We start from the raw sequence: 55,624 nt of genomic DNA on the forward strand, positions 1-55,624 counted from the left end.
TTACCTATTGCGCTCTACGGGCTTCTTTGAGCATTCGTAAGTGATCGATGTAGAGACGCCAGTTTTTCTTTGTTAGCGGCTCTTCTGGTGTGAATCGCTTGTCTTCACTGGTAAAGGCAAATAAACCTTTTCGATTTAGCAGCGTGGTGATGGCGTCAATGCCATCCCAACGAAGATAAGCGGTGCGAGTCTGATAACGCTTGTCGTCAATTTCAAAAGACACCGGTGCTTTGACTAGGGCGGCGAACGCAACATCTTGAGTCGCTCTTGGATGCTGTAATTCAGTGCATTGGCGTTTGATGACGCTTTCTGAAATCACAATGCCTTCAATCCCCAAATCAATGACGTACTTGCCATCAATATGAATAAGCCATTGGTCAATGGCTTCGGTTATGTGTGCTTTGACTTCTTCATCGCTGTAGTGCGCGTGCGGTTGAGGTTTATAGGTGCCATACATCAGGCGATAGGTCAGATTCGATTCATCAAAATCTGGCGCATCGATGACGCCTTCTTTAATGGCGATGATTTCTTTGCAATCAGCAAGAAAGTATTGGTCGTTGGATGCGGGTAGTAGGACGTATTGCATTGTGTTCTCTGTAAAAAAAAGCGCTCTTATGAGCGCCTGGTTAGGATTGGTTGATAATGTTTAATCGTAGAGCCCTTGCGTGGGGATACGGGATGGCGCAGTCAATACGCGCTTGGGTATGTCATTTTTCACGTACTTTTTGACATACCCATTTCTAAATCCTCGATGCGGACTGCCGGTGTTGTAGTAAGACAGGGCGATTTGCAGCGCAATGCTTGGTTTCGAATTGATTTTGAGGGCGCGCTGATAACCCTGATACAAAATGCTGGAGCCGACATGAATGTTCTTACAGGGAGTGAACATGTCGGCAATGCTGACCCCAAACTTAGCCAGGTTCTTTGAGTTAATTTGCATCAACCCCAAATCCACCGAATGCCCGAGCGATACGTAATAGTTGGCCAACTGAATGGCTTCTTGTTTCGTCTTAGGCTGGGTAATGCGCGGTGGCTTTTGGTTGGGAAGGGCGTTGACGTTAATGGCCAGTGGCCGAAAGTTGGATTCGTTCTTAATGACTTGTTCTATCGTGGTTGGATGAACTTGATAGATACAATGCGAGTATTGGTCTATATCCATCATGAGACGATGACTCTTAGAAGGTGAATATGGGGACAGCCTTACCTTGAATGGCGTTTTTTTGAATGGCGCCAAAGTAACGGCTGTCAAAACTGTTTTTGGGCGCGTAGTCCGACATCATAAAAAACTCATCGTCGGTGAGCGTGAATGCCTTGAGTTGCGGGAGCGCGCGATGATGGCTATCTGCAGAATGAACGAGAAAACGCGCGAGCGGTTTTCCATTCTTTCTGACAACGCCATCAAAAGAGAGATGGTCGCCCGATATGGCCATGATTTTTTTGATAAGCGGAGTCGAGCCACTTTTACAGGTGCCGTATTTTAGGTATTCGCGTTTAAGCGCTTGCTCGATAGTCGCACCAGGAGGCGGACAAAAGACCACTAAGTCACCTTGTTGATACTGACTCGCTTTAGAAAGCTGATAAAATCCGAGTGGGTATGAGTGGGTGAGATTGAGCCGATAGCCGGTTGTGTATAAGCCTAAAACTAAACTCAATAATAGTCCGCTCAACATAAAGGAGCATGTTTTCATCGTATCTCTCCGAAACAGTCGCTTAGTGTGCGGATGTCTTCGTCTACTTTTCCTCTATTCCAAGCTAAATCGACGACTCTCTTTTTAAGATAGTTATCGTCATAATAAGGCGATGACAAGGTGAAAGTGAGTTGATTTTGTTCGTTAAACTCACCACAGATCTTCCATGAGCGATGAAACTTATCATTTAAGTGTGCTTGTCTAATGATGGTCACGATTTTCTGAACCATGGGAACTGAGGCGTTGAAATAAACGTAAGGCGCTTCTAACCATCCAGCAGCGTGTCCCTGGCAAGAAGCAATCGTAGTGATGCTTTCAAGCGAATTTAATGCGTCCACTAACGGGATAATCTTAGGGTCTAGGTCGTGATACGACCTAGACTTTTGTTCTTTTGGAGCGATGAACAATTCGACAAAAAGGTGGTGCAATTTCTGTTTGATCGACATTGGTTTTTCCTCAATGCAAAACTCAAAGACGCCTTGTTAGTATTCATTACTATCGACGACGATCCTTGTGAATGGCGTATCGACGTTGAACTCTTGGCGTAACAGTTCGTCAGCCTTCTGAATGATGGAAGTAAGTTGTGGTGAACGTGTTTGTTCTAAACGTTTTAGAAAATGAGACTTTCTGTTGCTATCTGAATGTGATGCTTTCAAGGGATGTCGAGCCAGCATTGAGCTGGAGAGGGTTTGATAAGTCCGATTTAACCCATTATCAACCATCAGGAAGGTTTTGATCTCTTCCTCTTCTAAATTCTCTTCTTGTTGAACTAATTCATCTCGCAAAGAACATTGCAAAGCAAATAGGTGTCTTTGTATCGAAAGTCGTTTGGTTTTTACGTAAACCTGTTTATATGTGAAGTGCCCAACAAATAGAAATGCGGTTCCAATGATTAACTCTGCATTCATAGTGACCTCAATGTAATTCGTAATGACGATGCGCAGTTTGTGGCGGCTGAACTACCTTCTTTTTCTGTAAAGCGTGTGTATGCCATCGATAAGGAGAAGTAAGATTGTTGCGGGGATAGAGATATGCCATTCATTCAAACCTGCGTTATGCGCAATCTGTAATAGATTAATCATCTCGATTGAAAGTATGATCCAACTGATCAGAGAGAAAACTATTTGAGGACGAAGGTCCATCGGTCCACACCAGCGCCAAGACCATCTAGATAACCATAATACTGATGGTATTAACAAACTGAGTGCGATTCGGTTCGCTTCATTAAATGTTGAAGTCGGCATATACGTAATAGACATAGATAATGTGAAGCCCAATAAAATGGTGTAGCAAAATGCAGAAGTTACAGAAATGACAAAAATGATGAGCGTTAACGCTAACCACTCTTCTTTAAGTCTGGAGAGCATGGGATGTTCCTTAATTTATTTAGGGCGCAGAGAGGCGCCAAAAGCGCTTTAATTGGCGCAGAAGGTTTGTGTTTAGAGTTGGAGATTAAGAGTTTGTGTGTCGAACGAAACGGGCAAGAAAAGTAATGGGAGCTTATGGACGTTATACTTAGCAAACTGAATCAGGAAGAGCGGCTTCCTGTTACCGCCCTTCCTGGCCAGCTTACTTCACTTCGTAGGCGAGCGTTGCCAGAACGTTTGTATTTGCGTTGTGGTATTCGAACTCACACAGTGAGTCGCGTACCATCCATAGCGCGCACAACGCAGTCATACATACGGTGATAAGCCCTAAAAGAGCGTATTTTTTATCCGGCATCGCTTGCCTCCAGTCAGTGAAGAGGCTAGTATCTGTATTGCGAAGTACATACACTAAAACCTCGTTTGAATTTATAGTTCATTCGGGGTTTTTGTTTATCTACCGCCAGCAGAGATCAAACTTTTGGTAGACAACCAAAAGCTCCCGACGGCAATCATACGTGATTATTAATGGCCTTTTCTATCCCTTTTCGAGACTTTATGCCGATGACATCTAAATATACTGACGAATAAGTAGAGAATTTATTGGCTTCGCCCTTCCTTCCATTTCGAATAAGCACGGTAATGCGCTGATACCGTGAAGCGATGTATTCCAAGTATGTTCGCCGCTTTACGTTGATTGCCGTGAGTGTGGATCAAGGCCGCTTCCGCAATGGCCGTTTTGATGAGCGGATAAAGCCAGCTCAAATCGGGGTCTTCTCGACAGTTTCCCAGGAGCTGATAGATGTGCTCGGCAATGAAATGTTGGTCAATTGGCCCCGTTTGAGGCGTCGCTTCAATGGTGTTGTTCATGATTTATTCCGAACTTATGCCCGCTTTCAGTGGATAAGTGGCTCAAGCCTTTAAGGGATAAGCCCTAGAGTGCGTTGAGCCAACGTAAAAACAAAAGGCCAGCATGAGCTGACCTGAACACAAAAATGAATGAAGGCGAGATTAGCGTTTGCGGCGTAAAGTCGCAATGCCTAGAAGAAGGAGAGGCCAAAAGCCCATAGAACCACCACTATCATCGTTATCAGTGTTATTGTTACCACCGTCACCCCCACCTGTATTTTCGATTGGTTTGTTGATGTGAATGACTTCGTTATCGGTTAAGTAAAGCTCGCCTTGAGTCCCGTCACTTTCGATGTCATACGTACATTTATCAAAGGGTTTGATGAGTCCATCCAAACAGGTGCCACCGGTAATGGTGACATTGTCACCCCAAGCGGTATCCATAGCGTCGTCTCGATGCAGGGATTGGATAGTGATTGTTGCTTTGCCATCTGCGTCAGTATCCGCGAGCGTTGGATAATGCCAACCATCAATGGTTTCAGTGATGAAGTCTTGCACTGACTGAATGGTGGTGCCGTAAGCAGAGCGTTCATTTGTAGATGAGTTCATTGCACTGCCACGATGGATGGCGAAGATTTCCTCACTGCCGTCCTTATTGATGGTCCATGCTGCGCCGGAATCGCCGCCAGTGGTGTGCGATTCATTCACTGTATCGGCATAGACATAATAAAGATCTGCGTAGTTATAATGGCTGAATGTAAAGTCGGCTTGATTGAGCGAATCGATAGTGCCACCGAAACCGCGGATCATCATTGGTTCTCCTTCGCTTTGCTCATCAATGTTTAAAAACTGGATATGGCGATAATCGACAGAGTTATCAACACGAACGATGCCAACGTCTTTCGCACGACGGTCATATTCATCGGTGTATTCAGGGGAGAGCCACTGCGCACTAAGAGGTAAGTTTTCGCTGTTCGATGGCGTCATAATGTCGAGTCCACCGTCATTAACGCAATGCCCTGCGGTAATGGCATAGCGTCCTGAAATTAAAGTGGCAGTGCAGTAAAGACTCTTATTGGTAGAGTTATCTAAGCGAACCGTATCGTCATGTTGGCTCCAATCGACAGGAGTGCCATTTTCTACCGCATAACTTGATGCGGACAGCAAGCTAAGCGCAATCAGTGATAAGGAAGGTAAACGCATGGTGATGCCTTATGTCATTCATTTTTGTAAGGTTATTGTATCAAGACTAAAAAATGCGCAAGTCAGGATCATGTGAAAGAGGCTTGATCGCCCAAGCCTCTTGGTGACGTTACTTACATTCGGCTTTGTAACCGTAATCGGTGATGGTTTCTGGTCCATAGCCCTCGCAGTGCCAACCGCCCGAGTTCCAGTTGTTACACTCGCGCGCGGTGGCCAGAATCAGCCCTTTGGTGCCTTTGTAACACGCTTGCCCCGCAGAATCTGGGGAAAGCAGCGCGGAATAGGCGCCCGCATTGACCACATCCGTAGTGGTGCTGGAGACTTTGACCCAGTGCCCTAAATCTCCGTTTTGGGAACTGTCGGGTAATTCTTGCTCTGTAAGTCCTTTGTCGTCAGGTTGAATGTGCACGGCACCATTGGCATCGTGGTAAGGTCGATTGGATTCAAGTGCATCTTCATATGACACTTTGGCCAGTACTTGACTGCTAAGGCACAGAGCGGGCAGCAGTAGTAACAGTTTTTTCATTGGATAGCTCCTTTACTATTTACATTGGGTAAAGGCGTTCACTTCGCCTTCATTTTTGATTTCCAGATCTCCGGTGGTGAGTGATTTCACTCGTATCTCAAGACCAACTTGCCAGTAATCGGATGTTTGGCTGATAAGGTAGGGCTTTTGACTCCCCGTTAGCTGGTAATCTTTATTAATAAAGATCTTGCCCAGTCCTAATGCTATGTAGGGGTGGGTGCCTTCGGGGCATGAAGGTTTTTCTACGATATCGCCGTGAGCAACGGTGTAGATATCCACCAAACCTTGGCTGACGATCTTCTGCGTGCCATCTGAGTTCAAAATGGTCACATCATGAGCGTTGGTGATGGAGTAATCCCCACCGACATCCCAATCGTCGGTGAGAGCGACACTGCCATCGCGTTGTAAGAACTCGTCATAGAGCTGCGACAGCAGTGGGTCATAAACCGTGACAATGATGTCGCCATTGGTTTGTGCTTTGGCATAAGGCATCTTGAGTAATTCAGTTGCCCATTTCGCGCGGTAAATCGGCTCAATGACGCTGCTCGATAGCGGAAAGGTCAGCTGGGCGTAAGCGACATCTCGAAGCTCGGTGCCAATGGTGATGCTCTTATGACCGGCTTCATAACCGATGCGCTCACGCGTCCACGGTACCGAATCAGGGCGAATACAGCGTTTGGCCGCTTCGTCGGTTTCGCTACAGTTGATCCAGAACTGCTCATCGGTGGTCACCAAATCATTGAGTTCGGTCGGGAACTCATCAATCACGGCGACCGGTGGCTTGATGGTGCGTTGCTGGTATTGGTATTTCTGGAGCGCTTCGATGACCTGCTCGATGCGAACGCGGTAGTCTTGCGCGGCGTTCGTTTCTTTTTGCGTCATGAGCACTTTGGCGGCGCCCGCGTAAATCAGACCCAGCAGCGCCAGCGCAAAGAGTACATCCAGTAAGCCAAGTCCTCGTTGGCGTTTCATCATTCGTAATCCTCCTGCATACAACCGGTTTCCCCATCAAAATATTGGTGTTGCAGTTGTGAGTTAATTGTGGCGACGCCTTTATAGAGCGTGATGGTGCGCTCGGTGATGAACACGTCATCGGCAACGCTTTGGGCAGCGCGCGTGAGTGAATAACCCGACAGACCATCGGGCAGCGTCACGGTGACTTTGATGCCCCAACTCAACGTGGCACCGGTTGGGGTGCGATACGCGATAGAAATGGCGTAAGGGGACGTCAACACGGAGGCGGGCACCTCGTAATCATTGACGAGGGTTTGCAGTGTGGGCGGCTCAGACAGGGCGCGGCAGCCTGAGTCTTGCCATTGGTCGCTGATGGCGGCGTCCATGCCTTGAAATACGTCCACCATGACCGATTTGAACTCTTCGCTTTGATTGGTTTGCCGCAACAGGTGTGAGCCGATTGCGGCAGTAATAGCCAGCGAGACGCTGGCTAAAAGTAGAGCCAATAAAAACGACAGTATCGACACGCCAGATTGGCGCGTCATTACATGGTGACGGTGATGGTCGTGTCAGAGACCACAACGCTAGAACAATCAGTGTCGGCCTTGGCGCAGCGTTCGGTACTCACAGGCGCCAGTTGGTTGGCCAGAGCCAGCACGTTGTCTTGCTCAATGTTGCTGATGGCAATATCGACATAAGAGGAGTGTGAGCTGTTTGCTGTCACGGTGTATGTGCCGCCGTATTGGTTGACGTCACACCACGCCGCATTGCTGTAGCCGTAGCCTTCGGTACAGATTTCGGAAAGGCTTACGCCCGCCGTATCGGCGCCAGCACCCGCCCACGCATCGACGGCGGCGCGGATTTCACTGACTTCGGTTAAGGTGCTGTTGATTTTGAGCTTGCCTTTGCCAGAACTTGCCATTGCAGCAATCCCCGCAATGACAATCGCAGCCAGACCCATCCAGAAAATAAAGTCGAGTAAGGACGCGCCGCGCTGCTTCTTACTTTTGATTGGCGAGCTTTCTGTTAATGGGGTTAAGTTCTCTTTAGTTGAATTTACTTCGGTGTGCATCGTGTTTACTTCTTCTTTAGTTGTGTTGAATTGAGTGGTGGTATTGTTCATTTGCATTGTGAACGCGTCCTTAAATCAAAGTGAGATAGAGTTGGTAAGTGGCGCTGGCAATGAGAGACCCAAGCACCAATATCGTGACCAGCAATCCGGCTTTCGGTAGCCAGAGCTGCATTTTTTCGAGCTGTTTCGCCACATGCTCACTGTGGTGTTGCCCGCTTTCGCTGAGCAGTTCGGTGTAACTGACGCGAGTGCCGAGCACTTTCATCGCGCTGAGTTCGTTAGGCAGTAAGAGGCCCGTATCGAGAATGGCACCGAGGTTAGTTTGCCCAATCGCTTGTTCGCGCATCCTTTGGATGTGCGCTTTGGCAAACGGCGTATTGCGGATTTCGGCTTGCACTAAGGCGTCACCGAGTTTCATGCCGCATTGAGTGAGGTTGGCGAGGGTTTTCAGCAGTGTGGACGCCACGGCCACGCGATACAGGGAGAACAGAGGCCAGTCATGACTGAAAGCGCGGCTACTGCCTTTCCAATTGGGCAGTGCAATGGCAAGTACCAGGAGAAGTAGGGCAAAGACCGCGGCGATGGCAATGCCATAGTCGGCAAAGAAATTGCGCACCGTGAGCCCAATGCCTGGTTGGTTATCAATGGCGCCGAGCATTTTGTCGGCGATGTAGACGCCATAAAAGCCCGCGCCGACCGTGAGGGCGTAAGGAAAGGCGAGCATCTTGACCAGTTTAGCCACAATGTTTTCACCGCCCTTTAACTGCTCAATCGCGGTTTGCAGTCCGATGTGCCGTTGTCCGGCGCTTTCCGCGGCGCGTATCGAGCTTAGAACCACACCGGGAAACCAGCCTTCGAGTACATCAACGAAACGTTGACCTTGCCCTGGTGCATCAAGTCCAGCTTGACCGATTTGTTTCAGTGCGTCGGTGCCGTTTTCAACCAGCGACTGACAAAACTCTTTGGTTGTGAGCTTGTATCGGTCGGCTTTGAGCCATTGGTCTAAAAACGCCACTTGCTCATCACTGGAGAAAGTCCATTGCTCCAGCGTTTTCCCTAAGATAAGAAAGCTCATAGCGCCTCCTGCATCGCTCGGTAAATGTCCGTTACAGGCACGGGCACTAAGTCATCGACTTGCTCGGAAGCCGAAAGAATATCGACCTGACCGCGCATAATGCGCGATTTACAGTGGTCTTTGATGTCCGGCCAACCTTGCTTCTTGAGATGTTGTTTCCAGCCTAAATCGTCCTCTTGGATGATGAACTGACGGTCAGCGTCATCGAGCACAATCATTTCCATCACCACTAAACGGCCACTTTCTCCTGACACACCGCCTTCTTTGTTGCACTTCTCACAGCCACAAGGGTTGAGCAGGCGAACGTTCTTGAGCTCATCCTCTGAGCACAGCTTTTCCAGTTGGCTGATTTTGAGCGCCAGCTTGTCCGAACTGTTGATGCTGGAGTATGCTTTTTTTGCTTCCTCAGCGTCACGGTCAGCAAACGAGAAGGCGCAGTCACACAACTTGCGCACCAGTTTGACGTGGACGAACATGGCCATTAAATCGGGTGCGCCCACAATCGCTGCCGGCATTTTCAGTTGCTGGATGAAGGTTTGCGCCACCCCTAATGCGCTGTTGGTGTGCAGCGTGGCCAGTGCCAATCCACCGGTTTCAGCTTTACGGCAAAATTCAGCTGCCGTGGGCGTATCACGGATTTCACCAATGTTGGAGATGTCCACGTCGTGACGCAGCGTCTCTTTACAGTAAAAGGCGTAATCCATTTTTACCCCTGAGCCTTCAAAGGTCTCAAGACTCGGCTGCACTTGGGTTTTACTGACGAAGTCTTGCGAAAACTCCACAGGGTCTTCCAGGGAATGCACGTTACGCGCAATGCGGTCTACTTTTTCAAGTAGGGCGTACACCAGGGAGCTTTTACCGGAACCCATCGGACCGGTAATGATGATGCCCCCTTGGCGTTTGTGCACCATTTGAATAAGCGTTGCCAAATACGGGGTTGGTAAATCCATGTCTTCGAGTGACAAGGCTTTGTTTTTGGGCGTCAGACAGCGCAGCGTCAGTTTCGGGCCATCGTGGGTTGGAATGAGCGCCGCGCGCCATTCAAACAAGCGCAGCTCATTGCCGACTTTAAGCGGAAGGCTGAATCGGTCATTAGCGGGCAAGGTGTATTTGATGTCTTGCCCACCGAGCGTCGAGAACACGTAATCAATCAATGCCAAGCCCACCTGACGCGGTTGGTTCTGTGCGCTTTGATGGTTATGGAAACGACTGATGACGCGGCGAACGCCCACCGTGCGCAGCAAAAACAGGGTGCTGTCGGGCGTGGTGAGCACATGCACGTCAGAGCTGTTTTCATTCACGGCGGTTTGGCACAGCGCTTGAAGTTGACGTTCGACAACATTTTGCTCGCCTTGCTCTTTCAGTGTTTGGTGTTGCGTATCGCTGAATGTCGCCAGCGCCTCATCGATGACGCTTTGCGGCACTTCTTCGATGATGACGTCTTGTCCGAGCAGGGCTTTACTGCCTTGAAGTAAGTCCATGATGCGCCCCAGATTGGGCGCATTGAGATTCGAGGTTTGCACAGTGAGCGCGGCATTGACGATGGTGTAGCCATCGTCACGACACAAGGTCAGCAGCGTTTTTTCTTCGCTGTCGGTCAGTTTGGGAAAGTGACTCATAGGCCACCTTCCAGAACGCGAATGCGCGCGCCTTGTTTTAGGCGAACCCCATTACCGTTGATGTTGGTGATACTGACGCCCTTAACCGAATCACCGGCTTTGACCAGAAACGGTTGGCCACCATCGAGAGCGAGATAGGCGCTTGCCTCATTGCCATCAACAAAAAGGCCACTGAGCGAGAAGCGGTCAATGGCCAGTTGAGAAGAATGGGGACTCACGGAAGGCGGTGAGTAAGGTTGCTCAATCACCGACACCGACGGAACGTAATCGCTTCGCCCTTCACTGCTTTCCTTTTGATTGGCCTTGCGAGTGCGTGATTTTTCTTCGGCAATCTGTGAATCCATTTTAGCCACCGCTAATTGCTCTGAGCGTTTAATGAGCTTTTGCGCATTCACATCGAGCGTTAGAGTGGGGGTGACCGATTGTGGTTTGGGCTTTTTCTTCACCACGGGCGCCACCGTATCGGGCAAAGCCTTTGGTGAAGGTGTAGAAGTAACCGTACTTGGCGCCGTTTGTTTGGCGGGCACTGAAATGGACGGCGGCGTGTTGAATTGAGGGGCGAGCCACATGCCCGCCACAGAGAGCCCGCCTATTGCTAAGATCCCGATTTGAATATGGGCTTTGGTGATTTTCATGAAAGGTCTCCAAGGTATTGAATGCGCATTTCAACGCGGTAAGTGCCATCGTCGCTCGGGATGAGCGTGAATGCGTTTAAGCCCACCGGAAGGGGCTGATAAAGTGTGGCGAGAGAACGCAGTTCGCTTAAGGTCACGCCGCTTTTTTTCAGCGTCATATCGAGCGTACTGGTGAGCATCGCTTTGCTTTCTTTGCTGTCGGTGATGTCCCAACCCAATTTGATGAGCGTGTCAGCGAGGCGTTGCCCCAATTCGGCGGGCGCCATCTCCTTCGTCCACTTGTCCAGTTTGCCCGTCATGGGCTCACTGAGGGTAAGGGTGTCGATGGTCAAGACGGCATTGCTTAAGGAATGCTTGGCTAGCCACGCTTTTGCGGTTGAGAGCAAACCACCGTCTTCACGATTGAAGACCGCAGTCAGATTGTTGCCTTTAAGCGAGATTTTGCTTAATGCCCACCCTGATGGAGCGAGGGCGCTGGTTGCGGTCAAGGACAGGGCGTGCATCATGCCATCGGCGGCGCTTTGAGCGCGCCCGACCGCTGTGCGGTAGGCGTGATATTCATCGATTACTTGTTGCACTGTGTCTTTTGGTTTGGCTTGGTAGTGAGTGAACTGACTGACGCCAATCAACAACACACCGAGCACAATGGCCGTCACGGCCAGCGTTTTCGGGCGCTGAGATTTCAGTGCATACGCTTGTTTATCTTGAGGCTCAAGAACTGGGGCCGTATCCACTTTGTCACTGACCGCGCTTAAGTTAGGCGCAGACTCACTTTGTGTCAGTTTCTCAGTGACAAACACTTGCTCGCACAGTTTGAGTTTCACCTCATCCAGCTCATCCAGTGGCACCAGGCGCGCTTCACGCACCACATGGCCGCGAACGGTCATAAAAAACAGCACGTCTTTTTCGTGAAAGTCGAGTAAACACCAATGGTCAGGCGCGATGTCTTGCTCCACTTTGTTTCGCCACGCTTCACTGATGGCGACGGTCGGTTCATCGCTGTAATAGCGCGTACGCCACCCGTCTCTTTCTAGTGTGAGCTGGTACTTGCCCGGGAATTGCCGTGCCAGTTGCCAGCGGGATGACGACGTTTGCGTCGTCACAACATGGTTAGGAAGGCGCGTCATTACTTCACTCTCCTTGGGGTCAGCAATATCAGCGTTTCCACGGTCTCTTGTCCGCTCACTTGACTGCCAAGGCCATCAAAGCCAAAACTGGACGACTTATTGGCGGTTTGGGTTTGCTGCTTGACTGAGCCGATGATGACGGTTTGGCCATAACGCAGCTTGTTGGTGAACGACAAATCGGCGCTGCGCGTGGAGATAAAGCGCAATCTGGCGTCATCAATGGTTTCGGTGCTGTCACCGGCGATTTTGGTTAACTTGCCCGCGGTGCGTATCCAGACGAAATCGTCTTTCACGTTGGTGTTGACCATCATGTCGATGCCTTCCACCACATTGCCGCGCGTGGTGCTGGTTGAGGTGGTGGTGTCGGTCACTTCGGTTGAAATGTCTGACAGGTAAGGCGTTTTGACCGTCTGAGAGATGCGCGCCGGTTGCGAGCTGCTGGTCAAGATACCAATCGGTGTATCGGTTGAGACGGTGCCTTGTTGCTCCAGCGCTTTGATAAACGCGGTGGTGCCATCCCATTTCCCCGTACCTTGGAAAGCCAGACCGCTGCTTGAACTGACCAAGTCAGAGGTCGCGGACGTGCCAGGAATGATGAAATTTAAGGTGCCGTCACCGACATCTTTCACTAGGTTCCAATCAATGCCTTGGTCTTTGCCTAAGTTCGAACGAAACTCCAGTACGCGAATATCAAGAAAGACCTGTTTAGTCAGCTCGGCTTGATAGGTGTCAATCAGGCGGCGCACCTGTGCCATGCGACTTGGCGTGGTGCGCACGGTGATGGCGGTCAATCCAGGTACGACACGCACGTCACCGACGAGCTCATCGCCATCGTCTTCGCTTTCATCTTTGAGGACCGCTTCGACCGCTTTGGATATTTCGGTGGTGATTTCGGTGTTGTTGTACACCGTCGTAATGTACTGACCATCGACTTTGGTGGTCGAGGTATCGCCTTCATCGTCGCTGCTGCTTTCTTCGCTTTGACTGCCTTGCTGCGCGGAATTGGCGCCCGATGGAATGGTCAGCACAAAGGTCTCGGTTTGATAGTACCCCACCGTGAGCGAGTCTTGATCCGGCGTTAAGCCGTAATGAGTCAAGCTACTGATGAGGTTTAAAATCGACTTGCGCGAGGCGCGGGTGTTGACCGTTATCGGTGTGTTTGGGTTTACGTCGGGGTCAAACGACACTTCCACATTGGTGCCTTGCACGAGCATCGAGAGCACAAGCGACAACGGCAGTTGATTGGCTTTGATGCGCACTTCTTGTTGGAGCCACTTTGGCGCTTTGTCTTGTTTGATTGGCGTGGCCAGAGCGGGCGGTTTGGTCAAGTATTGCACGTTGCCAAGGGGTGTCGCGTTCTTTGAGCGCGCGTCTTCCATCTGCTTTTGGACTTGGTCGGCATTGGCTTTGTGGTCAAGGTAGTCCTGACTGACGCAGCCGTTTAGCAGCATCATGGCCAGAGGCACAAAGAGTAAATGGGGTTTCATGGTGTTGAGTTTCATTATTCTTTCTCTCTAATAAACACACTGCGCGAGCTTGGGATAAGCTGCGCTTGTACGGGGTAGCCTTCTAGAACGGTATCGAGCGCTAAATCAAACGCGCCGCGCGGGGTGACGATGCCGTACTCACTCATCAGCGGATAATCGTCATCGCTCATCCAAGACGGTCGCGCTCCATCGTCATGCCATTGCCAACCGTAAACGTGAGCTAAGTTCGCCACCGCTTCTTTTAAGCTGGCGCCGTGTACCCACTGCACATCAGGCATGGTGTTTAAGGTGTGGATGGCGGCAATGCCGCGCTGGACATCAAAACGCAGTGGTATGCCCAATGCTTTGCCGAGTTCGTGAATGGACACCTCTAAGTTACTGGTGAAGTTTTTGTTGCGCTCGATAGGCTCTAGCAACTTGGCTTGCTGCTCATCGCTGAGGCCATACGCCACTTTGGTGATGTGCGCTTTATCTAGCCAGCGCTGGAGTGCGCGATAGGGCGCTTCGCCCGCGGCAACAAAAAACGTTGTGGCGCCATTCGCCGTTTTATTTGTGTCACCAGAAGGCGCGCTCGCACTCGACGGTAAGGGCGCCAGCACTTGAGATTGAGGTTCGCCCGTTGGAATGTTCGGTCCCGCTTTGCGCAGTTCGACGCGCTTTAGAGGCATCTTGCCGCGCTCTACCGCTTGAGGCGGCGGCGCAGAGACTTGCCCAACGTCTACGTAGCCTTGTTGCAGTTCCGGCGCTGCGTTTGGCAGTGGCGCTTTGATACCAGTGATAAACAGTTGATCATCATTAAGCTGTCCCGAAGGCGCGGCCCAGCACGCAGACGTGATGAGGCCGCCCAAAACAGCGAGGGTGAAGGTTTTCATAATGGTTCCTGATTAACTAACGAATGGAAGAGTAAGGCGGCAAGATGACGTCTTGGCTCACCATAATGTAAAACTGCTCAGCGTTATCGATTTCGATGGTTGGCTGAATGTTCATGTTTTTGCGAATGAGTATGTTGCCCGTTTCGGCGTATTGCTGCGTGACGCCATCGGCGACGGACTCACCTGTGGAGCGCGAATCGTCGTTACCATCGCTGACCGCGGCTTGGCTTATCCCTGAAATACCGCCGAGCAAGGTGGCTTGACCGAAGAGGCGCCAATAATGGTTATTGATGTCACCCGTGAGGCCATTCATGCCAGTGACGTCCATACTCGCCATGTTGCCAATGTTGAGTTTGCTGCCATCGGGGAAATTGACCCGAGACCAAGTGACGGGCAAACGGCGCTGACCATACGCGACGCGCGCGTCATAGGTGCCGTAAAGCTGCGTGCCTTGCGGTATCAATATCGCCGCGCCGGTGGCGCTGTCGTAAACGTTCTGACTCACTTGAGCAATCACATTGCCTGGAATGTCCGAGTTCATCGCGCTGATGAGCGTCGCTGGAATGAGCGTGCCCACGGTGAGCTCGTATTCACTGGCGGGCAGCTCACGCCGCGCGTTGAGATAACCGGCTTGATTGGCCTTGGCCAGAAACGCTTCCTTACTGGCTTGGCTGGCACCCGTGGTGTCTAAGGTGCTGGCGGTTAACTCTCCAGCAGTGCTATTGCTCTGCTTGTAGGCTGCTTGGTTTGGGTTGCTCAATGCCGCTTTGGCTTGGGCGAGGCGTAGCTCCGCATCCCGTAGTTCATCACTGTCCGATTGCTCTGAGCTGGATGACGAACGTAAAGATGCCTCATCGATGCGCACGTTCATCCCTGAGTAAATCGCCTCATTAAGCAACTTCTGTTTCGCTTCGAGTTGCGCGATACGTTGCTTTTGTTGCGCGGCCATCTCTGGCGTTACGGTTGGCACGCTAGGGGTAGCGTTGCCGGTTGGAATGGGCGTTGACACTACCGCTTTCGGGGCGGGGGTGTCGGGCTTTTGCGCCAATACCGAATCGAGCGCCGCTTGCTTGGTGGTCATGGACGTATTGATTTGTGTCGGCGTCGGGGCGCTTGCTTTATCTTTATTGCGCTGGCCTTTTTGCATGATGACGCCAATCACGATGATGGTAACCAACACACCCAGCCCAATGACGGTCCACTTCACGCCTTTTTTGATGTGAACCGACTCGACGCCGGACAACGGATTGAGCTTGAGGGTGAAGTTACTCATATTCCACCCCGTAAGCCCGGGTTTTCAGTGGAATAAGCAGGTTATTACTGAGCACCCAGATCCGTGACAGTTTGCGGCCATCGCTGAGTTTGGCGGAGACAAAGAATTGCCTTGGGTTGAGTTGTTCCACGCGGTAGTTCAGGCTGAGGTAATCCATCTCATTGCCTTGTGCCACCCCAATGCCTTCTAAGCGCAGTTCTTCAATGAGCGTTTTAGCAAACGTACTGCCATCGTTATTGAGGTTAATGATGGTACGCGCGCCATCGGACTGGCGAAGGAATGAGGCAATGTCTTGACTGATGGCGTGCATCTCATTGGGCGTGAGCGTCACGTCATTGTAGTTGCCGTATTGATCGGGCTCGTAGCTGGCGCAGCCGCTTATTATAAGCGCAAGAGCTATCCATAGGGTTCTCATCATCCCTCCTTACGCTTGATCAGGACGGTTTGTTGATGTTTGCCCGCGCCGAGTAACAACGCGATTTGCTCAGGTAAGCCATCAACCACAAATTTCCCGTTGCGATAACGGTAGTTGATGAGCTCACGCTGTCCGGCGTTAATGACCAAGAGTGACGGCAGTTTGCCCGTCGCGACGCTGCGCGGCATCTCTAAAATGGTTTTGACGCTGTTGTTGTAGACGCGAACCGGCGTAAAGCGCGTGTTGCCTTCAATGTCGTAGTCAAAATCCAGGTCATCGATGTTCAAACCATCGGCGATTTCCTTTGAGTGTTGCTCGGTTTGTTGGCGCTCATACATCGAATCCATCGCGATTTGCAGCGTTTCAGGGTAATCAAAGCGCACAATCGGCATCCAGTCGTTGTGCTTCGCTGTCAGCTTAATGAGGTACGAGCGGCGATTGGTGGCAATTTGCAGCGTGGTTTCGATGTTGACGTCGGTGGGTTTTACCAAAATGTGCGTGACGGCGTCACTGCCTTGACCGGATACGGTTGGGGTAAACCCCCAACGCACGGTGTCCCCTGCGTTTAAGCCGTTTTTGCTGATTTGCTCTCCTGGCTCTAATTGAATGTCACAGGTTTTGAGCGGCGCACACACCACGCTTGGTAGGGATTGACCAAAAAAGTAAGTGATCGCCCCATCGGGGGAACGAATGGGTTTATCGGTGCCGTTTATCCAGCGTTTGGCGATGTCGAGTCCGGCTTGCTCACTTGCCGTTAAGGCTTGGGGCATTTCAATCAATGAACTGCCAGTGATAGGAGGCACGGGCGCGGCCATGACGCCGCTGGTCAAGACAATGCCCACCCATAAAGAGAGTGGCTTTACTACGTTCATGAGCGTCCTCAGTTAATTTGTACGTCGTTGAAGGTGGCAATCCAAAGGCCAAGCGGGTTTTGGTTCATCTCCGCTTTGTTTTTGGGTTGGACGGTTTGGGTGGTGATGGTGGCTTTAAAGCGTGGCGTATCGAGTACGTTGCCTTGACGGTCGGTGATGGTTTCGATCCACTCCATTTGCCAGGTGTTGTCTGACAGTGGCAAGGTGCTCTTGATGTCGACTTTGACCAACTCCCGCGCGGCGCGCTCAAACGGGTTTTCTTCTTTGAACGCCTGTGAGATTTGCGTTTGCGCAGGGGAGTTGGGAACGAGTCTTGCGTAGGCGCGGCGCACCGCTTTGTCTTCGACTTCCACGTCCAGATAGACGCTGCGAATGTCTTCCACAAAGCGCTCTAAATCGTTCACTTTAAGCGCTTCCAGTTGTGAGGTCGGCAGCTTTTGAACGCTGGCCACGCCCACCACTTCTTCGCCGTTTTTCACGCCAATGACATAAGGCTCAATTTTGGATTGGGCGCCGATGTAGCCGGCGCTCCCTACAGCAATGGCGCTGACAGCCATCGAAAAAAAAGCGCACATTTTCCAGTTGTGCGCTTGTTTCACGATGCTGCCCAAACGTTCGTCCCACTCTTCGCGGGCGCGTTGATACAAGATGGAGTAGTCCGATGGACTCTCAGGATGAGACATAATGTTTCCTTAATTGGTTATTCGTCATACGCTCCCGCTTCGACGGGATCTTGCCAGCCGCTCATGGTGGCAGCCATGATGCGGGAATACCCTTCATCAAGCAGCGCTTGATATTCGGCGTAATCATCATCGATGCCAGGGTAATAACAGTCGTCGCACCAGGTTTGATGAGTTGGGATGTTAGTGCGGCAACGACCGCAGCGGTGCTTAGTTTGCATAAAGCCTATTCCTTATTTATTTTCTCATACGCGTTTGCTGGCGTTGTTGCTGTAAGCGAGCTTTGAGCGCGTCGTGATTGGAGGTGGTTTTTACGCCTTGGGTGGCTTGTTTGATGGCATCGCCATGAGACATAGCAGAAGAGGCGCCCCCTTGTTTCATCGCTTTCATCATCTGTTGGTGAGCGTTTTTCGGCACTGAGCGAGATTGAGATAAATCTCGAAAGGCTCGCCCAACGGAACTTTGGGAGGCCATAGCGCCAAGCGTGGCCTTACCTAACTTACCAGCGCTACTGGCTATGGCTTTCCCTCCCGATACCGCGCCTTTGAACACAGGTGAGGATTTTTTCAGCTGGTCAAAGCCTTTGGATGCCCTTTGCCCGGGGGTGGTTTTCCCCGCCAATTGCGCGGCCTTGCCTACACCGCCTTTCGCCAGCGATGCTGCTGCCATGCCAATACCTGCCATTGCGCCCAACAACCCCGCGGCACTGTTCACTGCGCCAGCCGCATTAAACACAAAGCGGCCCGTGGCGAGGCTGGATGCTATGGCGGGCACCGTGTTGACGAGGGAGTAGTAAATCACCGACATCACCACCATCATCAGATAATCCGCTGAGCCCTCTCCTGGGTTATTAATAAAGCTCAAAAACGTCTCATTACCGATGATGACCAAAAGCTGCATGATGAAGATTTGCACTGACATGCCAAGCACGGTGGTGAAGTAGTTCATGCCGTGGTCTCGCGTCCATTCACTGCCGAGAAAGCCCATCACAATCACCCCGCCATTGAGGATGATGAACGAACCAATCAGTAAAATGGTCAGTTGCGCCGCGATGAGTGCCAGTGTAATGAGCACAATCAAGCCACTAAACCCAATGACGACAAATTGCCCCGCATCAAAGCCTGCGCTGGACTCCCATATTCGATGTGCCAGGGTTAAACCCAACTCCACAATGTTCGAGGGAGAAAGTTTGGCGTCACTACCTGATAGACGTGAGGCGACTTCCTGCATCGAATTGAGCACTGTCCACGCCAACGGCGAGGCATTGACGACCAAAAACCAACAAAAACCCACGGTCATCACCCGCTCAAACAGCTCCGCAATAAAGTGCTCCAGTCCTTTTTGATGCAGCCATAATTTGATGGCCGACCAGGTAAAGCTCGCAATCACCAACAACCAAAACAAGTTGGTTACCGCGTCGGTAATAATGGGCTCCCAAGTGGCGGTAATGGCGTTGAATTTGTCGAGGATGGTGTCGAGGGCGTTATTGTTGTCAGCAGCAAGGGCGGGATGGCTTAAGAAAGTGAGTAGGACTAGCCCTTTTCTCATGGTGCCTCCCAGATGGCGGTGGTGTCGTAACCGGTATCAGAGAGGCCGTTCACTTGTATCACCTCTTTAATGACGCGTTTGCCCTCTGGCGTTCGAGTCATAAACACCACCGCATGGATGCCACTGGCGATGATCGCGCGATTGGGTGTGGCGGTCGCTTCACTGACGCATTGTTCCAGCCTAGCGAGTCCTTGTTTGGCTGAATCGGCATGAATGGTGGCGATGCCGCCCGGGTGCCCCGTGTTCCACGCTTTAAGTAAATCCAGTGCTTCGCCGCCGCGTACTTCCCCAACGATGATGCGGTCAGGGCGATAGCGCAGTGTGGTGCGAAGTAAGGTGCGCATCGAGACATTGGCGCTGTCATTGGTGCGCTTGATCACATGATTGGGCGCGCTGCATTGCAGCTCATTGGTGTCTTCAATGATGACCATGCGCTCATCCGGTGCCACCATTGAGATTTGATGCAACAACGCGTTACTGAACGTGGTTTTGCCAGAGCCGGTGCCCCCCGCGACCAAGATGTTGCGCTTATCAACAATCAACTGACGTAATACATTAGCGGCTTCTCTGCTTAACGTTCCTGCCTTGATGTAGTCATCAAAGGTAAACACGCGCGTGGCCTTTTTACGAATGACAAAGCTTGGGTTTTCCACCAAAGGCGGAATAAGCCCTTCGAAGCGGCTGCCATCTAGGGGCAGTTCACACTCCAAAATTGGCTGCGTGGCCGTGACCGTCTGACGATGATAGTCACTGACGGCATTAAGAATGCGCGTTGCATCCTCGGGCGTCACTTCACCCACGTGCGTCATCGCTTCCCCTTGACGCTCAATCCATAACTTGCCGTCAGGGTTGAGCATGATTTCAGTTAAATCAGGGTCTTCTAAATAATCAAGTAACCCGGCTTGTAAAAAATGATGGCGAATGCCTTGCAAAGCTCGGTTCATCGCGACCTCCTTACCATTTCATGCTGGGATGTTGCCACTCTTGTGACCAGTCCTTGCCATCGGTTGGGTCCACATTGAGCGGTTGGGTGAGCATTTTCTCTTCGGCAACGCGCTGGCGCTCCACCGTATCGGCGTCCGCGGCCATTTGCGTAGCGCTCATCTGGATTTGCGTTTGCATCAGGGTTTGCAGTTTCTGAAGCTGCTGAGCCACTTGTGCGAGCAATTCCGCGTTCGCCTGAGCGATTTCCATTGCACCATCGGCGCCTTGCACATGCGACTGAATGGACGCGACCGTTTGATGGTCGTCGACCTGGTATTGACTCATTTGCTGCGCCAGTGCCAGTGAACTTTGCGCCGTATCCCGTAGGGCATTGCCCTGCTGCTGATACGTAGTCACTGAGTTCATGTCGCTAATCGATTGGCCCTGATAGGCTTCGGTGCCGCCAAACAACTGCTCAAATTGCTGATTCATGTTGGCCATCGCGAAAGATATCGACTGACCGCGCGACGCAATGGTGTTGAGATTGCGCAGCTGAGATTGAATGTCGCCCCATTCCATGTTCTTCAAGTTTTTGAGGTTTTGAACTTGGTATTGCACGTTCTTGACCGAGTTGAGCGTTTGCTGCACCTCTTCGACGTAACTTTGTGCTTGGTTGAGGTTGGAGGTCATCATTTGGGTGAAACTGGCGCAGTTGACACAAAACAGTGCCGATGAATCAAATGAGACCAACACACTGCACAAGGTCAGTGCGCTTAACGTTCGTTTCATTCGTCGTCCTCCAGGATGTGTTGTTGTTTCAGATAGGGCAGATACCAGTTTTCGCCATGCTCACTGACCAATTGACGGATGGTGTTCACACTCTCTTTGTCGGATGCGCCAACAAACGCCAGTGCCAGCTTATCCAAAGACAAGTCCACCAAGCGGCTCCCCGTGGGTTGGTGGACGTAGTAGTCGCGTTTGCGCACGGCGTTTTTGAGCAGGTCGATTTGTTTGTCATTGAGACCAAACTGGTGATAGGTCTTGGCAAACTGCCCCGCCTTGGGATTGGGTAAGAAAATTTGCGTTGGGCACGACTCCATCAACACATCCAAAATGCCCGATTTGATGGCTTCGTTGAGCGCTTGAGTGGCGAGCAACACCAGGCAATTGAGTTTGCGCAGCTCTTTAAGCCATTCCACTAACATGTCTTTAAATACCGGATGTTTGAGGGCAATCCACCCTTCATCAATCAAGATAAAAGACGGGTTGCCATCAAGTTGCCGTTCAATGGTGCGAAACAGATACGACAGGACCGGTACCAAATCACGGTCGCCGCGCTTCATCAGTTGGTCAATTTCAAACACGGTAAAATCGGCAAACGTGAGTGAACTGCTTTCGGCATCTAGTAAGTCCCCTGCGCGGCCATTGATGGTGTAATACCCCACGGCGGTTTTGATGCGTTGGTCTTGCACTTGCGCGCAGAACTCGGTCATTGATAAGCGAGACGAGCCGCGCATGTCACTGAGCGCTTTAAAAATGCTTTCCCGCATCTCGGGGGTGACGGTTTCTCCTTGCAGCACCAAAAGCTGCTCAATGTACTCACAGCACCATTCAAAATCGCTGTCCAAATCCGCCAGTGGCGCAAAGGCGGGCGCTTCCCGTGAGCCGACCGAACCAATATCTAGGTGCAAGCCGCCAAGCTGACTCATGGCGAACATCGAGTACTTTTTATCAAAGGCAAACACCCGTGCATTGTGGTAGCGGTGCATCTGCGCGACCAGCATGGCCAGTAAGGTCGATTTTCCCGCCCCTGTTGGACCAAAGATTAAGGTATGCCCCACATCGTCCACATGCAGGTTGAGTCGAAACGGTGTGTTCCCCGTAGCCGTACACATCATCATCGGCGGGGAAGCCACCGGATAAAATGGACAAGGGCAGTGCGCCTCTCCGGTCCAAATGCTTGCAATGGGCAGCAGATGACACAGATTCAACGTGCTCAGCAGTGGGCGGCGTATGTTGTATAACGAGTCGCTGGGCAAAGTGCCGAGTAACGCCTCGGTGGCGTTGAGGCTTTCTACGCGGCACGTCAAGCCGAGGGTGTTATTGAGCACACTGACGACAAACTCAGTGACTTCTTGCAACACTTCTCTATCAACATGACGCAGCACAAACGTTGAGGTGTACTGACCATAGTTAAGACGCCCCGCGGACACTTCGTTTTGGGCCGCTTGGTATTGGGTGACCATCTCCAGCGCGTCTTCATCCACTTTGGGCTCGGGATTTTTTAACAGCTTGTCGCGAAATGAGGTGACTTTTTGGTCCCAATTCTTGCGCTCTTTATCGAGCAATTGATGCGCTTCGCGACTGTCAAAGAAGATAAAACGTGTGCTCCAGCGAAACTCCACGTTCATCAAACTTAAGTGATGCAGCATGTTGGGGTGGCTGAAATCGGGGAAGCCATCAATACTGATAACGCTCGTGTACTGCTCGCCAATTTTAGGCTGAAAGCCAGGCCAACACTCGACGCTGCCTAATAAGCTGTCTAGCGGCAACGGAGTGCAAGCCGCAGAAACAGGATGCCATTGTCCGGTCAAGGAATAGCGTAAATACGACAGCAGCTCATCGAACGGTTGGCCGTCGCGTTCAACCAGCTTTAAGCGCGTGATGGAAGAAAACACATTGGCGAAACTTTTTTCCAGCTCGGACATGCGTTCTTTAAACAGCGCCAGGTTGCGCTGCGCTAAGCTCACGCGTTTGGTGTCACCGTGGTCAAAAAGCAAATCGGTAACTTTGGATAAACGCTTAGCGGTTGGGCGCCAAGTGATAAACAGCACCGAGCGGGTCGCAAACTTGTCGCCTTGCGACTCAAAGAACAGCCGTCTGGAGTCGTCCATCATTTGCATCACGGGGTGGGGAAACGCCGAAGACTCGGCGTCGGGGTAGGAGTCGGCAATTTCGCGGATGGTGTCCACATGGAGCATGTAGCCAGAACCTAACGAGGACAACGTTTGGTTGAGACGGGCGGTCATGGCGTTGCGCTCTAGATTGGTGGCGGTGTCCACGTCCATGCCTGTAAAGCGCCACCCTGCGGTAAAGGAGCCATCCTTACCGAGCATGACGCCGTCATCGACCAAGGCCGCCCAATTGAGTAAATCGGGGAGTCCCTCGGCTTTATCGCGGTAAGATTTAAGGGATAACATAGTAAAACCCTATTCATAGAAGCAAAAAAAAGCGCTCGGGTTAGCGAGCGCGAAGAGAGTGAGACGGTTTGTGCAGATACTTGACGCCAGCTGCGGGGTAATAACGCTGAAACTTTGCATAACGGCGATACACCGGACGTAACTGCGCGTCGTTTTTGGCCATGAGTCTTGTGATGAGTAGCATCACCAAAAATAGCACCACACCGATAACGGCGGTGTAAATGTTTTGCAGAACCACCAACACCAGGGCAAGACATCCTGCCCCCATGACTAAAAAACGGTCACCGCCCATGAAGAGATTGGCGCGGTTGAACGGATAAATCGGCGTAAACTGCAATTCATCATCGTCATCCATCCATGCCTCCTTACATCACCAGGGCGCCAGAGACGCCAAAGAGCATCGTCAGTAGGTTAACGGCGCCGACGATAACGGCGACCACCAAACCTATCATCATGATGGTGCGTATAAACCCATCCATCTCGCCACCAAATATTAACCCCACACTGCCAGCGACAATACCGAGTGCAGACGCACCAAAAGCGACGGGGCCGGTGATCGAATCCACAATGCGCTCTAAGGGGGATTCCCAAGGAAGGCCGGTGCTCGATGCGTTAGCTGCAAATGAATACAGCCCAACGGAGGCACCTAATATCAGACGCTCGCCAGAGCGCTTAAGTTTTTGAATTAAAGACATACAACTTCTCCAGAAATAGAAATAACGCAGCACTCTTAGAAAAAGTGCTGCGTTATTGCGTGATAAGTTTTGCGTCAAGGTAAGGATTGAGCCCTAGGGCACGCAGTTCTTGCATGATTTCGAGTTGGCGACGGGCGTGGGCTTGCCGCTTAGCGTGCTCAGCTTCTTTTTTGCTGAGGTTTTTGATTCGGCCATTGGCTTTCATTGGGCATTCCTCTTTTCTGAAAACAAAAAAGCCCCATTGGTGTGACCCAATGGGGCTGCTTAAATAAGCAAGGTGTAATGATCGGCTTTAGAGATCCGGCTGTGCTCTCTGCTGAGAAAGCACAAGCGGATCACTGCTGCGGGAACAGCGAAGATAATAGCGTATTGAGCGTGTCGTCGTCGGGCGATTGAAGCCCCATCGTTTTGACGGGCGTCATGTCCCGTGAGCTGGATGTCGCGCGCTCGGTTTTGGTTCTTAATGCTCTCGCACAGAGCTTGTGATTTTTATGCTTTGCTTTAAAGCAACGAACTTTAGCTGTCATGAATATTGCTCTTCATTTAACCATCGATAAAAGCCTGCACGTTGAGTTGTTCCGGCTTATGAACAACGCCCAGCCTCCGCCGCTTTGCGGATGGGTGTGATTGAAGAGCATTTTTTCCGCAGCAATGATGCGACGTGGCCTCTTCGTCGGCCGTTCTAACGTCCGTATCATGTCGTCATCTCGACGAGCTCGATAACGGCGAACGGTCTGCCTTGGCACGAATTGGTGGAGGTTGATGAAACGCAATGAGTAAGAAATGCGTGTCAGTGCAGAGCCTTCAAAGAACATTAAAAAATTAGCCACAAATAGGCACTAAAGAGCCTATTCTAATGGTGGGTAAATTTTTTGTCACTAATTCAATATTGTTTTTGTGGTTTTTTTTGTAATTTTTAAGCTCTAAAGTGCTTATTGGAGGAGTGGACAGGCGGTTGATTGTGTTTAATTTAGGATTAAGATTCATGTTAGGAAATCCGTTGTTTATTGTATAAGGGATGCTTTGATGCATGATGAAGACGGCAAGGTGTTCGTTGAAGTAAATAAGAAATGTGGGGCGAGAATTAGATCAATTAGAAAAAACCGAGGCTTTAGTGCAGAAGTCTTAGCGGAGTTGTCCGGTGTTTCTGAAGGTTATATCACTAAAGTGGAAAGAGGAGAAAAAAGCCCAACCCTTTCTACCCTCTCTCGCTTAGCTGACGCACTGGAAGTCCATATCGTTACATTTTTCACGTTTGAGTAAAAAAAAATAAGCTCTATAGATTGTTTTTTTGAAGGAGTTCTTGTATCTGAAGTCCGAGAAAACTTGCTATTTTATATAGATCCGTAACTGTAAAATCCCGTTTAGTTTCATTTATGTTTACAGCCGCCAGCGGCTTTGTTGCGTAATTCGATGGAACTAAATCAAGAAACTACGATCTGAGCGGCTACGCCCATCAATCGTCGTAGCCTCATGCCTAAACCTCGTTACAAAACAACTAACTGGAAGCAGTACAATAAATCCTTAATCAACCGTGGTTCTCTGACCTTTTGGATTGATGAGGAAGCGATAGCTGAGTGGAAGCAAAACAAACAAGGCAAGCGTGGTAGACCTCGCCGATTCAGCGACTTAGCCATTACTACCGCACTGATGGTGAAACGCGTTTTCTCTATGCCCTTGAGAGCGCTGCAAGGTTTTCTAGACTCCGTATTTAAGCTGGCTAACATCCCGCTTGTTTGCCCGCACTACACCTGTATAAGCCGCCGAGCTAAGGAAGTTGAAGTTTCATTTAAAACCAAAACCAGAGGAGCAATACAACATCTGGCCATTGATGCCACTGGCCTCAAGGTTTATGGCGAAGGTGAATGGAAGGTCAAGAAGCATGGAACTGATGGGAAGCGAAGAGTCTGGCGTAAGCTGCATATCGCGGTAGATACAAGCACCCACGAAATAGTCGCAGCAGAGCTGAGCTTATCTAACGTAACTGATGCCGAAGTGCTCCCCAACTTACTCAAGCAAACACGTCGTAAAATCATTGAGATATCAGGCGATGGCGCTTATGACACAAGGAATTGCCATGATGCCATACGGATCAAGCGAGCTGTTCCGCTCATCCCGCCAAGAGAAGGAGCAGCCTTCTGGGAACAAGGGCATCCTCGTAACTTAGCGGTAGGTTGCCAGAAGCTCTACGGCTCCAACAAGAAGTGGAAAAAGCGGTATGGCTATCATAAGCGCTCTCTGTCAGAGACCGCAATGTACCGAGTAAAACAGTTGCTAGGTGGGAAATTAAGTCTAAGAAATTACAACGCTCAGGTTGGCGAGACTTACGCCATGATCAAAGCACTGAACAAACTTACAGGGCTTGGTATGCCTGAAACTCAGTATATTGTATAACAGTCGCTCAACTTTAGGAGGTTTGGTTTCTCGTCTGAATTACGCAACAAAGCCGCCGCCAGCACTTCTTTTTTTTGCATTCCACGGCGGTGGCAAATTTGGGTTATGTTTTCATGTAGTTCACTAGTGTAATTAACTGTCATCAGAAAAATCCTGGCACTTTTACCGCATTTGTTGATTTTAAATTTATCAAAAAGGTTGAATGACGGGTATACAAAAGTAATTGTTAGCAGTACCCCACGAGGGGTACTGTTTTTGGGCATTATTCACAGGTTTTCAAAAATGACTAATTAAGTAAGATGTCAATAATTGATTTTATCGCACAGTCGATAAAGTACTAAGTCTTCTATATTGTTTGTTTGGTTGCGATCTTTTAGCTTTCGTCTCGCTCGGTAGGAATATACTTTAATCATATTTGAATCTCTCTCTAACAATACAGCCGCCTTTTTTCTTCCATAGAAATAAGACAATAATAAACACTGGCCTTCTAGTTGAGTGCATTCTGGCAAAATTATTTTAGTAATAACGCTTACATTATCCAAACGCTTAGATAAATCCATAATTGATATATTTGAGTTGAGGAAGGAGATTTATTGTAGAGATATGTCTGTTTTTTTTGGTTCTTTAGTGCCTTTGAACATAGTTAGTCAGCAGTTGCCAATGGTTAAAAGTTTTGTATAATAACAATCAGTCTTCGATTCAAGAGTGCATTACATAAAGCACTGCTACATAGCGTTCTATGTAGTGTATTTTTCGAAGATTAGAGTGTGTTGGGGGTGAGATCCTGACGTTATAGCATTCGCAAATAAAAGCGCCTATCCTACAGTGGGCGCTTTTTTGTACCCGAAATCAAAGAGTTGATCTTTTTGATCGTTTCGATTACATTGAAACGAATGTGTTCGGACTCTCAATCCGCGACACTCCCAAATTCTGTAGGAACTTAAAAATGACCTTATCTAATTTTTTCAGACAACCAGATCAGCACCTTCCCCTCCCCCACTACTTAAGTATGGAATTCTTGGGAAGAATAGACGCTGAGGTTTTGTCTGATGCGTACCTCTAGAAAATATTGTCTCTCAGACAACCCTCAAAAAGCTCAGAAAGCGGCGACAGAAGCGGCCTATCGTGCTCGTCGTAAGGCGCGTAAACACGAATTGGTTGAGCTACACAAGGCCGTTGTGGCCGCAGAAAATGCCAAAAAACCTAAAACCCCCTTTCTGATCGCGTTTAGATCTCGTCGTTTACGCCGTGATGGTATTGTCGAAACCTTGCCTCAAGAATTTGCACGTATCTTAAAAGCGTGTGAAGAGTTGATCACGAACAAGAAGCGTTTTGCAGCCCTATATGCTTGGGGCGGTGATGGTGTGAACAACATCCAGTGCCGTGCAAACATTGCGCGAGTTCTGGCGTGCATCCTGGTTAACACAGATTTGATTGGTGGCCGCATTGGTGAACCAACCGAAGCGGGCATTAAAACCATCAGTTGGGATCAGGTTCAGGAAGATTACGCTTTGCGCTTTGGTGAGTACATTGCACCAAAGTCGTTTGCGAAAGCGTTAAAGTATTTACGTCGAGCTGGCTATCTGCATTGCGAACGTATTAACGTGAATGTCGATGAAGAAGAAGGTGCGGTTCGTAGCGCTCCAGCTTACAAGCAGCTCACTGAGCGTTTCTTCTCAGATCTCAAGGTTGTGCGTTATCCTAATATTGTTGAGCTTATCTTGGCTACTCGTAAGCGTCAGGAGAGCAAAGGACTGTGTTTCAAGTGGTTGTCGTTCCGAGATATCGCTAAGAAAGTCCAAGAGATCTACAACGGTAAGAAACTTGATAGCTATGCTGAGGCTACCGCTTCCATTTTTCAAGCGTTCAGTCCTACCCCTGCCTTTTCTCCTCACTAAATTTTGAGCGTATCCGCGCAAGCGGAGGATTTCGCACGTCTATAGAACATGGAAATTGATCTATATCACATAATTTCTACTCTTGTTGCCATTCCTCAGTCTTATAGTTCTCCTTATTTCCCTTGTTTTTCCGTGCCATATGCGGATTTTCATTTATCCACTAAAAAGGTAGTGCAAGAGAATAGAAAAAGGATTTACCCTAAGAACACCCCCGATTAACATGCCGTGCTTATGAAAACTTAGTACCTAGACTTTGTATATAGATAAATATAAAGATAAATATTTAAGAAAAGATAATCGCTTCGCTCAGTGATACCTCCCATCAAAAGCTAATCAACCACAACAAAAATATGAACCACTATGAAAGCTTTTGACGGGCCCCAACAGCCAGCATCAAGTCAAAACATTAAAAAAAATTAGAAGCACTAGCTGGCTGCACTGAACCTTTCTTTTGTCATTCGACAGGAACTTATCGAGCATATACGTATGATTTCGTGGAACCCCAACTCAATGACCGAGCTTAATTCCACCAATAGCGCCAATCAGGGTCTAGCAGGGCGAGGGGCAATTTTTGTACCGGATACTACCGTGAATGCAAATCGCTTCTGAGGATGTGGATAGGACGCATCTTACTCACTGCGTGAGCGCGTTCTGGTATTCGTCGCGTAGCTCCTCATGAAAATTATTAGTTACAATGTCACATTTGCAAGTAAAAAATGGCGAAATGTCATTAACACTTCGCCATTATGAGGTTGTTCAGACAGTCAAACATTAAATATGGGATTCCACGCCGACCCCACTGTTTGGTTGTGTTTATCTTTAATTTTTCGCTCTAGCCTTTAAAAGGATAACTTCCATGCTTCTGTCTGGATCGGAAGACCAAATCTCGTTGTCGTCAATATTATTACCGTTGTACGGGTGCTTTTCGCCAGTTCCAGTATTCCAAACAAGCACGTCTACAACATTTCTAGTCGCTAGCTTTTTCCATACTGCCTTACCGCCGATCATTTGTTCGAAATCTGAAACTATTTTCATTCCACTGGCCTGCACCAACAGTTCGTATAACGCAACAGCTATGCCAGAACCTTGTTGTTTCATTTCAGTCGCAACTAATTCAACTTGTTGGTATTGTTCGTTTTCGAAGACCCTAGATACTCGTATTAACCCATCACGATCTTGATTGAATTCCATTTTAGTGATCACGTCGTGGCGACCTTCTGCGTTTTTGTCTGCATTAATCACACAAGCAAACGCATTTGTCTTTTCGCGATAGAACTTTATTTTTAGACCAGCATTAGTCTCAGCGTTTGTGATTAATTCACTCGTTCTCTCTAGGAAGTCGTCCGAATATCCCGCTGGCATTATTGGGAGGTTGTAACCGTTAATGATTACAGGCATATAAGTCTCGCTCTAGGTTCTTTCGTGAAGAGTTTGCAAATAGTTAGCGAACTCTTCCAATCATCGGGAGCTACCCTAACAGTCCAAGAATTATAGACAAAAAAGAGGTTGCGTTAAAGCAATGGTTATTTTTTGATGTTTACAATTAATTGACTACAGTGGGCTGTATACAGGTTGCTGTAAACGTAATTGTGTTTACAGTTATTTCCGAACCAATATTTACTCGCAAACATATCACTATGTGTAAACAACAAAACTAAAGCTTTTTCCTGCGTCTTCTACCATCATTTGGCATGTTATAGACACCCAGTAATGTGAAGCATCTTCTTGTCTTAAAATGGATTCAAACTTGTTTGTGACAATTTTTTCTGCCTTCAACCTTTTCATTAATGGGTTAATTGTTTCCATCCAAAATGAACCCTTAAAAGTTGTTTCGACATCTTCAACTTTTTCCCAATCAGGATGGTCAATGTCAGCGATCGCGTCACGAACTGCTTTTGCTTTTTTCTGGGCTTCTTCTTTCTCTTGTGGAGTTATTCTGAATTTGCTTGTTTTGATACTGTAAGTTAATAAGTAATTGGCTGATACCATTTGCTTTTCTCCATTGGTTACTAAACTATAAACAATATTTTATCGTAAATATTGTTTATACACTTGTGTGATACGGAATGATTGTTTTTGAAAATGAACAATTAATAAACATCTTTATGTAAAAATCGATTTATAAATTTCCCTTTTGGGATTTTTCCTACACGGGGAGTTGCGCCCATTTCAGCGAAAAGTCCAAAGTTGGCTCTCAGCCCTTTATTTACAATGGCTGAGAGCATATAGAGTTTTTACGCGACCATTTCTAGCATCTCTTCTTCTCCTAGTGGCGCTAAGTTTTCAAGTAATCTTTCTAAAACTATATTGTCCTTTTTTTGACCAAATGTGTAATTCCCTGCAAGCTGGATATGACGCCAAGCGACGGGAGAAAGACCGGCTATCAACTCCACGACTTTTTGGTTTCCTTCCTTCTCAAATTTTTCAATTAAGCTAGATAACAACGCCGAATTATAATAAATGATGCAGTTCGCAATGATCCTCGCACAGTCATTCCATTGCTCTATCTGATAATCATCCCCACCACGAAACTGATTTCCATTGATTGAAGCAATCGCTCGGCGCAATTGGTGATAGGCCTCACCGCGATTCAGAGCTTGTTGAACAAAGTGTCTAAGCTCTGAATCATCAACATAATCCAAAACGTAGAGGCACTTTATGAGCCGATCATATTCTCTAAGCGCCGCTAATGTTCGTTGATTCTGTTTACCATTAGATAGTTTCGTTATGATGGTACTCTGCGTCGTTGTTTTACGGCTTAGTGAACAGATAATCCTTTGAATATTATGCCATTCTCGCTTAATTAAGGAGGTGTTAAATGGCTTACGCAGCCTCAAAACGAACGCTTCTCCGTAATCAATCTCAAACAGATCATGGAAGACATTTTTAAACTTGGCATAGCGTGGAGCAAACTGGTATCCGAATAGGTCAAGGATCGCAAAGTTAACGTTATTGACGCCATGAGTGTCGGTGGCCAGAGTTTTTGGGTCTATATCACTGGTATTGTTATAGAGTAAGTCAAAAGCATGATGCGCTTCATACTCGTTCGCTGAAATGACTTTAGTGTTCACTGGTACGTGGTTTGATACTAGTGTGAGAGCCGAAACACCTTTTCCTTTACGGAAGTACTTTGCAGAGAATCGCGCTTTAAATGTGTTTATACGACAAGCATGTTTTTGACCATCAATACTACCAAACGGAGCAGATTCATTAATTGTGTAATAGCTGAATATTGGGAGCTTTGCCAAGGCATTGGAAATCACATCATTTGCGTTACTGGTGGTTTCTGGTCTGATATACCCATCATTCACTGATCTTAATACCCCAATAGCTCGGTCTGATATCGACGACATATGGTGTAAGCCATAATTGGAACCATTACCAAAAATACACGCCAATAAGTCTTCTTCTCTTGCCTTACTGCCTTGCTTTTTGGTCGCTATATTCTTAAATGCATCGAGATACCCCGTTTTCTGATGGACATAGTCCATGATTTCGATGATCCCCTTATGTTGGAGTTGGCTGTAGACGGGATTATCTACTTCCTCCTTCCAGCGCTTATTGGCAAGCTTCCAAGTGAGTTGATTTGATCTAGGTTGATGGACAACAAAATCATTTGCACCGTCATTAATGTTGCGGCTGACCACCTCCATTTTCTTACGTAAGGTCTGTGTTAAATTGGTAAGCGTTTTCTCAATAGGAGTCGTTAACTTTTCTAGCCCAGTATTAACAATAATATGTTCTCTATGCTCCCACTCAGAAATAGGGATTAAGTCATCTTCTAGGCGCTTATTCTTTGCACTTTCATTGATGAAAATATGATTGCTATCAAGCATTCGTGAAACTTTTTGGTACAAGTAATATTCAAATCGCCGCGGATTAGCACTGCCTGCTTCTACGATGTGCCCCTTATCTTGCTTAAGAATAAGCCTCTGATCTGCTGTGCAAATGTGTTTTTCTTTTTGGAGTTCTGATTTTGCCGCCTGCAACTGAGAGGCAAGCAATGATTGCCCTGGCTCACATTCAATATCAATAGCAAGAAAAAGAGGTCTTATCGTCTTCGCTACTTTTCTGTACTGAGTGTCAATGTACTCCCATTCATACTGACGCTTGTCGAAGTTTTTTTGATGTAGGTGCTGACTGATAAGCTGTAGCTCATCTTTAGACATGATGTCGAAGGCATTTTGCCGTACATCACCAAAATTGACTTGATCACTCACTGAGTCATCCACGAAAAGCTTCAATATGCTGCCTGCATGGGTTAGCTTGTCCCTAACCACTTCTAATTCATCGGCTATTTGCTGCTTCGCTGCCGCGGAGGCGGCTTCTCTTTGTTTTCGAGTCGCATACTGAAAGGCTGTCACTAACTTGTCATTCGTTTCTTGGTAGCGAAAGAATAAATAGCACACCATATACAACAGGCCCTGCCATTCAGGAAATCGACGAATTTTGTAAATAGATTGATGCCGGATAATAGAAGCGTAATAGTTCAAGTTCCCTTGTGACAACTTTAGCTCGCTGATGAGGCGTTTCACATCCTGATAAACACTCTTTATGGTATTGTGTGCCTCTATTTCACGATTAAGCTCTGCTGGAGTAAAGTCTTTAGCTGAGCCTTTTTGTATTGATAGTTGGTTTAGCCGCCCCTTGGTGTGTAGTATTTTCTTAAGTTGGGCTCGAGTTGTATCTGACATTTGATTTGAAAGAATTGACTCTGTTCGCTGTCGCTCATTTGCTAAGACAGTGGTGATCATATTCTGTAATGTCGAATATCCAACCAAGCCAATGCGCTGTTGACCGAAGAAAGCCAAGCTCTCATCAAAAATGTATTTAGGATAGGTACATATCGTAGCCACATCTTGCAATCTTTCTAATAACGCCTTCTCGGCTGATTTGGTTAATCGTTTGAAGCCGAGTAGTTCGTGCATCTTCAAGATCAGTGTCGCTCGTGTGCTTTTAGCAATGAGGGGATATTTCGGTTTTCTGTTGGGGAAGTGAGTGGCGTAAATGTAATCAACATCTTGTTTCACGTCTCGCAATCTAAATTGCGGCACAACAGGCTTGGCTCGAAAATAGCCAATTAGGAGGATCAAATAAATTTTAGTTTCAATCTTTCCCATGTTTGATAGCGCTTTCTCGATACTCGGGTCTATCGAGAAAAACTCTTCACGCTCATTCTGATTAAATGCGGGACGGGAGTAAAGTTCATGGACTTCTTGTTCCGTTAATATTTGGATTCGACTTGGTTTAACTTTTCTCATTGTTTTTTATTTTGTGTTAATAAATATTGAACGACTCGACATAGGGATAACTGTGCCTGCATGAAATTTGAGTGTACCTAAAAGACACGGGTTAAATTTGACATTAAACCCTGCTATGTCATAACCTAAATGACATGATCATTAAGATCATCATGTAAATGTCATATCGAGTGAATTATGTACATATTTGGCTACCTAAGAGCATCAACATCTGATCAAAATGCAAAACGTGCTCAGAACACCTTACAAAGCTTTGTTCAGGATAAAGGCTACCGTGTGGCGGGTTGGTATATTGAGAATGAATCAGGCGCATCTTTGCAAAGGCCTGAACTTCTACGATTACTTGATGATGCAGCTGTTGGTGATGCGATCCTCATTGAGCAGATTGACCGCCTTTCACGTCTTGATGAAAAAAGTTGGTTCACATTGAAAGAAATGCTGAGCAAGAAAGCATTAAAAGTGATCAGCCTAGATTTACCGACCAGTCATATCGCTCTATCTCCTCAAGTCACCGATGAATTTACCAGCTCTATGATCAAAGCGATAAACAGCATGATGATGGACATGTTGGCAGCCATCGCTCGCAAAGATTACCAAGATCGGCGTCGCCGTCAGGCTGAGGGGATAAAAAAGGCCAAAGAGGAAGGGAAATATCGTGGCAGACAACCAAACCTCGAGCTCCACGAAAAAATCTATCAGTTGCGAGTCATCAATAAATTGAGTATTCGCGATACTGCAAAGCTAACCAATGTCTCAGACAGAACGGTCATTCGAGTGGCAAAGAGGTTAGAGCATGAACGTTTAATTGATGATAAGACATATTGATTTTTGTCACTGCCAAAATGAGCGTTTTGATAGTGAAGTTGCCTATTCAATATATGACCAATATGACGCACCAAGAAAAATCGCTATGATTTCATGCTCTTTATTCGACAATGTGAGCAAATCATGAGCAGAAATCCTCCACCGAGAGGTCGAAACTATCCATTCGCACAGCGCGGTAGTGCTTTTTGGGAAAAGTGTCACGTCACATTCGATCAAGCCGTTGATATGTTTTATGACCAAACCGCTATGCAGCAACATTTAGGGCATGATCCTATTGTGAATTCATTGGTTTACAAAAGAGTTACATATCCCACTATTTTTGATGCTCAAAGAGCATACACACAGGATCAAAATGCCTTTTACCAAAAGAAAGAGCAGGAGCAGCTTGCGCTTGAAGCAAGAGGCATCAAGGCATTTAAGAACATGAATGATGCGATCCGTAGTCGTTTAAATCCTACGGAAGATGGGTTAGCTAATCCACTTGAGCGTCCGTTAAAACCGATGGGTGAAGTATCAAAGGGGATACTTGAACAGTTTACTAGCGAACTCGCTCATGCGCCGTCTGGTCGAAGTGCAGAGGTAGCCTCCGTTCAACCCTATTCTCCAGTTAACGACCCTTATAGCTCAGAGCCTTTGTTATATAGCCAAACTCAAACGGTTGAAAAAGTATTAAGTGATTCTCTTGCTTTAGAGTGTTCTCTGGAAGACGAAATGGCTAAGAACATGCAGCATGTGCTTATCACGGATTTAGAAGATGCGCACAAGATATTGCATAACGTTTGGCTCGATTCTGGTAAAGACGTTGCAGCTCTTGCTGCGAGTATTAATACAGCAAAATCATGGTTCAACCACACAGAGCCGATGTTTGACGCTGCGTCTATTGCTAAGCAATTCGGGGACATGAACATTAAGGCGGATCTTGTTGAGAGTCGAGGAAAAATCTTTGTCGCATTCAATGGGACAGATCAGAACGGGAAAGCACTCAAACATGCGTTTGTGAATGGCACTCGTATTAACATGAACGGAAAAAAATACCCGCTGAACTCATTTAAAGCAATGCAAACTGGTTTTAGCCCGAAATCTAGGGCTGCAAACTTTAAAGGTGCAGGGGTTTTAACGTTTGTAGTATCTGCGAGTATTGCTACCAGTGACCTAGTATTCAAAGATGATTACCACCTAGTGAATTGGTTTGGGAATGTTGGCTCTGACATGTTCAAGTTCATGCTTCAGACTGCTGTTGGTGAGGTTGTATTGTTTGCCACTGCGGCCCTAGGAGGCCCTGTTTTGGCTGGCGCGCTCTTTGTGACTGCGACATATGTCTTTATTGAATGGGCGTGGGGGGAATACAAAGTTTCCAGTGAAATTGTAAGGAGACTTGAAAATGTCACACAAGATTAAATTACGCTTGGCCGGTGTCTTTGTTCTTTTTTTTGGACTGCTCTGTTGGGGGTATCCCTCTTATGGAGTTTATAGAGATTATCTTGATCTATTAAACCGAGCTGAGGTCGTACAAGTTTCCGTTATTACTCTGTGGGTTCCTATTGGTTTTTTAGGAGCCTTAGGTTGTTTTTTTATAATGACTCCTAAAGCACTGTTATATGGAAAGAAAATTAGCGAACTTTACTCTCAAAGAGCGATGCAGTTAGCCAATAAAATTAGTCTTTATTTTGCGTTAGCTGGTGTGGCATTTGCTGCTGGATGGACATATCACTCTATCGATTTGTTAGAAAAATATGGGTATGTGTACAGCCGAGATTTAACAAGAATCACTCCAACAGGAATACATCTGATGTACGTGAAAGCTCGATGATTTTGTCACAATGTTTGAATTTAAAAAGGCTCCTTCGGAGTCTTTTTATTCGCTACTACTCTTCGGAATCCCTTGTAACTAAAGGGCTGAGAGCCAACTTTGGACTTTTCGCTGAAATGGGCGCAAAACCCCGGATAGGACGCTTCTTACTCACTGCGTGAGCGCGTTCTAGTATTCGTCGCACAGCTCCTCATGAAATTAATAGTTACAACGTCACATTGTACAAATAAAAAAATGGCGAAATGTCATTAACACTTCGCCATTATGTTTGGAACTATTGTACTTTAACCATCACAGCTCATTTCTGGCTGCGATAGCTAAGAAATGACTTCGATCTCGATAGAGATCACTATTCTCTACTTTACGGTCGATCACAGCTAGTAGTGATTCTGGTAGAGAAATATTGACTCTTTGGCTTTTACCACTGTATTTGCTTACGTCAATTTCTATTTGTAACCAAACATCACAAAAACTGTAGCTTTGATCTTCTTTATAAATCAATGCTCCCTGGTCTTCTAGTCCTAACACATCAAAACCATCGGCAAGCATTTCTTCTAAAATGCTTTCTATCGCTTCTGCTGAATGTGCCGCTATCTCTTTACTGCTATCTGATGCGCTATAGCAGGAATAATGCTCATTACAAAGAGCTGGAACGACGATCCCGTAAGAGGAATCTTTATCTTTTGGTGTTTCTACACCCAATGTAAACCACATCGTTACCTCCAAGTGCGCGGGCTAGATGCCCGCGTCTTTTTTGATAGAACGTACTGTGCCTATTGGTAAGGAGCCTTTCGGGTGTGGTACAGGAAATTTCTTTCCAGTTATTGGAGATCTCCAGATCTGGTGACTTCCTTTCCCATGCCTTACAAACTCACATCCTGCGGCGAGCAGTTCATCTATTAGGTCTTTAGATTTCATATTACCTCCGACCTAACAAATATTATACACACGAGTGTGTATAGTGCAATTATTTCAACTACAGTGGGATGTATTTAGCTGTATTACATGTGTAATACATATTTTGGTGTTGACGTTGTTCTTGCTGGGTGTTATTGTGTATTACATATGTAATACATGGAGTCATTATGAAAGTTATTGGTGTAGCTAATCAAAAAGGTGGAGTAGGTAAAACAACAACCCTTGTTAATCTAGCGTCAGAACTGGCTAGAAAAAATAAGGTGTTAGTCATGGATCTAGACCCACAAGGTAATTGTTCTAAAACTCTCACAGGGCTAAGAGAGTTTGATTTTAATGTCACTGTTGCTGCTATGTTTGATAAGCCTAAAGTTGTGTCTATTATCGATCTTATTCGTCCAACTTGCGTTGGCGATACTGTTATTGAAAATCTAGATATTGTTCCCGCTGATTTTCAACTCTCAAGGGTTATAGAAACTTCACTAACAAAAATTAATCGTGAACGTATATTGGAAAAACAGCTCGCAAAACTAAATGATGTTTATGATTACGTGCTCCTTGATACCCCTCCAAATTTATCGTTAACAACTCTCAATGCAATCCAAGCATCGAATCTCATCTTGATCCCTGTAGATTCTGGGGCATTCTCTCTGGATGGTATTAATCCTTTGCTTGAAGCTGTTTCAGAAATTAAGGATGAAGACGCTAATTATTTTATATTGAGAAATGAAGTTGATGTTCGTAACACGGTTATCAATGAATTTATTGATGAAGAGTTGGACACTGTCCAAGACAAACTTTTGCCATTCGCTATACGACGCTCAGAGCATGTTGGTCAAGCCAATGCGGTATCATCCCCTGTTCGTTTCTATAAGCAAGGTTCGTTAGTTAACAATGACTATCGAAAGCTAGCAAGCTTCATTATTGATATGTAATACATAGGTAATACAGGTGAGTAAACTTCGAAAAAAAGGCGCGTCAACGTCAATATCATTGAAAACTGACAATAAGACTAAGATTGATGGTGGTATCACTACCGTTAAGAAAAAAGTGACTACGTCATATAAAGTCCCCCCTTTGACATTGAGAGTATCTTTAGCTGATAAGAAAGCTATTGGGGACTGGGTTGATGAAGTAGATTTGTTAACTACTCATAAATCATCAGCAGCTAAGCTATATCGGGCACTAGTTGAATATAAAAACAATCTATCAGAAGAAGAGGTTGTTGAGCTAAATCATCAATTAGCTATGGTAATTGATAAAATGCCATGAAATATGTATTACACATGTAATACATATAAGAGCCTCTCAGCTAGGTCGGCAAACTTGCGCTGAGAGGCAAACACCTCAAAATATAGGAAATTAAGATGCAAGTGAATTGTAGCATTAACCACACCCTAAACGAAATCATCAGTGATGATGAGCTGCGTGTCCTCGTTCGTATGATGGACAACGGATTTTTTGGCGCTCACCAACGCTCCTTTGTTGGATCATTCGTGAGTCGTAAATCTATCGAGAACTATCTCAACGCTCACACATCAAATACTACAGAGTTAAATTGATGATGAGAGAGCAACGTATGAATCCCCACCACTGGCAAAGTCAGATTGAAGATATTGCAGATCGAGCGAGTAAGGACAGTGGCACATCGTATGACGAATACATTCGATTGTTTACGCAGTATTTTGATCGAGCGTTTAAACGACGGCCAAGTATGGCCGTTCGTATCGCTTGTGATTTTGGTTACTCTCCAGAGCTAGCGAGAAAAGAGGACATTTCTAAATAGGGCTTACATCTGTGGGGTAGATTATGCCTATTACGTTAAATAGCTAAATTTAGGGTGATTTTTGCTGGCTCCATTCTCTGATTGCTACAGAATGGCAAAAATCACCCGTCTTCTATATGGGGTCCGCTTGGAAAACGGAAAATATCCTACGTTAAGGCTTCTTGTACGACTTTAAATCCACAGGCCTTAATGACCTAAATCTTTTCGGTGATAACTTGGTATTGGTGCGCCATATGTAATCACCACTGAGGTTAATATGTTCCCAACCAAGTGGCGATAGGTGAGCAATCAGATCTCCATCCGCTTCGATACCTTTTCGTTTAAGGGCCTCTATAGCTCTTTCTATATACACCGTATTCCATAATGTAATTGCTGCTGTAAGTAGAGTCAGTCCACTTGCTCGATAGCTTTGATTCTCAAGTCTTCGATCTCTTATTTCCCCAAGCCGATGCATAAAAACAGCTCTAGCAAGAGCATTACGTGATTCACCCTTATTCAAACCAGCTTGTACTCTGCGGCGCAAAGCCGGATCTCGAAGCCAATCAAGCATGAACAACGTTCTTTCTAATCTGCCAATTTCTCTTAATGCTTTAGCTAATCCATTCTGTTTGGGGTAACTAGCCAGTTTTTTCATCATCAGAGAAGCGGTGACTGTCCCTTGCCTAATTGATGTGGCAAGACGCAATACCTCATCCCAATGTGGCTCGATATCTTTTGGTTTCAAACTTGTTGGAGAGATAATGGATTTAAGTCCTGGGTATTGCTCCGGCTTTCCTTCTATATACAAGCGCTTATCATGAAGATCTCTAATTCGTGGGGCAAAGGCAAATCCTAGTAGATGCATTAAAGCAAAGACATGCTCTGTGAAGCCTGCTGTATCGGTGTAATGCTCGGCTATTTCAAGGTCACTTTCGTGATAAAGCAATCCATCAAGCACATGCGTTGAGTCTCTGACTCTACTGATTACCTTCGTGAAAAAAGGACTGTATTGATCTGAAATATGAGTATAAATCTGGACACCAGGCTCTTGGCCGTATTTAAGATTAACTTGACCTGCATAACGCCCATGGTTACCTACTCGAAAGTTTTGCCCATCAGAAGACGACGTTGAACCATCTCCCCAAAAAGTAGCCAGCGGACATTTTTTCTGAGCGTTGACGAGCTCAGCTAACGCTGACGAATACGTTTCATCCCTTATATACCAAGCCTGTATGCCTTCCAATGATGTTTTAGTTGTGCCTGGGCAGGATTCCGCCATTTTTGACAAACCTAAGTTTATGCCATCAGCGAGAATTGTCGTCATTAACAACTTCTTGTTCCTTGGCTTTCCATGCCTATTTTTAAGGTGAGTGAAGTGGTCAGTAAAAGAAGTCCAACGGTCTACTTCATCTAGTATCTCAGTGATTTTAGGGTGTGGCAGCATGCCGTAAACTAAATCAGCATAGGACGATACCTCTGGAGGGACACTGTTATCAAGAGGAGTGACTTTTAACCCTCTATCTGATACCTCAACATCTGGTAATTCACCAATCATAGCTAGCGTGTTGACTTCCTTTAATCTGGATGAAAGCAAGGCTATTCTGGACTGATAATACTCATGGAAATTCGTTGATACCGATAAAGGCAGTTGTTCATTATCTCGAGCTTTTTCAAAGTCTTGATATGGGGTTAGATAATCATCAAAATTTTTATAACGTCTTGAACCACTTACCCATATATCACCTGAACGTAATGCGCCTTTAAGTTCATTTAGAACGCAGAATTCGTAATACTTTCGATCAACTCCGGAAGGTGTCATCACCAGTTTTCTCCAGTTTTCCGGAATGAAGTCCAGTGGAGCTGAAGCGGGAACTTTTCTGAGCTGCTTTCTGTACATGTGTGTGAGTACATCTAAAGCACTCTTTAGTTGCACTGCACAAGGAGCTGCACTGAAATGCAAAGTAGACAACATTCGTGGCGCATATTTTCTTAATGTGCTGTATTTATCTATGATTAAGTGGAGAGGATCATAATTGTCTCTTTTCGCTAGGCTTTGAGTTTCTTCAATACTGGTAACGAACGCTTCCCAAGGAAGAATGTCTTCAATAGCCTCGTAAGGATCTTGACCAGACTGTCGCGCATTCAATAGTGCTTCACCTACTGATATGTATTGGCGTAGTTTATTCCTGATAAGTTTGCCGGATTGTTGAAGCCGCTCTGCTTGTGAATATTTTGCCTTGCTGAAAATACTCCCTAGTATTCGTTCATGTAGCTCAATGATCTCATCAGTTAATGTAGCTCGGGCTTCTTCTAGTACACAGACTAATGTTGCATATCGCCGTTTAGCGGAGAACTTGGCCAGATCTCTGCTACTCATCTTTTTCCCTTCACGTGCCAATTTTAATAAGCGATTTTGATGAACGCTTCTTTCTATCCCTTTTGGTAAAGCTATATTCTGTATGGTCGTTAGTCGATCGATATGTCGTAAGACACTCTTTCCATTTGCTGTCCCTGGCGGCTGCAACAACCACGCTAACCGTGAAGGTCGTCCCCCTTCGGATACGAGAAGATTATCAAGCGCATCTCGATGTTTCTGAGTTAAAGAAGTAGTGAGAGAAGAAAATACCGCTTTATCGGCAAGAGTTGTGGTTTCAGCTAATGTGCGTTCAATAACTTCAATTGTGGGAAAAATTATATGGTTATTATGTAGCCATTCAAGCATCTCTTCAGCAAGAAGAAATGCACGTTCTGTTCGCATTGCGTGGGGTAGAAGATGATTGATACAATCCTGTTTTCTCTGCTTGTTAAAGGGATTCAAACCGAGATAACGATATAGCTCTGCTAAATGTTCCCAGCGAGTTTCTTCTCTTTCTGCGTATTTCCCCCAAAGGTCAGAAGACAAGGACAGTCTCATCGAAACTCTAGATGCAATGCCCCCATGGGGAGGGTGCTGAGTATCAGGAAGAAACCCAGGCCCACGCAAGTAACAAAGCATGATAGCAAAGCCAAATCGGTTTTCTGATTTACGATGCTTGTTTATCAAACTGATATCTTGGTCGCTAAGGAAGCTGATCCGAGTCAAGATAATATCGTCATCAGGTATCACTAGCAGGTTTTCTTTTTCCTCGATACTCAATATTTGTCGTCTCGGCATAACATCTTCCTAACTTATTGGAGCTTGATAGAAAATACATGTACGAAACTGTTCGGTTTCGTACCCCTACCATATAATATGTACTAAACTATACCAAAGTAATTTCGTACACCCTTTGTAATTAGTACTCCCTTTTCGTACAGGAAAATGAACTATGTCACGTGTTTTTGCCTATTGTCGAGTGTCCACTTTAGAGCAAACGATAGAAAACCAACGGCAAGAAATTCAAGCCGCAGGATTCCATATAGAGAAACGCCGTATCATGGAAGAAAGCATCAGCGGCTCTGTTGCGGCAAATGAACGTCCTGAGTTTTCTCGATTACTCGATCGATTAGAACCAGGCGATGTGCTTGTTGTGACCAAATTAGATAGATTGGGGCGCAATGCTATGGACATCCGAAAAACTGTCGAGCATTTAGAAGAATTAGGTGTCCGTATTCATTGCTTGGCTTTAGGGGGCGTAGATCTAACAAGCTCGGCTGGAAAGATGACGATGCAAGTTATTTCCGCTGTGGCTGAGTTTGAGAAAGATCTACTTGTTGAAAGGACTCATGCAGGAATAGCTCGTGCAAAATCTGAAGGTAAGCGGTTTGGTCGCCCTCCATCACTTAACAAAGAGCAACAACAGGAAGTTTGTTTACGAATAAAGAACGGAGAAAGTATTAGTTCTATCGCTCGTGTATTCAATACAACAAGGCAAACCGTTATGAGGGTTCGTACAGCCAATGCCCTAATTTAACTTTGATTAGGGCTCTTTATCAGCGTTTAATGTCTCGATTTTATGTACATCAAATGAATACCGGTGGGGGTTATCTTAGTCAAATCCCGACTGTACACATACCCATATTTTTCTAACAAGTCGATAGAGTGATATGTCCATCCAGCAGCAAACGCCACACCTGCTAATGCAAAATAAAGACTAATTTTGTTAGCTAACTGCATAGCTCTTTGAGAATAAAGCTCATTGATTTTTTTCCCGTATAGCAACGCTTTAGGTGTCATAAAAAGCACACACACTAAAGCCCCAAAAACACCAACAGGAACCCACAAAGTAATAATGGAGACTTGCACAGTATCGGCTCGATTCAATAGATCAAGGTAATCCAGATAAACCCCATAAGAAGGATAAAGCCAACACAGCAACATTAATGAAATAAAAAACAAGCCAGCCAAACGGATTTTAGTTTTATATCGCACCTTCTAACCTTTCAACTATCGTTTGAGAAATTTTGTATTCGCCCCAAGCCCATTCAATTAGAACATATGTCGCTGTTACAGCAATTGCACCGATAATTATGGGTTGACCTAAGAAAGCAGCAGCAAATAAGGCGGCTTCACCAACTGCGCTCTGGAGCATAAATTTGAACATGTCAGAGCCAACATTGCCGAACCAATCCACTAGGTGATAATCATCCTTAAATATTAAATCGGTTGTGGCTATGCTGGCCGATACCACAAACGTTAAGGCTCCGGCTCCTTTAAAGTTTGCAGCCCTAGATTGAGGGCTAAAGCCAGCTTGCATCGACTTAAACGAGTTAAGCGGATATTTTTTCCCATCCATATTGATGCGTGTACCATTCACAAACGCATGTTTGAGCCATGATTTCACTGTATTGATACTCATAGCAAGAGCAGCAACGTTTTTACCAGCATCAAGCCAAACGTTATGCAAAATTTTATGAGCATCCTCAAGATCAACAATCATTACATGCTGATGGTTCTTCGCCATTTCTTCTTCAAGAGAGCATTGCAAACCAATAGAATCACTCAACGCCAGCTGAGAGGCTAAACCTTCCGTATGTGCGGGGATCCCGTAGATTTCAGCAATACTTTTGCCTTCAGCGTATTGCGGGGAGTGTTTCTGAGCCTCTTGAGAAGCCAATAAACTGTCACTGACATACGCATTTTCCTGTTGCACCGCTCTCTTTTGGCGCAACTCTTCTGCATCACGCTCCGCTAATGCCGCCTTGACTCGCTCGATGCGCCTGTCCACGTCCGGTTCAATCACTTTTCGTCCACCTTGCCAAAGCCCAAGCGATTTGCCGTATTGTAGATGTTTCTCTCTAGTTGCCATATGTACTACTCTCACTCCACTGACAGAGAAGAGAATAACAGCTAAAGCGTCGGGGCAAAAACTTGCTCAAAAGTTATAAATTAGTTGAAAGTTATCCTTGTAGGGAAACATATGGAAACCATTAAAATATGAGCTTAACGTAGGATATTTTCCGTTTTCCAAGCGGACCCCTTCATTGTTTGAATTATTCCCCTTGTGCAAAATTAATCCAACGAGTAATGGTGGTGTCATACCACTCTAGGCTTCTTCCTAGTTCAAGTAATGCGAGGTGATTTTGTTGATATAGCGCTGACTCATAAAATTGTTCATCAAGTTGTCCCATTAAGCGACAACAATGAGCTATTTGCCTCAGACAAAGTCCACCTTGTTCAAGTGTGTTTCCTTGTTCCATCATGCGAGTGATGATGACTAACGGCATAAAGGCCGACAGCTGTAAAGCATGAGAGTAGTCCAGCTGATCCAGTAAGTTGTTGATTATTAAAACTATTTTCTGATGAAGTTCAGGGTTATACTTGTTTTCTGGTGTGCCACACTGTTTTCTCATAATGCCTCCCGTGATTTATAAAAGGACTATTTTCGTTGGTGTTAGTCGCATCTCTAATGCAATGAAGTTTGGCAATGTGGCGGTCATAGATAGCTCTCAGCTTTTGGCTTCTTTGTTCGATAGACAGTTGAGGCAATTGCGATTCAAGATGGGTTAAGTCCTCCTTAAAAGAAACCATGTTTATCATGCTTGCCCTCCAGTTCAGTTCTTGCAACTGACGTTGGCATTGGTACGTATCGCTTTCGGTTTGCAATCGTCTTAATTGAGACGCAAACTCATGAATGGCAATGTATGCCAATATTTCGTCGCCATAGCATTTCGCTGCTATAAAATCGTGCAATTTCGTCTGCATAGTGTCCTCACATTTGTCGGTGGCTTCACATCTAAGATACGGTGACTGGGCGTATCCACATGGAGGTTTCTGGGCACCTTCTTTTTAGTGAATTGAAAACTTGCTTTGTTTGTCTATATCGATTGAAAAATTGACTGAACAAATAGTACGTACCATTGACCTCATGAATATAGAGGGGAATACCAACGCATTTATTTACCCCTTCTTTTGGAGGAACGTGACCTGAGAAGAATTGAATGACATAAGCACGCTTGCGTTTTGGATTGATATTGCTTACCGGCACCTGCTCTGGTTGTTGGGCAACCTCTTGACGACGAGGGAGGGATGAAGGAGCGTTCACCAATCGACAGGTTTCAGGTGAGACAGTAAATCGCATCAGCTCTTTTTGATTTTCTGTTTGAAAGATGCCAATTTGATTGACTGGTGAGGACGCTTGGCATTCTTTGGCTAATACATAAGTGGCAAATTCACTCAATACACAAGATGTTGATGCAAAAAAAATGCGTTGATGTCCTTGTCGTTTACCTTCTAACGATGAGCACGTTTGGATATGAGAAAACTTCTGGCCATTTAATTTCCAAAAGCTAACTGCATCTTCAATGGTAAGAGACTGCGCTGAAGTTGCCCACGACAACATCAATAATATTCCGGCTAGACAATACGAATAATGTTTATTCATCGTACACATTCCTTTCATTAGTTCTTGCGAAAATAACGGATATCGAGGCCTGAACGCTCTTCATGAAAACCAAGCTTGAGTGCTAAGCGATGAAGCATGTCGTTAAATAGTGCAAGCTCAACACTCTTCGTCAATGGTTTCTCTCTTAACTCTGGAAATTTTCTTTTGGCGCGACATCGAAGTTGAAAAAGCTCTTCTGAAGAGTGTTCGTTTTTCATTGTTAATTTTGACGTAATGTAAGCTTCGTACTCATTAGCTCGACGAAGTAACTGCAATGTCGATTCAATGTTCATGTTGATTGACCTTCTTAGGCGTATTAATCAAAGCTCAAGGCTTTCCTGTGCATTTTTATGTAGAAAATGACTTGGTGTAGAGTTTGATGTAGGAAGCTTAGCGATGTTTCTCTTTAGCGTTTGATATACCCATTTCAACATAATTTGAGGGTCAGAAATCCATCGTCCTCCCTCTTTGGTAATTCGATATTCAATTTTTTTATGGGCTAAACGGATTTGAATAGGGCAAAGACAGAGTGTCATGCCTGAATCAAGCTCTAGAGCAACCACGATAACAATGTTTACCGTTGGTATGCGTTGAATGTATTCAATAACGCCGTCTGCGGTTAAATGAAAAGGAGTAAGGGCTGGGGTTAACAATTCAACATAGCGATAATGACCTTCATTATAAGTAAGATAATCAACCCCTAGGAAAGAAGATAAGGTCGAACGAAGCATTTCAGCGGCTTGAAAAATTTGCCAACGCCAGAGCGCTTGTTTTTTTTGATGAACCGTTAATTCTTCTAGGAGTTCATAATAGGTTTGTGTCGGCATAACAGTATTCTTTTATAGAGATAGATGTGCCGCTATCGGCACATCTATCTTTGTTTGTGATATATCAAATGTGTTAAAGCAAAAACTTAAAAGTATTTGACTCTTGTTTTTTCTTTGGTGGTTCAAGGAGGTAGGAGGGCGATGCGATATCTCCCGCCGTGATTGCTTCAACTAAATGAGCGTATTCCATGTCATCACGTCGTTTTTTTACAGAGATAGCGTTCGACGTCACCATTCCTCTGGATGGTGGCGCCGGACGCAACAACATGATCGCCTCAACGGCTTTGTCTATGTCTTCTTTAGTCATAACAATGTCTTTCGTTGCTAATTTTTCCTTACTCTAAGAAATCGATAATTCCGTTTTTATCTATGTCTCTATATGTATCCCGTATATTAGCTTTACCGTCATCAATATAAGTCTCATCTAAGTAGCTAGTCGGAGATAGGCTATTTCCTTGTGTGGGAGCTTGATGCATTCTTTCAAATGAATCACTAACAAGATCGGCATCTGAATCATCTAACGCTGCATTTAAGCAAGTAAAATCCTCGTATTTTAGTGAGTCTGGTGAACTTTCTGTAATATCACAAGATTCACGTTCCTCTATGTTACTTAAACCATCATTATCAATGTCGGCGATAGGGAATAAAAAACCATTGTCGATAAATTTATCTATTGGATAAAAATTAGCTGTCGTACTGCCTTTGGCTTTGATGCTTCCATTGTTAGAAAAAAGAAGCAGTTGATTGCTTCTTATCAAAACAGGGGACTCTGATAAGGTTGGAAAATTCGGTTTACCCACAATAAAACCATCCACTTTTACTCCTTGTACAAAATCCCATGCTCCGTCTGTTTTTTCTAATAAAAACGCGTTACGACCTATATAAAAAGGATTTTCGTTTGCATATGTCCCAGCACCAATAGTGTATTCACTAATAATGGATTTAGCTGATAACGTAGTGTTTGTATAGCCTGTAAAATCAACAATCGCGACTTTGGAATCAGATGCTCTAATAATCGCGAGAGCATCGCTAGAAGTCGTATAATAGGCTACATCATTTTTTTGTTCATCTGTTAATAAATCAAAGTTAACGGTAATGTCAGTTAATGGACTTGTGCTATTTATAGCAATCTTGTGTTCGTAGCTTAATCCGTCCAATTTTCCGGAAGCTGTTTGATAGGCAGCGAAGCTACCACCAAGTTTTATGTTAATGATCTCATCATCAACATATTGATATTTATTTTTGTAGTTATCTATGACATACAATCTATTAAATCCGGAAAATAGGTCACTCTTATTAGTTAAAATTGCAGTGGTATGGTGGGATGTTAATATTTTTTTTATAGAAATTCTATTTGTTATTAAATAATCGATCACTTCATTGGGAGTATCTGTCAACTTAATCAATTCTCCCATGCTGTTCTGTACTACTATGGTATTATCATCTATTTGGCTCGTTGTGGATAATATAGCGCCGCTAGATGGTTTTACTGAGTATTGTTCATATTCTTGTTTGCTACCATTCCATACGAAAACAATAACCGAATTATCTTCTTTTTGTGCGACGAAATTGTAGCTACCTATCATTATTACAGAAGAGTATTCGCCAGAAATAGCGTTGATCGCTTCTTCTATTTTTCGATAAAATTCGCTGGTATGTCGAGTGTTTGGTGAAGAAAAACCTTCTAATGTCCCATCGCCACGTACTACAACTGTTGTTGTTGTTGCTGGCAGCCCCAATCGCTTACTGTTATATACTGGCGCCGTGGTAAAGGATTTGAAATCAGGAAATACTTTCCAGTAACGATCAGTATATTCGGAGTTCGTCCCTATTAAGGAAAAAATTAATAAGCTATTGTCTGATAAATGTAGAGCTAATGCCCAATTGTTTGCAGGATAAATATCTCTGACGGTCAGTCCTTTAGATGTTATGTATGGCTCTATCGTTTCTTTATAAAAAGATACGGCCCCTGGCGCGGTAGAATACACCCCAAGTACATTACCATCGAACAACTTTCCCAAACCATATTGAGTAAATATGACCTTACCTCCTAAAGTATGCCCCACGTTTAACGTCAGCTCACCCGATGCTACCCCGTCTTTGTTGTGGTCATATATGACATAATTAATTTTCTTTTCTCCGAAAGTATCACTTTTAAATTTAAATTTTGTATTATTAACGTCAAGAGTGTCGGACAGCTCAATAAAGGCATTTGTTGTGTAAGCAGCAACTAACTGAAGTGAGTCCCCATCGACATCGTCAATTAATGAGCTTCCTTCAAAATCGGTAATATCGATTTCTATTTCATTTCCTGCTGGAATTAAGATTGAATATGTCGCATCAGAAGCTGATGGGGGATTATTAGTAGTCCCTGATACATCAATAATTAACGTGCCGTTGTAGATAATGTCGTCACTTTTGTCATCAGGTGTGTTTTGATCATCCAATATATGAAAATAGGCCAATGAGCTCCCCGTCGCGACGGCGTCATAAGTGACATCCCCAGACTCTGTAATTATCGGAACGCCGGTGCCGTAAGCTGCAATGGCTTCCGAGAATAATGGGTGTGTCATCAACGTTAATTCTGTGCTAAACTCGTCGGCTAAACTGAATGTTAACGTTTCTCCTAATGTTGTTGATTTTGAAACAGAGGGAAGAACTGTACTCAGTGTGGATATGCCTGACGAAGCCTTTTGAGTTCTATTTGATTGACTGGCACTGAAAGTAACTCGCCCCATTCCCTCTGTTGAAGCGATGCCATCGGTGACGGTATAGCGATAAACACAGGTCTTCGCTGTTTTGGGAGATACCGCGAATTGAAGTCTTTTTGGATCAGAGCTTAAAATCTGACAATGAGCGTCTTTGCTTAAAGCTGCTATCTCAGTTATTGATAAAGACTTATTTTCCATTGATGACACAAAAGTTGAAAAATTGACGTTTAATGCATCAATGCCCGTGTTGATATCAAATGTTAAATGAAAATCAGCCGCCCGAATGCTCTTTGAGCTTGGCGGAATGGTTGGTGGCGTGACTTCTGTATCGCCGCCACCCGAACCACCTGAGTTATCATTGTTAGGTGCGCTGTCTCCACCGCACCCTGCCAATGCCAATAGCATTGAATATAAAATTACTTTTAACCAAAACATCGTTTATTCCTCCACCTTCACAACGTGATACCGAATGTCGACTCGACGGTTTTGAGTTCGACCAATGTGGGTATCGTTGGAAGCAATAGGCTCTTCTTCACCTCGCCCTTGAGCCAAAATGTTGTTCTCTGGTATGCCTTTTAATACCATGAAATCTTTAATGGCGACGGCGCGGCGAAGCGAGAGCGCCATGTTGTACGCTGCGCTACCTGTGCTGTCTGTGTGTCCGACAACAATGATTTGTTGAGTGGTGCCGATGTCGTCAATCGCGCGCAGCAATGCTTCGTTGACTTGCACTTCATCACTATCAAATTTAAAGAGGGTTTCTGCATCTATCGATACCACTACTTCTTTCAATTCAGGCTCCGGCGGCGGGGTCGGTTTTACGATAGGTGGAAGTGGCTCAGGCTCATCAACACCAAAGATATAGCGCCCGCCCACCGTGAATTCATACAAGTCACTTTCCACGTCAGGAATGTCATCAATCCAACGATATCCCACATCCAAAAGCCAATTTGGGGACAGTCGATAGTTCACCCCAGTACCCGCACTTGGTGTCCAATTGTCGTCATTCAAAGACATGCCGAGTTTGAAGTACAACCCTGCTTTGTCTGAAAGCGCGTAGCGGGTGAGTAAGTAATTAGACCAAGCGTCTACCGTCTTATCCCCGTTAGCGGTTGGCATTTGCCCTAAATAGCTGTAATCGGTTTCAAGAGCCAAGTAAGGAGTAATGTTCACACCAAGAACCAGTCCCCCAGTGGCACTTGTTGGGTGGTCGTCGCCATCAAGATAAATAGAATCAGTATCAATGACACTCGCACCGATATTGCCGCCAGCATAAAAGGTCCCCGTATCTTGGGGTTGAGAATAAACTGCGGTACTCAACAATGTGGTGATGATAGACAGTGTTAGTTTTGGGGGCATTATAAAATTACCTCTAGCATGAGTGTGAACGAGTCGCGATAAGTTCCCTCAACCACGTCCTCTGCTTTTACGTCTTTGTAAGAAATATTTAAGTCAAAAGAGACGCTTTTTCCGGTTTCTTCGATTTTTATCCAAGATTCAGGGTGTTGAAGAAGACCATCTTCAACAAGTAGCGCTCCTGGGGTGCATTTGTTGCAGGAAACGGAGTATGGAACGGCTTTTGCGCTGCCGATGCGTGCCATGGGCTTTAACGTATAGTCGTTATCGTCTTTACCTGTGAAGCGGAACCGTATGCCAGTTTCAAAGGCGCCTGAAGCGGTGACTTTGTACCCCGTCTCCCCTTCGGCGGTATGATTGTATGTATCGTATTTAGGAACAATGTGACCAGTACCTAAGACGGTGATATTGCTGATATAGCTGCCGATGTGGCGAAGCTGCACCGAAAACGTCACGGGGATGTTGCGATAGGTCAGTGCTCCATCGCTCGCGTTAACATAAAACCCATATCGCAAAATGCCAGATATGACACCGCTGTAAGTGCCGGTTGGCTTCCCTTCAAATGCCTGGATGAGTGCTGAGCGTTCTAGTTTTAGAATAGGTTGATATTGATTGAACGGCTCAACCGCACTTTTGTATTTTGCGCTTTTGCTCGCCACACAAAAATTGCCACCTCGGTCAATCACGGTGGTTTGAGCACCGAGAATGGATTCGGAGCAAATAGGAGCAACGGGAGGCACGGTGTCCTCTGTAAAACCACCTGCTAATTGGTACGTTACCCCCGCTAGTACAGCGGGAACCGAAATGACCTCACCGGTTTCTGAAGTGAGCGTTAACGTTTTGCTCGTTGACGTGCTGAACGTTCCCGGAAACCATTGCGTTGTACGAGGAAGTCCGCCGATACGGTCAAATTGGGTTGATACCAAGAATTCACCGTTATCGCTACCACTGAACCATTGCAAGCGGTCTCCTGAAATCTTGCCGGTGACCGCAGCGGAAAAAGCAAAGGGAGAAGACAATAAAACACCACACAACACGGTGCGTGCCAGCTTATTCATCATCGGCTCCTTACTGTGCGCTCTTCTCGCACCGTTTCATCGTGATTGAGAATGATAACTTCAAGATTTGACTTGCGAAGCTCTGGCGGCAATAGAAGTTGGCGGTCGCGTCCGGCAATCACGGAATAGGTGATGCGGCAACGTTTATATTTATCTTCTTGAAGTGCTTTAAGTTCCTCTGTGGTTTTACCTTGGCACTGATCGATAACTAAATTGATGATGGTGTTTCCAGTGTTGTTCACTCTGAGGTTTTTACCGTCATAGTCGAGTTGGTATTCAACGCGACTTGTTTTTGCTGGAATGACATAGTAAGGAGCAAAGCCAAACATCATATTGACCTTACTTTGTTTTTCGTTTTCCAGTTCATAAGCCACAGGCTCAATGTTGATTTGATAAACGCGGTCTCGGTCATCACCACAGCGTGAGCCGCAGATTTCTTCGACCATCAACTCTTTTATCATGCGAGGTTCAACCACGAGTTTAGAAGGCTTTAGTGCGATATCCCATTGTTGTAGGTTGTCTCGTGTGTAAGGCGTTTTGGTGATTTGATTATTACGCACTTCAACCTTTGACACGCTGGTTTTTAAAAAGTAGGTAATGTCGTCTGAGTTGGAGAGAGTGAAAATCCCCGCTTTCCCCTCAAGTGCTTCGGAATTAACGAGCATTAGGTCATTAATGGACATTGCTTGGGTCGACACAGACGCCAGTAACGCACTCATTGCCGTGATTAACTTCAATTTCATCTTCATCTTATTTATCTCCAAAGAACCCAGCGTTCTGATTCAAGCGTACGTATCGCGTAGCGCCAAAGCAGCTCTAGCTGTGTGGTTTGTGCCGTTGTTAGCATTTGGTCTGATTTTGCGTATAAATAGTGGCGAGAATTGACTCGGCGACTAATGGCTTCAAGCCCCGCAGCATTGATTTCATTGGCGGCTATTTGCAATGAAGACTGGTCTGAATACATGCCTACGAAGTAATAGTTGTCATCACCAATCGTGGCACTTTGCAGAGAGGCCAGTTGTATCGAATCGTTATCAATGCCAGGCAAGCAGTAGTTAATGCCAAGATTGACGATTTTGGATGTTTTTCGATCAAGTGTCGGCGTTAAACAAGTCTGAGCGTTTGACACTAACTGGTAGTCCGCTCCGACAACGACAGAGACCTTAAACACGCCATCGGTGAGTTTTTCGACTTCAATGCACCCATCACCAACACATTTGATGTCCTCTATATGATTGGATTGAATGTCTTCGAAAGACGTAATGAAGGTTTTTATTTTGGTTAAATCGACGTTCAACGAAATAACGCTTCCTGGGAAGGCGTACTCTTGGTTTTCACTGCTTCCATTCACTACGTAGTTCGAAGAACTCGTATCGAGTCTGACTCGATAGTGGTCGTAATTTTCAACGGCAATCACCGACTGCGAGGAATCTAAGTTCTTGTTGTTGTGGTAATCTCCGTTGCGAGCAATAGTCAACAAGCCAACGTGAGAGTCGGAGTCGCCTTCATTATCGGCATCGACTACGACGTAAGCATCGCTCTTTTTCGATGAAAAATAGAGTGCATCACCATCAAAAATTTGACTTGACGATATCCCCATATTGAAACTTCTTGTACCGTCTGTTTTCGCGTAAGCGTAAGTGTCAGCAACAAAACCATCCCCTGTATAACCTCCGCTAAATGAGGTGTCAGTGGTGACGTTTCTAAATCCATCATTTCCGTTGTACGCGATGCCCATTTCGGTGTCGGCGTAGTAGCGATCCCCGGAAACACTTTTGGCAACACTATTGCGAAACTCATCCAGTCCTCTTTTGCTGATCGACGTTGATGAATAACCGGTCCACTCAGAACCAAGAGGAACACGCCACAGGAGGTTGGCATACCACTCGTCGTTATCGTAGAACTCGTCATCACCGCCTTGCCAAGTTACAGACAAATCAAGCGTGGAATCGACAATGAAAGGACGTGAATACCCGGCCGTTAAACTCCAATAACTGGACTGGTCGTTAAATTGCTCACCGAGCAAGGTGTCTTCTTCTGCGCTGTTATCAATGTACATGAGATAACCATTACCACCGGCGATATTGATGCCTGTGCTGGCGGTAAAGCGTTGATATCCGGTATTGCCGAGTAGATAGTTATTGAGGGCGTAATCCTCATTTGACAGTGAGTAGTCTTCGTATCCCAAACTCAGCCCCAGCAACGTTCCGTTGACAGACCAAAATTGTCCGTCATTGTCAAAGCGGGCGTATTTAGCAGTAGCACTGGCGTACGTGCCAATGTCTTGCGTGAGCACGCCTTCAATAAGAGAGTGTTCTTGAGTCACGACAGAGCGAGCGCCAATCGCCGTGTTGTCTAGAAGCTGGTAATTGACACGACCATCAACAAACTCACTGGCGTCTAACTCAAGCTCGTCAAAATCAGAGTCATCATCATAACGAGAATTGAATTGGCCAGCAGTGAGGGCGTAGTCCCACTCGCCTTTGCCAAGCGAAAACAACGCTGTATTGTAAATTTGTCGTTGTTCACGCAATATTTCACGCCCTTGAGAGAGTACGACTATCGTGGCAAGATAGTTTCCTGAAGGAAGACTGCTGTAGTTTATCTTTTGTTGACCCGCTGACACATTTTTACCAAACACCAGCTGGTCATTTCGGTAGACTTCAATGCGTCCTTGACCGGGCAGGACATAAGTCAAACTGCGATTGGCCTTCTCACCACCATCGATTAAGTTTCGTGATGAAGAGAGCGTCACCGCATCGAGGGGGTGAGAGCTGGTTAAATCAAGCGTCCCTGTGGTATTTTGGGCATATCCGTATTCATAGTGACCAACTTGAAGGCGCTGTTTGCTCCATTCGTAATTGTAAGCCAACTCATCAATACTGACGTCATCATCCGTATTGGCATAGATTTTTGATGTGATGCTACCGTATGGCAAGCCCACGATAGACTCGTTGCGTAATGTTAGACTGGCATCGCCATCTTGATAGGCGTTCACATCCAAGTCGATATGGTTAATCAAGCCCGGTGCGTTATTTCGAGAGTCGTGAGGCGCGTTTTTTTTCGTTTGTTCTTTTAGAGCGCGTGCATTGACAAACAAAATGACATTTTGATGTTCATAGTCGTAAGCAAACGTAAAATACTCGGGAATTAATTGGCATTTCGAGACCACTCCTGTACATAGTGGGTCGTTACTGACGCCTTCTTTCATAGATGCGACAATGTCGTCAATGGCCGATTCAACAACGCCTTGTTGTGTTAGAAATTGTTTTAATGCCCCTTGAGCTTTGGGTTGCAACTGGGCAGAAAAAGGCGTAGATACCATCGAAAATCGTTGCGATGTATCGAGTCCGCTTATTTGAAATGAAACAAGCACGGGCTTTTCATCAAACAAGGTTTGAAATTCGTCGGGAATAACGATGTCATTCTTTGCCTCAGCCGTCATTCCAGCGAAGGATTGACTAAATACAAGCCCCCCTAGTATCAACGTTTGCATTTTCATATGCCCAGCTCCATTTGCATTCGAACCACGCCGACACATTTTGTGTCAACCCCCAGCTCGACCGGAGCAAATTTCAAAGTCACTTCATGCTCGGCATAGAGTCCAGTACGCCCCGCCTCTTGAAAGCTAAGCGCTCCTCCACCGATATCGACGCCCGCCTCAGACACTTCTTCTAAGGTGCCGTCAACGTTAACAAAGACAGAGGCGAAATCTTTAGAGCCGAGCTCCCCTCCTCCCGTTCTGCAACTTGATTGATTAATCGCCATGGTCAAATGATAAGTCTCACTGTCGATATCTGACGCGGGTAGGTTGGTTACTATTTGTAATAAATCGGTAATTGGCCTAAAAGAACGAGACGCCATATCAAACTCCAATTCCCACTCTCCTTTTACGAAAGAAAATTCAAGAATTTCTCTGTCGT

General features: G+C 46.0%; 63 protein-coding genes (1 of these 63 cut by a window edge). 11 read left to right on the plus strand and 52 right to left on the minus strand.

Annotated features, from left to right (window positions below):
- Window positions 1-4: 4 nt before the first annotated feature.
- The 33 genes from ACLIIY_RS28230 to ACLIIY_RS28390 form a co-directional block, all read right to left on the minus strand.
- A complete protein-coding gene (locus tag ACLIIY_RS28230) occupies window positions 5-586 on the minus strand; it encodes a hypothetical protein (protein ID WP_086598069.1) in 582 nt (193 codons plus the stop codon).
- A gap of 60 nt (window positions 587-646) precedes the next feature.
- Window positions 647-1,162: a lytic transglycosylase domain-containing protein gene (locus ACLIIY_RS28235; RefSeq protein WP_086598068.1), complete on the minus strand. Its 516-nt coding sequence runs from the start codon at window positions 1,160-1,162 to the stop codon at window positions 647-649.
- Between the two features lie 13 nt (window positions 1,163-1,175).
- The gene (traF, locus tag ACLIIY_RS28240; RefSeq protein ID WP_086598067.1) at window positions 1,176-1,688 is read right to left on the minus strand and encodes a conjugative transfer signal peptidase TraF; all 513 of its coding nucleotides are present in this window, start codon (window positions 1,686-1,688) and stop codon (window positions 1,176-1,178) included.
- Window positions 1,685-2,134, minus strand: coding sequence for a hypothetical protein (locus ACLIIY_RS28245; RefSeq protein ID WP_086598066.1), 450 nt, complete (start codon window positions 2,132-2,134; stop codon window positions 1,685-1,687). The genes traF and ACLIIY_RS28245 overlap by 4 nt, the downstream gene beginning before the upstream one ends.
- Before the next feature lie 36 nt (window positions 2,135-2,170).
- Window positions 2,171-2,596, minus strand: coding sequence for a hypothetical protein (locus ACLIIY_RS28250; protein WP_434529543.1), 426 nt, complete (start codon window positions 2,594-2,596; stop codon window positions 2,171-2,173).
- Between the two features lie 51 nt (window positions 2,597-2,647).
- Window positions 2,648-3,055 (minus strand): hypothetical protein, encoded by a 408-nt coding sequence (locus ACLIIY_RS28255; RefSeq protein WP_023624143.1) that lies wholly within the window; start codon window positions 3,053-3,055, stop codon window positions 2,648-2,650.
- Between the two features lie 202 nt (window positions 3,056-3,257).
- Window positions 3,258-3,410, minus strand: coding sequence for a Hok/Gef family protein (locus tag ACLIIY_RS28260; protein ID WP_024700485.1), 153 nt, complete (start codon window positions 3,408-3,410; stop codon window positions 3,258-3,260).
- 242 nt (window positions 3,411-3,652) lie between these two features.
- On the minus strand, window positions 3,653-3,922 hold the full coding sequence (locus tag ACLIIY_RS28265; RefSeq protein ID WP_086598071.1) for a helix-turn-helix domain-containing protein: 270 nt from the start codon (window positions 3,920-3,922) through the stop codon (window positions 3,653-3,655).
- Window positions 3,923-4,063: 141 nt separating this feature from the next.
- Window positions 4,064-5,104, minus strand: coding sequence for a trypsin-like serine protease (locus tag ACLIIY_RS28270; protein WP_434529544.1), 1,041 nt, complete (start codon window positions 5,102-5,104; stop codon window positions 4,064-4,066).
- A 109-nt stretch (window positions 5,105-5,213) separates the two neighbouring features.
- Window positions 5,214-5,630, minus strand: a complete 417-nt coding sequence (locus ACLIIY_RS28275; protein WP_078231486.1) for a hypothetical protein — start codon at window positions 5,628-5,630, stop codon at window positions 5,214-5,216.
- A 15-nt stretch (window positions 5,631-5,645) separates the two neighbouring features.
- A complete protein-coding gene (locus tag ACLIIY_RS28280) occupies window positions 5,646-6,605 on the minus strand; it encodes a PulJ/GspJ family protein (RefSeq protein ID WP_078231487.1) in 960 nt (319 codons plus the stop codon).
- Window positions 6,602-7,129 (minus strand): hypothetical protein, encoded by a 528-nt coding sequence (locus ACLIIY_RS28285; protein WP_024700480.1) that lies wholly within the window; start codon window positions 7,127-7,129, stop codon window positions 6,602-6,604. The genes ACLIIY_RS28280 and ACLIIY_RS28285 overlap by 4 nt, the downstream gene beginning before the upstream one ends.
- The gene (locus tag ACLIIY_RS28290; protein WP_228076234.1) at window positions 7,129-7,713 is read right to left on the minus strand and encodes a hypothetical protein; all 585 of its coding nucleotides are present in this window, start codon (window positions 7,711-7,713) and stop codon (window positions 7,129-7,131) included. Before ACLIIY_RS28290 ends, ACLIIY_RS28285 begins: the two co-directional genes overlap by 1 nt.
- A 13-nt stretch (window positions 7,714-7,726) precedes the next feature.
- Entirely contained in the window at window positions 7,727-8,731 is a 1,005-nt protein-coding gene (locus ACLIIY_RS28295) for a hypothetical protein (protein WP_025499477.1), read from the minus strand.
- Complete coding sequence (locus ACLIIY_RS28300) at window positions 8,728-10,350, minus strand: GspE/PulE family protein (protein ID WP_434529545.1); 1,623 nt, start codon at window positions 10,348-10,350, stop codon at window positions 8,728-8,730. Before ACLIIY_RS28300 ends, ACLIIY_RS28295 begins: the two co-directional genes overlap by 4 nt.
- Window positions 10,347-10,985: a hypothetical protein gene (locus ACLIIY_RS28305; RefSeq protein ID WP_025789137.1), complete on the minus strand. Its 639-nt coding sequence runs from the start codon at window positions 10,983-10,985 to the stop codon at window positions 10,347-10,349. Before ACLIIY_RS28305 ends, ACLIIY_RS28300 begins: the two co-directional genes overlap by 4 nt.
- Window positions 10,982-12,112, minus strand: a complete 1,131-nt coding sequence (locus tag ACLIIY_RS28310; protein WP_025789136.1) for a hypothetical protein — start codon at window positions 12,110-12,112, stop codon at window positions 10,982-10,984. The genes ACLIIY_RS28305 and ACLIIY_RS28310 overlap by 4 nt, the downstream gene beginning before the upstream one ends.
- Entirely contained in the window at window positions 12,112-13,614 is a 1,503-nt protein-coding gene (locus ACLIIY_RS28315; protein WP_032072623.1) for a type II and III secretion system protein, read from the minus strand. Before ACLIIY_RS28315 ends, ACLIIY_RS28310 begins: the two co-directional genes overlap by 1 nt.
- Window positions 13,614-14,471, minus strand: a complete 858-nt coding sequence (locus ACLIIY_RS28320; protein ID WP_434529546.1) for a hypothetical protein — start codon at window positions 14,469-14,471, stop codon at window positions 13,614-13,616. The genes ACLIIY_RS28315 and ACLIIY_RS28320 overlap by 1 nt, the downstream gene beginning before the upstream one ends.
- A gap of 16 nt (window positions 14,472-14,487) precedes the next feature.
- On the minus strand, window positions 14,488-15,744 hold the full coding sequence (locus ACLIIY_RS28325) for a TrbI/VirB10 family protein (RefSeq protein ID WP_434529547.1): 1,257 nt from the start codon (window positions 15,742-15,744) through the stop codon (window positions 14,488-14,490).
- The gene (locus ACLIIY_RS28330) at window positions 15,737-16,159 is read right to left on the minus strand and encodes a hypothetical protein (RefSeq protein ID WP_017449288.1); all 423 of its coding nucleotides are present in this window, start codon (window positions 16,157-16,159) and stop codon (window positions 15,737-15,739) included. Before ACLIIY_RS28330 ends, ACLIIY_RS28325 begins: the two co-directional genes overlap by 8 nt.
- Window positions 16,159-17,031, minus strand: coding sequence for a P-type conjugative transfer protein TrbG (gene trbG, locus ACLIIY_RS28335; RefSeq protein WP_024700470.1), 873 nt, complete (start codon window positions 17,029-17,031; stop codon window positions 16,159-16,161). The genes ACLIIY_RS28330 and trbG overlap by 1 nt, the downstream gene beginning before the upstream one ends.
- Window positions 17,032-17,039: 8 nt before the next feature.
- Window positions 17,040-17,714, minus strand: coding sequence for a VirB8/TrbF family protein (locus tag ACLIIY_RS28340; protein ID WP_086598055.1), 675 nt, complete (start codon window positions 17,712-17,714; stop codon window positions 17,040-17,042).
- A gap of 17 nt (window positions 17,715-17,731) precedes the next feature.
- A complete protein-coding gene (locus ACLIIY_RS28345) occupies window positions 17,732-17,932 on the minus strand; it encodes a hypothetical protein (protein ID WP_086598054.1) in 201 nt (66 codons plus the stop codon).
- A gap of 16 nt (window positions 17,933-17,948) precedes the next feature.
- A complete protein-coding gene (trbL, locus tag ACLIIY_RS28350) occupies window positions 17,949-19,259 on the minus strand; it encodes a P-type conjugative transfer protein TrbL (RefSeq protein ID WP_086598053.1) in 1,311 nt (436 codons plus the stop codon).
- The gene (gene trbB, locus ACLIIY_RS28355; protein ID WP_140352576.1) at window positions 19,256-20,203 is read right to left on the minus strand and encodes a P-type conjugative transfer ATPase TrbB; all 948 of its coding nucleotides are present in this window, start codon (window positions 20,201-20,203) and stop codon (window positions 19,256-19,258) included. The genes trbL and trbB overlap by 4 nt, the downstream gene beginning before the upstream one ends.
- 10 nt (window positions 20,204-20,213) lie before the next feature.
- Complete coding sequence (trbJ, locus tag ACLIIY_RS28360; RefSeq protein ID WP_140352574.1) at window positions 20,214-20,972, minus strand: P-type conjugative transfer protein TrbJ; 759 nt, start codon at window positions 20,970-20,972, stop codon at window positions 20,214-20,216.
- Window positions 20,969-23,383, minus strand: a complete 2,415-nt coding sequence (locus tag ACLIIY_RS28365) for a conjugal transfer protein TrbE (protein ID WP_434529548.1) — start codon at window positions 23,381-23,383, stop codon at window positions 20,969-20,971. Before ACLIIY_RS28365 ends, trbJ begins: the two co-directional genes overlap by 4 nt.
- Before the next feature lie 40 nt (window positions 23,384-23,423).
- Entirely contained in the window at window positions 23,424-23,738 is a 315-nt protein-coding gene (gene trbD / locus ACLIIY_RS28370; protein WP_017449280.1) for a conjugal transfer protein TrbD, read from the minus strand.
- 10 nt (window positions 23,739-23,748) lie between these two features.
- Window positions 23,749-24,078 (minus strand): TrbC/VirB2 family protein, encoded by a 330-nt coding sequence (locus tag ACLIIY_RS28375; RefSeq protein ID WP_050914570.1) that lies wholly within the window; start codon window positions 24,076-24,078, stop codon window positions 23,749-23,751.
- 52 nt (window positions 24,079-24,130) lie between these two features.
- Complete coding sequence (locus ACLIIY_RS28380) at window positions 24,131-24,283, minus strand: hypothetical protein (protein WP_162998356.1); 153 nt, start codon at window positions 24,281-24,283, stop codon at window positions 24,131-24,133.
- Window positions 24,284-24,413: 130 nt separating this feature from the next.
- Complete coding sequence (locus ACLIIY_RS28385) at window positions 24,414-24,605, minus strand: hypothetical protein (RefSeq protein WP_139309237.1); 192 nt, start codon at window positions 24,603-24,605, stop codon at window positions 24,414-24,416.
- Window positions 24,606-24,900: 295 nt separating this feature from the next.
- Window positions 24,901-25,065 (minus strand): hypothetical protein, encoded by a 165-nt coding sequence (locus ACLIIY_RS28390; protein WP_187299507.1) that lies wholly within the window; start codon window positions 25,063-25,065, stop codon window positions 24,901-24,903.
- 39 nt (window positions 25,066-25,104) lie between these two features.
- Here ACLIIY_RS28390 and ACLIIY_RS28395 point away from each other — a divergent pair, with 39 nt between their 5' ends.
- From ACLIIY_RS28395 to ACLIIY_RS28405, 3 genes are all read left to right on the plus strand, one after another.
- Entirely contained in the window at window positions 25,105-25,341 is a 237-nt protein-coding gene (locus tag ACLIIY_RS28395) for a helix-turn-helix domain-containing protein (protein WP_050914823.1), read from the plus strand.
- 210 nt (window positions 25,342-25,551) lie between these two features.
- Complete coding sequence (locus ACLIIY_RS28400) at window positions 25,552-26,472, plus strand: IS5-like element ISVa2 family transposase (RefSeq protein ID WP_010446562.1); 921 nt, start codon at window positions 25,552-25,554, stop codon at window positions 26,470-26,472.
- 1,049 nt (window positions 26,473-27,521) lie between these two features.
- On the plus strand, window positions 27,522-28,370 hold the full coding sequence (locus tag ACLIIY_RS28405; protein ID WP_050914821.1) for a hypothetical protein: 849 nt from the start codon (window positions 27,522-27,524) through the stop codon (window positions 28,368-28,370).
- Between the two features lie 819 nt (window positions 28,371-29,189).
- Here ACLIIY_RS28405 and ACLIIY_RS28410 read toward each other — a convergent pair.
- The 3 genes from ACLIIY_RS28410 to ACLIIY_RS28420 all read right to left on the minus strand — a co-directional run bounded on the left by ACLIIY_RS28410 (window position 29,190) and on the right by ACLIIY_RS28420 (window position 33,631).
- A complete protein-coding gene (locus ACLIIY_RS28410; RefSeq protein ID WP_050914820.1) occupies window positions 29,190-29,768 on the minus strand; it encodes a hypothetical protein in 579 nt (192 codons plus the stop codon).
- A gap of 237 nt (window positions 29,769-30,005) precedes the next feature.
- The gene (locus ACLIIY_RS28415; RefSeq protein WP_050914819.1) at window positions 30,006-30,359 is read right to left on the minus strand and encodes a hypothetical protein; all 354 of its coding nucleotides are present in this window, start codon (window positions 30,357-30,359) and stop codon (window positions 30,006-30,008) included.
- Between the two features lie 245 nt (window positions 30,360-30,604).
- A complete protein-coding gene (locus tag ACLIIY_RS28420) occupies window positions 30,605-33,631 on the minus strand; it encodes a Tn3 family transposase (protein ID WP_434529549.1) in 3,027 nt (1,008 codons plus the stop codon).
- Between the two features lie 177 nt (window positions 33,632-33,808).
- On the opposite strand from ACLIIY_RS28420, the gene ACLIIY_RS28425 reads away from it, so the two are divergent.
- The 3 genes from ACLIIY_RS28425 (at window position 33,809) to ACLIIY_RS28435 (ending at window position 36,266) form a co-directional block, all read left to right on the plus strand.
- A complete protein-coding gene (locus ACLIIY_RS28425) occupies window positions 33,809-34,456 on the plus strand; it encodes a recombinase family protein (protein WP_024700075.1) in 648 nt (215 codons plus the stop codon).
- A 225-nt stretch (window positions 34,457-34,681) separates the two neighbouring features.
- Entirely contained in the window at window positions 34,682-35,854 is a 1,173-nt protein-coding gene (locus ACLIIY_RS28430) for a hypothetical protein (protein WP_434529550.1), read from the plus strand.
- The gene (locus ACLIIY_RS28435) at window positions 35,838-36,266 is read left to right on the plus strand and encodes a hypothetical protein (protein WP_434529551.1); all 429 of its coding nucleotides are present in this window, start codon (window positions 35,838-35,840) and stop codon (window positions 36,264-36,266) included. The genes ACLIIY_RS28430 and ACLIIY_RS28435 overlap by 17 nt, the downstream gene beginning before the upstream one ends.
- A 291-nt stretch (window positions 36,267-36,557) precedes the next feature.
- Here ACLIIY_RS28435 and ACLIIY_RS28440 read toward each other — a convergent pair whose 3' ends face one another.
- Complete coding sequence (locus ACLIIY_RS28440) at window positions 36,558-36,980, minus strand: type II toxin-antitoxin system HicB family antitoxin (RefSeq protein ID WP_024699800.1); 423 nt, start codon at window positions 36,978-36,980, stop codon at window positions 36,558-36,560.
- Window positions 36,981-37,001: 21 nt separating this feature from the next.
- The gene (locus ACLIIY_RS28445) at window positions 37,002-37,184 is read right to left on the minus strand and encodes a type II toxin-antitoxin system HicA family toxin (RefSeq protein ID WP_024699799.1); all 183 of its coding nucleotides are present in this window, start codon (window positions 37,182-37,184) and stop codon (window positions 37,002-37,004) included.
- Between the two features lie 167 nt (window positions 37,185-37,351).
- Between ACLIIY_RS28445 and ACLIIY_RS28450 the strand changes: the two genes are divergently transcribed.
- The 4 genes from ACLIIY_RS28450 (at window position 37,352) to ACLIIY_RS28465 (ending at window position 38,967) form a co-directional block, all read left to right on the plus strand.
- Complete coding sequence (locus ACLIIY_RS28450) at window positions 37,352-38,116, plus strand: ParA family protein (protein ID WP_031420234.1); 765 nt, start codon at window positions 37,352-37,354, stop codon at window positions 38,114-38,116.
- A 16-nt stretch (window positions 38,117-38,132) separates the two neighbouring features.
- Entirely contained in the window at window positions 38,133-38,453 is a 321-nt protein-coding gene (locus ACLIIY_RS28455) for a hypothetical protein (RefSeq protein WP_024699797.1), read from the plus strand.
- Window positions 38,454-38,548: 95 nt separating this feature from the next.
- The gene (locus tag ACLIIY_RS28460; RefSeq protein WP_024699796.1) at window positions 38,549-38,743 is read left to right on the plus strand and encodes a hypothetical protein; all 195 of its coding nucleotides are present in this window, start codon (window positions 38,549-38,551) and stop codon (window positions 38,741-38,743) included.
- Window positions 38,743-38,967 (plus strand): hypothetical protein, encoded by a 225-nt coding sequence (locus ACLIIY_RS28465; protein ID WP_228076239.1) that lies wholly within the window; start codon window positions 38,743-38,745, stop codon window positions 38,965-38,967. The genes ACLIIY_RS28460 and ACLIIY_RS28465 overlap by 1 nt, the downstream gene beginning before the upstream one ends.
- Before the next feature lie 151 nt (window positions 38,968-39,118).
- Here ACLIIY_RS28465 and ACLIIY_RS28470 read toward each other — a convergent pair whose 3' ends face one another.
- Window positions 39,119-42,100 (minus strand): Tn3 family transposase, encoded by a 2,982-nt coding sequence (locus ACLIIY_RS28470; RefSeq protein ID WP_024699795.1) that lies wholly within the window; start codon window positions 42,098-42,100, stop codon window positions 39,119-39,121.
- A 154-nt stretch (window positions 42,101-42,254) separates the two neighbouring features.
- On the opposite strand from ACLIIY_RS28470, the gene ACLIIY_RS28475 reads away from it, so the two are divergent.
- A complete protein-coding gene (locus ACLIIY_RS28475; protein ID WP_024699794.1) occupies window positions 42,255-42,839 on the plus strand; it encodes a recombinase family protein in 585 nt (194 codons plus the stop codon).
- Window positions 42,840-42,865: 26 nt separating this feature from the next.
- Here the strand turns inward: ACLIIY_RS28475 and ACLIIY_RS28480 are convergent, their stop codons facing one another.
- The 13 genes from ACLIIY_RS28480 to ACLIIY_RS28540 all read right to left on the minus strand — a co-directional run.
- Window positions 42,866-43,297, minus strand: a complete 432-nt coding sequence (locus tag ACLIIY_RS28480) for a hypothetical protein (RefSeq protein WP_025499510.1) — start codon at window positions 43,295-43,297, stop codon at window positions 42,866-42,868.
- A complete protein-coding gene (locus ACLIIY_RS28485) occupies window positions 43,287-44,081 on the minus strand; it encodes a hypothetical protein (protein WP_074531652.1) in 795 nt (264 codons plus the stop codon). The genes ACLIIY_RS28480 and ACLIIY_RS28485 overlap by 11 nt, the downstream gene beginning before the upstream one ends.
- Window positions 44,082-44,358: 277 nt before the next feature.
- Window positions 44,359-44,718 carry a hypothetical protein gene (locus ACLIIY_RS28490; RefSeq protein WP_024699791.1) on the minus strand — a complete coding sequence of 120 codons (360 nt, stop codon included), beginning with the start codon at window positions 44,716-44,718 and terminating at the stop codon, window positions 44,359-44,361.
- A 383-nt stretch (window positions 44,719-45,101) separates the two neighbouring features.
- The gene (locus tag ACLIIY_RS28495) at window positions 45,102-45,749 is read right to left on the minus strand and encodes a hypothetical protein (protein WP_140220104.1); all 648 of its coding nucleotides are present in this window, start codon (window positions 45,747-45,749) and stop codon (window positions 45,102-45,104) included.
- Between the two features lie 17 nt (window positions 45,750-45,766).
- Window positions 45,767-46,042 carry a hypothetical protein gene (locus ACLIIY_RS28500; protein WP_114868453.1) on the minus strand — a complete coding sequence of 92 codons (276 nt, stop codon included), beginning with the start codon at window positions 46,040-46,042 and terminating at the stop codon, window positions 45,767-45,769.
- Window positions 46,043-46,069: 27 nt separating this feature from the next.
- The gene (locus ACLIIY_RS28505; RefSeq protein ID WP_114868454.1) at window positions 46,070-46,576 is read right to left on the minus strand and encodes a hypothetical protein; all 507 of its coding nucleotides are present in this window, start codon (window positions 46,574-46,576) and stop codon (window positions 46,070-46,072) included.
- A gap of 73 nt (window positions 46,577-46,649) precedes the next feature.
- Window positions 46,650-46,883 carry a hypothetical protein gene (locus ACLIIY_RS28510; RefSeq protein WP_102591250.1) on the minus strand — a complete coding sequence of 78 codons (234 nt, stop codon included), beginning with the start codon at window positions 46,881-46,883 and terminating at the stop codon, window positions 46,650-46,652.
- Window positions 46,884-46,911: 28 nt separating this feature from the next.
- Window positions 46,912-49,722 (minus strand): hypothetical protein, encoded by a 2,811-nt coding sequence (locus ACLIIY_RS28515; protein ID WP_434529540.1) that lies wholly within the window; start codon window positions 49,720-49,722, stop codon window positions 46,912-46,914.
- A gap of 3 nt (window positions 49,723-49,725) precedes the next feature.
- Window positions 49,726-50,646: an OmpA family protein gene (locus tag ACLIIY_RS28520; RefSeq protein WP_025499516.1), complete on the minus strand. Its 921-nt coding sequence runs from the start codon at window positions 50,644-50,646 to the stop codon at window positions 49,726-49,728.
- Entirely contained in the window at window positions 50,646-51,701 is a 1,056-nt protein-coding gene (locus ACLIIY_RS28525; RefSeq protein WP_025499517.1) for a hypothetical protein, read from the minus strand. Before ACLIIY_RS28525 ends, ACLIIY_RS28520 begins: the two co-directional genes overlap by 1 nt.
- Complete coding sequence (locus tag ACLIIY_RS28530) at window positions 51,701-52,450, minus strand: hypothetical protein (RefSeq protein WP_025499518.1); 750 nt, start codon at window positions 52,448-52,450, stop codon at window positions 51,701-51,703. Before ACLIIY_RS28530 ends, ACLIIY_RS28525 begins: the two co-directional genes overlap by 1 nt.
- 5 nt (window positions 52,451-52,455) lie before the next feature.
- A complete protein-coding gene (locus ACLIIY_RS28535; RefSeq protein ID WP_025499519.1) occupies window positions 52,456-55,203 on the minus strand; it encodes a TcfC E-set like domain-containing protein in 2,748 nt (915 codons plus the stop codon).
- Window positions 55,200-55,624, minus strand: partial view of a hypothetical protein gene (locus ACLIIY_RS28540; protein ID WP_024699780.1) — the 3' portion only. 133 nt of this gene lie beyond the right edge of the window; 425 of the gene's 558 nt are visible here — the last part of the coding sequence; the start codon falls outside the window, past its right edge; the stop codon is at window positions 55,200-55,202. Before ACLIIY_RS28540 ends, ACLIIY_RS28535 begins: the two co-directional genes overlap by 4 nt.

Origin of the sequence: Vibrio sp. K4 (assembly GCF_051122595.1) — a bacterium.
In the GTDB taxonomy this organism is placed as follows: Bacteria; Pseudomonadota; Gammaproteobacteria; order Enterobacterales; family Vibrionaceae; genus Vibrio; species Vibrio owensii.

What these genes read in the sequence shown, in the direction of transcription:
- ACLIIY_RS28230 (WP_086598069.1), bottom strand. Translation starts at nt 586, where the DNA reads ATGCAATACGTCCTACTACCCGCATCCAACGACCAATACTTTCTTGCT.
- ACLIIY_RS28235 (WP_086598068.1), bottom strand. Translation starts at nt 1,162, where the DNA reads ATGATGGATATAGACCAATACTCGCATTGTATCTATCAAGTTCATCCA.
- traF (WP_086598067.1), bottom strand. Translation starts at nt 1,688, where the DNA reads ATGAAAACATGCTCCTTTATGTTGAGCGGACTATTATTGAGTTTAGTT.
- ACLIIY_RS28245 (WP_086598066.1), bottom strand. Translation starts at nt 2,134, where the DNA reads ATGTCGATCAAACAGAAATTGCACCACCTTTTTGTCGAATTGTTCATC.
- ACLIIY_RS28250 (WP_434529543.1), bottom strand. Translation starts at nt 2,596, where the DNA reads ATGAATGCAGAGTTAATCATTGGAACCGCATTTCTATTTGTTGGGCAC.
- ACLIIY_RS28255 (WP_023624143.1), bottom strand. Translation starts at nt 3,055, where the DNA reads ATGCTCTCCAGACTTAAAGAAGAGTGGTTAGCGTTAACGCTCATCATT.
- ACLIIY_RS28260 (WP_024700485.1), bottom strand. Translation starts at nt 3,410, where the DNA reads ATGCCGGATAAAAAATACGCTCTTTTAGGGCTTATCACCGTATGTATG.
- ACLIIY_RS28265 (WP_086598071.1), bottom strand. Translation starts at nt 3,922, where the DNA reads ATGAACAACACCATTGAAGCGACGCCTCAAACGGGGCCAATTGACCAA.
- ACLIIY_RS28270 (WP_434529544.1), bottom strand. Translation starts at nt 5,104, where the DNA reads ATGCGTTTACCTTCCTTATCACTGATTGCGCTTAGCTTGCTGTCCGCA.
- ACLIIY_RS28275 (WP_078231486.1), bottom strand. Translation starts at nt 5,630, where the DNA reads ATGAAAAAACTGTTACTACTGCTGCCCGCTCTGTGCCTTAGCAGTCAA.
- ACLIIY_RS28280 (WP_078231487.1), bottom strand. Translation starts at nt 6,605, where the DNA reads ATGATGAAACGCCAACGAGGACTTGGCTTACTGGATGTACTCTTTGCG.
- ACLIIY_RS28285 (WP_024700480.1), bottom strand. Translation starts at nt 7,129, where the DNA reads ATGACGCGCCAATCTGGCGTGTCGATACTGTCGTTTTTATTGGCTCTA.
- ACLIIY_RS28290 (WP_228076234.1), bottom strand. Translation starts at nt 7,713, where the DNA reads ATGCAAATGAACAATACCACCACTCAATTCAACACAACTAAAGAAGAA.
- ACLIIY_RS28295 (WP_025499477.1), bottom strand. Translation starts at nt 8,731, where the DNA reads ATGAGCTTTCTTATCTTAGGGAAAACGCTGGAGCAATGGACTTTCTCC.
- ACLIIY_RS28300 (WP_434529545.1), bottom strand. Translation starts at nt 10,350, where the DNA reads ATGAGTCACTTTCCCAAACTGACCGACAGCGAAGAAAAAACGCTGCTG.
- ACLIIY_RS28305 (WP_025789137.1), bottom strand. Translation starts at nt 10,985, where the DNA reads ATGAAAATCACCAAAGCCCATATTCAAATCGGGATCTTAGCAATAGGC.
- ACLIIY_RS28310 (WP_025789136.1), bottom strand. Translation starts at nt 12,112, where the DNA reads ATGACGCGCCTTCCTAACCATGTTGTGACGACGCAAACGTCGTCATCC.
- ACLIIY_RS28315 (WP_032072623.1), bottom strand. Translation starts at nt 13,614, where the DNA reads ATGAAACTCAACACCATGAAACCCCATTTACTCTTTGTGCCTCTGGCC.
- ACLIIY_RS28320 (WP_434529546.1), bottom strand. Translation starts at nt 14,471, where the DNA reads ATGAAAACCTTCACCCTCGCTGTTTTGGGCGGCCTCATCACGTCTGCG.
- ACLIIY_RS28325 (WP_434529547.1), bottom strand. Translation starts at nt 15,744, where the DNA reads ATGAGTAACTTCACCCTCAAGCTCAATCCGTTGTCCGGCGTCGAGTCG.
- ACLIIY_RS28330 (WP_017449288.1), bottom strand. Translation starts at nt 16,159, where the DNA reads ATGAGAACCCTATGGATAGCTCTTGCGCTTATAATAAGCGGCTGCGCC.
- trbG (WP_024700470.1), bottom strand. Translation starts at nt 17,031, where the DNA reads ATGAACGTAGTAAAGCCACTCTCTTTATGGGTGGGCATTGTCTTGACC.
- ACLIIY_RS28340 (WP_086598055.1), bottom strand. Translation starts at nt 17,714, where the DNA reads ATGTCTCATCCTGAGAGTCCATCGGACTACTCCATCTTGTATCAACGC.
- ACLIIY_RS28345 (WP_086598054.1), bottom strand. Translation starts at nt 17,932, where the DNA reads ATGCAAACTAAGCACCGCTGCGGTCGTTGCCGCACTAACATCCCAACT.
- trbL (WP_086598053.1), bottom strand. Translation starts at nt 19,259, where the DNA reads ATGAGAAAAGGGCTAGTCCTACTCACTTTCTTAAGCCATCCCGCCCTT.
- trbB (WP_140352576.1), bottom strand. Translation starts at nt 20,203, where the DNA reads ATGAACCGAGCTTTGCAAGGCATTCGCCATCATTTTTTACAAGCCGGG.
- trbJ (WP_140352574.1), bottom strand. Translation starts at nt 20,972, where the DNA reads ATGAAACGAACGTTAAGCGCACTGACCTTGTGCAGTGTGTTGGTCTCA.
- ACLIIY_RS28365 (WP_434529548.1), bottom strand. Translation starts at nt 23,383, where the DNA reads ATGTTATCCCTTAAATCTTACCGCGATAAAGCCGAGGGACTCCCCGAT.
- trbD (WP_017449280.1), bottom strand. Translation starts at nt 23,738, where the DNA reads ATGGATGACGATGATGAATTGCAGTTTACGCCGATTTATCCGTTCAAC.
- ACLIIY_RS28375 (WP_050914570.1), bottom strand. Translation starts at nt 24,078, where the DNA reads ATGTCTTTAATTCAAAAACTTAAGCGCTCTGGCGAGCGTCTGATATTA.
- ACLIIY_RS28380 (WP_162998356.1), bottom strand. Translation starts at nt 24,283, where the DNA reads ATGAAAGCCAATGGCCGAATCAAAAACCTCAGCAAAAAAGAAGCTGAG.
- ACLIIY_RS28385 (WP_139309237.1), bottom strand. Translation starts at nt 24,605, where the DNA reads ATGACAGCTAAAGTTCGTTGCTTTAAAGCAAAGCATAAAAATCACAAG.
- ACLIIY_RS28390 (WP_187299507.1), bottom strand. Translation starts at nt 25,065, where the DNA reads ATGAATCTTAATCCTAAATTAAACACAATCAACCGCCTGTCCACTCCT.
- ACLIIY_RS28395 (WP_050914823.1), top strand. Translation starts at nt 25,105, where the DNA reads ATGCATGATGAAGACGGCAAGGTGTTCGTTGAAGTAAATAAGAAATGT.
- ACLIIY_RS28400 (WP_010446562.1), top strand. Translation starts at nt 25,552, where the DNA reads ATGCCTAAACCTCGTTACAAAACAACTAACTGGAAGCAGTACAATAAA.
- ACLIIY_RS28405 (WP_050914821.1), top strand. Translation starts at nt 27,522, where the DNA reads ATGCGTACCTCTAGAAAATATTGTCTCTCAGACAACCCTCAAAAAGCT.
- ACLIIY_RS28410 (WP_050914820.1), bottom strand. Translation starts at nt 29,768, where the DNA reads ATGCCTGTAATCATTAACGGTTACAACCTCCCAATAATGCCAGCGGGA.
- ACLIIY_RS28415 (WP_050914819.1), bottom strand. Translation starts at nt 30,359, where the DNA reads ATGGTATCAGCCAATTACTTATTAACTTACAGTATCAAAACAAGCAAA.
- ACLIIY_RS28420 (WP_434529549.1), bottom strand. Translation starts at nt 33,631, where the DNA reads ATGAGAAAAGTTAAACCAAGTCGAATCCAAATATTAACGGAACAAGAA.
- ACLIIY_RS28425 (WP_024700075.1), top strand. Translation starts at nt 33,809, where the DNA reads ATGTACATATTTGGCTACCTAAGAGCATCAACATCTGATCAAAATGCA.
- ACLIIY_RS28430 (WP_434529550.1), top strand. Translation starts at nt 34,682, where the DNA reads ATGTTTTATGACCAAACCGCTATGCAGCAACATTTAGGGCATGATCCT.
- ACLIIY_RS28435 (WP_434529551.1), top strand. Translation starts at nt 35,838, where the DNA reads ATGTCACACAAGATTAAATTACGCTTGGCCGGTGTCTTTGTTCTTTTT.
- ACLIIY_RS28440 (WP_024699800.1), bottom strand. Translation starts at nt 36,980, where the DNA reads ATGTGGTTTACATTGGGTGTAGAAACACCAAAAGATAAAGATTCCTCT.
- ACLIIY_RS28445 (WP_024699799.1), bottom strand. Translation starts at nt 37,184, where the DNA reads ATGAAATCTAAAGACCTAATAGATGAACTGCTCGCCGCAGGATGTGAG.
- ACLIIY_RS28450 (WP_031420234.1), top strand. Translation starts at nt 37,352, where the DNA reads ATGAAAGTTATTGGTGTAGCTAATCAAAAAGGTGGAGTAGGTAAAACA.
- ACLIIY_RS28460 (WP_024699796.1), top strand. Translation starts at nt 38,549, where the DNA reads ATGCAAGTGAATTGTAGCATTAACCACACCCTAAACGAAATCATCAGT.
- ACLIIY_RS28465 (WP_228076239.1), top strand. Translation starts at nt 38,743, where the DNA reads ATGATGAGAGAGCAACGTATGAATCCCCACCACTGGCAAAGTCAGATT.
- ACLIIY_RS28470 (WP_024699795.1), bottom strand. Translation starts at nt 42,100, where the DNA reads ATGCCGAGACGACAAATATTGAGTATCGAGGAAAAAGAAAACCTGCTA.
- ACLIIY_RS28475 (WP_024699794.1), top strand. Translation starts at nt 42,255, where the DNA reads ATGTCACGTGTTTTTGCCTATTGTCGAGTGTCCACTTTAGAGCAAACG.
- ACLIIY_RS28490 (WP_024699791.1), bottom strand. Translation starts at nt 44,718, where the DNA reads ATGAGAAAACAGTGTGGCACACCAGAAAACAAGTATAACCCTGAACTT.
- ACLIIY_RS28495 (WP_140220104.1), bottom strand. Translation starts at nt 45,749, where the DNA reads ATGAATAAACATTATTCGTATTGTCTAGCCGGAATATTATTGATGTTG.
- ACLIIY_RS28500 (WP_114868453.1), bottom strand. Translation starts at nt 46,042, where the DNA reads ATGAACATTGAATCGACATTGCAGTTACTTCGTCGAGCTAATGAGTAC.
- ACLIIY_RS28505 (WP_114868454.1), bottom strand. Translation starts at nt 46,576, where the DNA reads ATGCCGACACAAACCTATTATGAACTCCTAGAAGAATTAACGGTTCAT.
- ACLIIY_RS28510 (WP_102591250.1), bottom strand. Translation starts at nt 46,883, where the DNA reads ATGACTAAAGAAGACATAGACAAAGCCGTTGAGGCGATCATGTTGTTG.
- ACLIIY_RS28515 (WP_434529540.1), bottom strand. Translation starts at nt 49,722, where the DNA reads ATGTTTTGGTTAAAAGTAATTTTATATTCAATGCTATTGGCATTGGCA.
- ACLIIY_RS28520 (WP_025499516.1), bottom strand. Translation starts at nt 50,646, where the DNA reads ATGCCCCCAAAACTAACACTGTCTATCATCACCACATTGTTGAGTACC.
- ACLIIY_RS28525 (WP_025499517.1), bottom strand. Translation starts at nt 51,701, where the DNA reads ATGAATAAGCTGGCACGCACCGTGTTGTGTGGTGTTTTATTGTCTTCT.
- ACLIIY_RS28530 (WP_025499518.1), bottom strand. Translation starts at nt 52,450, where the DNA reads ATGAAGATGAAATTGAAGTTAATCACGGCAATGAGTGCGTTACTGGCG.
- ACLIIY_RS28535 (WP_025499519.1), bottom strand. Translation starts at nt 55,203, where the DNA reads ATGAAAATGCAAACGTTGATACTAGGGGGGCTTGTATTTAGTCAATCC.